Annotated in this window: 48 protein-coding genes (1 of these 48 running past the window's edge); 11 read left to right on the top strand and 37 right to left on the bottom strand. The window is 70.5% G+C overall.

Going from position 1 to position 57671, the window contains the following annotated elements; translation table 11 throughout:
- The 12 genes from BLQ63_RS11750 to BLQ63_RS11695 all read right to left on the bottom strand — a co-directional run.
- On the bottom strand, positions 1–532 hold the 5' portion of the coding sequence (locus BLQ63_RS11750) for a hypothetical protein (protein WP_091034154.1). Its footprint begins 392 nt before the window's first position; the window shows 532 of its 924 coding nt (coding positions 1–532); it begins with the start codon at positions 530–532; the stop codon falls past the left edge of the window.
- On the bottom strand, positions 529–945 hold the full coding sequence (locus tag BLQ63_RS11745) for a hypothetical protein (RefSeq protein ID WP_091034150.1): 417 nt from the start codon (positions 943–945) through the stop codon (positions 529–531). The genes BLQ63_RS11750 and BLQ63_RS11745 overlap by 4 nt, the downstream gene beginning before the upstream one ends.
- 93 nt (positions 946–1038) lie before the next feature.
- On the bottom strand, positions 1039–1437 hold the full coding sequence (locus BLQ63_RS11740) for a thiol-disulfide oxidoreductase DCC family protein (protein WP_091034146.1): 399 nt from the start codon (positions 1435–1437) through the stop codon (positions 1039–1041).
- Positions 1438–1441: 4 nt separating this feature from the next.
- On the bottom strand, positions 1442–2272 hold the full coding sequence (locus BLQ63_RS11735; protein WP_091034141.1) for a shikimate dehydrogenase: 831 nt from the start codon (positions 2270–2272) through the stop codon (positions 1442–1444).
- Positions 2269–3537 carry an endolytic transglycosylase MltG gene (locus BLQ63_RS11730; protein WP_091034136.1) on the bottom strand — a complete coding sequence of 423 codons (1269 nt, stop codon included), beginning with the start codon at positions 3535–3537 and terminating at the stop codon, positions 2269–2271. Before BLQ63_RS11730 ends, BLQ63_RS11735 begins: the two co-directional genes overlap by 4 nt.
- Positions 3538–3544: 7 nt before the next feature.
- Positions 3545–4027, bottom strand: coding sequence for a Holliday junction resolvase RuvX (gene ruvX, locus BLQ63_RS11725; protein ID WP_091034134.1), 483 nt, complete (start codon positions 4025–4027; stop codon positions 3545–3547).
- On the bottom strand, positions 4028–6709 hold the full coding sequence (gene alaS / locus BLQ63_RS11720) for an alanine--tRNA ligase (protein ID WP_091034131.1): 2682 nt from the start codon (positions 6707–6709) through the stop codon (positions 4028–4030).
- 19 nt (positions 6710–6728) lie between these two features.
- Positions 6729–7019, bottom strand: coding sequence for a hypothetical protein (locus BLQ63_RS11715; RefSeq protein ID WP_143014853.1), 291 nt, complete (start codon positions 7017–7019; stop codon positions 6729–6731).
- 75 nt (positions 7020–7094) lie between these two features.
- Positions 7095–7604: a DUF948 domain-containing protein gene (locus BLQ63_RS11710; protein ID WP_177154892.1), complete on the bottom strand. Its 510-nt coding sequence runs from the start codon at positions 7602–7604 to the stop codon at positions 7095–7097.
- Positions 7605–7849: 245 nt separating this feature from the next.
- Complete coding sequence (locus BLQ63_RS11705; RefSeq protein ID WP_143014852.1) at positions 7850–8416, bottom strand: hypothetical protein; 567 nt, start codon at positions 8414–8416, stop codon at positions 7850–7852.
- The gene (locus BLQ63_RS11700; protein WP_091034115.1) at positions 8409–9803 is read right to left on the bottom strand and encodes a replication-associated recombination protein A; all 1395 of its coding nucleotides are present in this window, start codon (positions 9801–9803) and stop codon (positions 8409–8411) included. Before BLQ63_RS11700 ends, BLQ63_RS11705 begins: the two co-directional genes overlap by 8 nt.
- A 133-nt stretch (positions 9804–9936) precedes the next feature.
- A complete protein-coding gene (locus BLQ63_RS11695; RefSeq protein ID WP_091034112.1) occupies positions 9937–10821 on the bottom strand; it encodes a hypothetical protein in 885 nt (294 codons plus the stop codon).
- Between the two features lie 248 nt (positions 10822–11069).
- Here BLQ63_RS11695 and BLQ63_RS11690 point away from each other — a divergent pair, with 248 nt between their 5' ends.
- The gene (locus tag BLQ63_RS11690) at positions 11070–12140 is read left to right on the top strand and encodes a PQQ-dependent sugar dehydrogenase (RefSeq protein ID WP_091034109.1); all 1071 of its coding nucleotides are present in this window, start codon (positions 11070–11072) and stop codon (positions 12138–12140) included.
- A 61-nt stretch (positions 12141–12201) separates the two neighbouring features.
- Here the strand turns inward: BLQ63_RS11690 and BLQ63_RS11685 are convergent, their stop codons facing one another.
- From BLQ63_RS11685 to metF, 6 genes are all read right to left on the bottom strand, one after another.
- Positions 12202–13560 carry a serine/threonine-protein kinase gene (locus BLQ63_RS11685; RefSeq protein WP_143014851.1) on the bottom strand — a complete coding sequence of 453 codons (1359 nt, stop codon included), beginning with the start codon at positions 13558–13560 and terminating at the stop codon, positions 12202–12204.
- Between the two features lie 180 nt (positions 13561–13740).
- A complete protein-coding gene (aspS, locus tag BLQ63_RS11680) occupies positions 13741–15528 on the bottom strand; it encodes an aspartate--tRNA ligase (protein WP_091034102.1) in 1788 nt (595 codons plus the stop codon).
- A gap of 292 nt (positions 15529–15820) precedes the next feature.
- On the bottom strand, positions 15821–16339 hold the full coding sequence (locus BLQ63_RS11675; protein ID WP_177154891.1) for an SAV_6107 family HEPN domain-containing protein: 519 nt from the start codon (positions 16337–16339) through the stop codon (positions 15821–15823).
- A 259-nt stretch (positions 16340–16598) separates the two neighbouring features.
- Positions 16599–16979 carry a tetratricopeptide repeat protein gene (locus tag BLQ63_RS11670; protein WP_091034099.1) on the bottom strand — a complete coding sequence of 127 codons (381 nt, stop codon included), beginning with the start codon at positions 16977–16979 and terminating at the stop codon, positions 16599–16601.
- Positions 16980–17032: 53 nt separating this feature from the next.
- Positions 17033–17641, bottom strand: a complete 609-nt coding sequence (locus BLQ63_RS11665) for a hypothetical protein (protein ID WP_091034095.1) — start codon at positions 17639–17641, stop codon at positions 17033–17035.
- A gap of 109 nt (positions 17642–17750) precedes the next feature.
- On the bottom strand, positions 17751–18659 hold the full coding sequence (metF, locus tag BLQ63_RS11660; RefSeq protein WP_091034846.1) for a methylenetetrahydrofolate reductase [NAD(P)H]: 909 nt from the start codon (positions 18657–18659) through the stop codon (positions 17751–17753).
- Positions 18660–18755: 96 nt separating this feature from the next.
- Between metF and BLQ63_RS11655 the strand changes: the two genes are divergently transcribed.
- The gene (locus tag BLQ63_RS11655; protein ID WP_218125215.1) at positions 18756–19808 is read left to right on the top strand and encodes a polyprenyl synthetase family protein; all 1053 of its coding nucleotides are present in this window, start codon (positions 18756–18758) and stop codon (positions 19806–19808) included.
- A 128-nt stretch (positions 19809–19936) separates the two neighbouring features.
- Here BLQ63_RS11655 and BLQ63_RS11650 read toward each other — a convergent pair whose 3' ends face one another.
- The 8 genes from BLQ63_RS11650 to BLQ63_RS11615 all read right to left on the bottom strand — a co-directional run bounded on the left by BLQ63_RS11650 (position 19937) and on the right by BLQ63_RS11615 (position 28821).
- Entirely contained in the window at positions 19937–21775 is a 1839-nt protein-coding gene (locus BLQ63_RS11650; protein WP_091034091.1) for a PrsW family intramembrane metalloprotease, read from the bottom strand.
- The gene (locus tag BLQ63_RS11645; protein ID WP_091034086.1) at positions 21772–22365 is read right to left on the bottom strand and encodes a hypothetical protein; all 594 of its coding nucleotides are present in this window, start codon (positions 22363–22365) and stop codon (positions 21772–21774) included. The genes BLQ63_RS11650 and BLQ63_RS11645 overlap by 4 nt, the downstream gene beginning before the upstream one ends.
- Before the next feature lie 114 nt (positions 22366–22479).
- Positions 22480–23577: a branched-chain amino acid aminotransferase gene (locus BLQ63_RS11640; RefSeq protein WP_091034082.1), complete on the bottom strand. Its 1098-nt coding sequence runs from the start codon at positions 23575–23577 to the stop codon at positions 22480–22482.
- Positions 23578–23756: 179 nt separating this feature from the next.
- Positions 23757–24794 carry a 3-isopropylmalate dehydrogenase gene (locus BLQ63_RS11635; RefSeq protein ID WP_091034078.1) on the bottom strand — a complete coding sequence of 346 codons (1038 nt, stop codon included), beginning with the start codon at positions 24792–24794 and terminating at the stop codon, positions 23757–23759.
- Positions 24795–24971: 177 nt separating this feature from the next.
- Positions 24972–26570 carry a phosphoglycerate dehydrogenase gene (gene serA / locus BLQ63_RS11630; RefSeq protein WP_091034074.1) on the bottom strand — a complete coding sequence of 533 codons (1599 nt, stop codon included), beginning with the start codon at positions 26568–26570 and terminating at the stop codon, positions 24972–24974.
- Between the two features lie 251 nt (positions 26571–26821).
- Positions 26822–27358, bottom strand: coding sequence for a regulatory protein RecX (locus BLQ63_RS11625; RefSeq protein ID WP_091034071.1), 537 nt, complete (start codon positions 27356–27358; stop codon positions 26822–26824).
- Complete coding sequence (gene recA, locus BLQ63_RS11620) at positions 27333–28382, bottom strand: recombinase RecA (protein ID WP_091034065.1); 1050 nt, start codon at positions 28380–28382, stop codon at positions 27333–27335. The genes BLQ63_RS11625 and recA overlap by 26 nt, the downstream gene beginning before the upstream one ends.
- Before the next feature lie 235 nt (positions 28383–28617).
- Positions 28618–28821, bottom strand: a complete 204-nt coding sequence (locus BLQ63_RS11615; protein WP_091034060.1) for a DUF3046 domain-containing protein — start codon at positions 28819–28821, stop codon at positions 28618–28620.
- A 91-nt stretch (positions 28822–28912) separates the two neighbouring features.
- Between BLQ63_RS11615 and BLQ63_RS11610 the strand changes: the two genes are divergently transcribed.
- Both BLQ63_RS11610 and BLQ63_RS11605 read left to right on the top strand, forming a co-directional pair.
- A complete protein-coding gene (locus BLQ63_RS11610; protein WP_091034055.1) occupies positions 28913–29485 on the top strand; it encodes a TetR/AcrR family transcriptional regulator in 573 nt (190 codons plus the stop codon).
- Between the two features lie 257 nt (positions 29486–29742).
- Positions 29743–30189, top strand: a complete 447-nt coding sequence (locus tag BLQ63_RS11605; RefSeq protein ID WP_091034051.1) for a DoxX family protein — start codon at positions 29743–29745, stop codon at positions 30187–30189.
- Between the two features lie 52 nt (positions 30190–30241).
- Here the strand turns inward: BLQ63_RS11605 and BLQ63_RS11600 are convergent, their stop codons facing one another.
- The 5 genes from BLQ63_RS11600 to BLQ63_RS11580 all read right to left on the bottom strand — a co-directional run bounded on the left by BLQ63_RS11600 (position 30242) and on the right by BLQ63_RS11580 (position 37945).
- Positions 30242–32263 carry an Hsp70 family protein gene (locus BLQ63_RS11600; protein ID WP_091034046.1) on the bottom strand — a complete coding sequence of 674 codons (2022 nt, stop codon included), beginning with the start codon at positions 32261–32263 and terminating at the stop codon, positions 30242–30244.
- A gap of 164 nt (positions 32264–32427) precedes the next feature.
- A complete protein-coding gene (locus tag BLQ63_RS11595) occupies positions 32428–34557 on the bottom strand; it encodes a DEAD/DEAH box helicase (RefSeq protein WP_091034041.1) in 2130 nt (709 codons plus the stop codon).
- 209 nt (positions 34558–34766) lie between these two features.
- On the bottom strand, positions 34767–35801 hold the full coding sequence (locus BLQ63_RS11590) for a GNAT family N-acetyltransferase (protein WP_091034036.1): 1035 nt from the start codon (positions 35799–35801) through the stop codon (positions 34767–34769).
- 105 nt (positions 35802–35906) lie between these two features.
- Complete coding sequence (locus BLQ63_RS11585) at positions 35907–36917, bottom strand: GNAT family N-acetyltransferase (RefSeq protein WP_091034032.1); 1011 nt, start codon at positions 36915–36917, stop codon at positions 35907–35909.
- 5 nt (positions 36918–36922) lie between these two features.
- Positions 36923–37945, bottom strand: coding sequence for a GNAT family N-acetyltransferase (locus BLQ63_RS11580; protein WP_091034029.1), 1023 nt, complete (start codon positions 37943–37945; stop codon positions 36923–36925).
- Positions 37946–38108: 163 nt separating this feature from the next.
- On the opposite strand from BLQ63_RS11580, the gene BLQ63_RS11575 reads away from it, so the two are divergent.
- Positions 38109–38696: a SigE family RNA polymerase sigma factor gene (locus tag BLQ63_RS11575; protein WP_245680949.1), complete on the top strand. Its 588-nt coding sequence runs from the start codon at positions 38109–38111 to the stop codon at positions 38694–38696.
- Positions 38689–39915 carry a TolB-like translocation protein gene (locus BLQ63_RS11570; protein WP_091034021.1) on the top strand — a complete coding sequence of 409 codons (1227 nt, stop codon included), beginning with the start codon at positions 38689–38691 and terminating at the stop codon, positions 39913–39915. Before BLQ63_RS11575 ends, BLQ63_RS11570 begins: the two co-directional genes overlap by 8 nt.
- Before the next feature lie 164 nt (positions 39916–40079).
- Here BLQ63_RS11570 and BLQ63_RS11565 read toward each other — a convergent pair whose 3' ends face one another.
- Together BLQ63_RS11565 and BLQ63_RS11560 are read right to left on the bottom strand one after the other, a co-directional pair.
- On the bottom strand, positions 40080–42008 hold the full coding sequence (locus tag BLQ63_RS11565) for an ABC transporter ATP-binding protein (RefSeq protein WP_419774934.1): 1929 nt from the start codon (positions 42006–42008) through the stop codon (positions 40080–40082).
- Between the two features lie 90 nt (positions 42009–42098).
- Positions 42099–42359: a helix-turn-helix domain-containing protein gene (locus BLQ63_RS11560; RefSeq protein WP_091034014.1), complete on the bottom strand. Its 261-nt coding sequence runs from the start codon at positions 42357–42359 to the stop codon at positions 42099–42101.
- 104 nt (positions 42360–42463) lie between these two features.
- Here BLQ63_RS11560 and BLQ63_RS11555 point away from each other — a divergent pair, with 104 nt between their 5' ends.
- On the top strand, positions 42464–43690 hold the full coding sequence (locus BLQ63_RS11555; protein WP_143014850.1) for a hypothetical protein: 1227 nt from the start codon (positions 42464–42466) through the stop codon (positions 43688–43690).
- A gap of 230 nt (positions 43691–43920) precedes the next feature.
- On the opposite strand, the gene BLQ63_RS11550 is transcribed toward BLQ63_RS11555, so the two are convergent.
- Positions 43921–45540, bottom strand: coding sequence for an ABC-F family ATP-binding cassette domain-containing protein (locus BLQ63_RS11550; protein WP_091034006.1), 1620 nt, complete (start codon positions 45538–45540; stop codon positions 43921–43923).
- Positions 45541–45946: 406 nt separating this feature from the next.
- Between BLQ63_RS11550 and BLQ63_RS11545 the strand changes: the two genes are divergently transcribed.
- Positions 45947–46639 (top strand): M23 family metallopeptidase, encoded by a 693-nt coding sequence (locus BLQ63_RS11545; RefSeq protein WP_143014849.1) that lies wholly within the window; start codon positions 45947–45949, stop codon positions 46637–46639.
- A 116-nt stretch (positions 46640–46755) separates the two neighbouring features.
- Here BLQ63_RS11545 and BLQ63_RS28845 read toward each other — a convergent pair whose 3' ends face one another.
- The 3 genes from BLQ63_RS28845 to BLQ63_RS11530 all read right to left on the bottom strand — a co-directional run bounded on the left by BLQ63_RS28845 (position 46756) and on the right by BLQ63_RS11530 (position 52163).
- A complete protein-coding gene (locus BLQ63_RS28845) occupies positions 46756–47748 on the bottom strand; it encodes a LacI family DNA-binding transcriptional regulator (RefSeq protein WP_091033998.1) in 993 nt (330 codons plus the stop codon).
- Entirely contained in the window at positions 47748–50582 is a 2835-nt protein-coding gene (locus tag BLQ63_RS28840) for a glycoside hydrolase family 3 protein (protein ID WP_091033995.1), read from the bottom strand. Before BLQ63_RS28840 ends, BLQ63_RS28845 begins: the two co-directional genes overlap by 1 nt.
- Before the next feature lie 330 nt (positions 50583–50912).
- The gene (locus tag BLQ63_RS11530) at positions 50913–52163 is read right to left on the bottom strand and encodes an ROK family transcriptional regulator (protein ID WP_218125214.1); all 1251 of its coding nucleotides are present in this window, start codon (positions 52161–52163) and stop codon (positions 50913–50915) included.
- A gap of 386 nt (positions 52164–52549) precedes the next feature.
- Between BLQ63_RS11530 and BLQ63_RS11525 the strand changes: the two genes are divergently transcribed.
- From BLQ63_RS11525 to BLQ63_RS11515, 3 genes are all read left to right on the top strand, one after another.
- On the top strand, positions 52550–54235 hold the full coding sequence (locus tag BLQ63_RS11525) for a type 2 periplasmic-binding domain-containing protein (protein ID WP_091033991.1): 1686 nt from the start codon (positions 52550–52552) through the stop codon (positions 54233–54235).
- An 88-nt stretch (positions 54236–54323) separates the two neighbouring features.
- Positions 54324–55304 (top strand): ABC transporter permease, encoded by a 981-nt coding sequence (locus BLQ63_RS11520; RefSeq protein WP_091033988.1) that lies wholly within the window; start codon positions 54324–54326, stop codon positions 55302–55304.
- Positions 55301–56233, top strand: a complete 933-nt coding sequence (locus BLQ63_RS11515; RefSeq protein ID WP_091033983.1) for a carbohydrate ABC transporter permease — start codon at positions 55301–55303, stop codon at positions 56231–56233. Before BLQ63_RS11520 ends, BLQ63_RS11515 begins: the two co-directional genes overlap by 4 nt.
- Positions 56234–57671 lie beyond the last annotated feature (1438 nt).

Below are 57671 nucleotides of genomic sequence, written 5' to 3'. Positions count from 1 at the left end.
CGAGGCCGCCGTAGCGGAACTTGGACCAGGTCGAGAGGAAGTACGTGCAGACCACGGCGATCTGGACGAGGTTGAAGCCCCACCCGACCCGCGGGGACAGGTGCTCGCGGTCGCCCCACCTGGCCTCGGGCATCATGCAGAGCACGAGCAGGAGCACCATGAAGCCGAAGCTCGCGTGGTCGACCTTCCCGTACGAGTTGTAGATGAGCATCCACTCGAAGTAGGCGATGAAGAGGATCCAGCCGAACAGGCGCGGGCGGTATCCGAACATCACCGGCAGGGCGGCGGCGAGCATGACGACGAGGGTGCCGGTGACGATCCAGTAGTTCGGGGCCGGGATCGGCAGGATCCGGCCGATGAACAGGGGCTGGTACAGGTCCTCGGGCAGGAAGCGGTGCTGGATGATGAACGGCTTGTAGGCCCACCATTCGATCCAGACGAAAAGTCCGGCGAGGAAGCGCATGGCGGCGACGCGGCCGAGGGCCACGGGCGTGAAGAAGAAGCCGTTCGCGTAGCGGGTGAAGACGCTCATGAGTCCGCCCCTTCGCTCCAGGAGACCGCGATCTCGTTGGTCTCGGCGCCGGTCCGCTCGCCGTCCTTGAGCTCGTAGCGCCTGATGTGGACTTCGGCGGCGACGATCTCGGGGGAGCCGGGGTGGGCGTCCTCGTAGGCCTCGGCGACGAGGGCCAGCAGCGACGGGTCCTCGCGGAACCGGCTCAGCTGGCCTTCGAGTTCGGCGCGGCGGAAGCCCGTGTCGTTGTCGCCGATGGCGAAGCTCTCGCCCTCGGCGTTCGTCAGGACGAGGCTGGTGCTGTTCGCCCAGCCGTCGGGGTCGTGCGCGTGGGAGTACATCTTGAACGGCGCGAACGGGAAGAGGTCGTCGACGCCCCACAGCGAGGTCGCCATGAGGGCGATCGTCATCGCGAGCGTCGCGGCGATCCGCACGATCTTTCCTCGGCGCGTCAGAGGGGGTTCAGCAGCGTCCTTCAGCACCGCACGAGTATGTCATGCAGGGCCGTACCCTCACGAAACGGACTCTCATCCCCCGTATCGGAGTCGGTCCCGCTCGGCCTGCGGGAGCGAGCAGGCGGCCGTGCCGCCGGGGAGGCGGTGGCGGTTGCGGGCGACGAGCCGGTACACCGGCCAGGCGGCCTTGGAGACGAGCTTGAGCGACAGGAGCCCGCCGACGGGCCTCCAGTACCACTGGGCGCGGCGCAGCAGGACACTGATCGCGTCGGGACCGGCCCTGAGGAAGTTGACCTCGATCCACAGGACGGCCTCCTCGGCCTGGGCCTGGCTCACGCCGAGGGCGTCGAGGTCGGCCCACTGCCAGGGCATGACCTTCGCGGTGGTGCGGACGTGCTTCTCCAGGAACTGGGCCGACTTGGTGCAGAAGGCGCAGTCGCCGTCGTAGAGGAAGGTGTGGGCGTGGCTCATATGCCTATTGTTCCTCGGAGGCGCTACGGGAGGGGACCGCGGCGTACAGGGCCTCGCGCATCGCGGCGACGGGTGCCCGGTCGACCCCCGTGAACTGGGTCCACTGGCGCACGGCCTGGGCGAGCAGCAGGGCCAGGCCGTCGAGGACGCGGACGCCCTCGCGCTCGGCCGCCGCGGCGAGCGGGGTCGGCCAGGGGTCGTAGAGGATGTCGAACAGGACCGTCTCGGCGCCCCAGATCGGGCGGAGGTCGTCGGTGACGCCCTTGGGCACCGTGCTGATGACCAGGTCGGCCCTGCCGCAGGCCCCGGCCTCGTCCCAGCCGGCGGTCCGGAGTCTCAGGCCGAGGCGGGATGCGACCGGCTCGAGTTCGGCGACGGCGACGCGGCGGCGGGCGTATACGGTGACCGAGGAGGCCCCCAGCTGCGTCGCCGCGGCGAGCGCGGCGCGCGCCGAGCCGCCCGCGCCGAGGACGGCGACCTCGCCGGCCTCCTTCATGCCGATCTCGGCCAGCGCGTCGACGATCCCGGGCGCGTCGGTGTTGTCCGCGAGGCGGCGCCCGCCCCGCAGGACCAGCGTGTTCGCCGCGCCGATGGCCTCGGCGACGGGCGTGGCCTCGTCGGCGACGGCGAGGGCGACCTCTTTGAGCGGCATGGTGAGCGAGAGCCCGGCCCAGGTCTCGTCGAGCGAGTCGACGAAGCGGGCGAGCGCGGGCTCGTCGCATTCGTGCCGCGTGTAGGTCCATTCGCGCAGGCCGGCCGCGGTGTAGCCGGCGTTGTGGATGACCGGCGAGAGCGAGTGCTCGATGGGTTTGCCGAGGACGGCCGCGCGCGTCATTGGATGCCGTTCTCCTCGGCGATGACGATGTTGTCCTGATGGTCCGCGTAGTCGTGCGCGAAGAGGGCGCTGCCGTCCTCGTAGGCGGTGACGAAGAAGAGCCAGTCCCCCGCCTCGGGGTTGGCGGCGGCCTCGAGGGCGGCGGAGCCGGGGTTGGAGATGGCGCTGGGGAGGTAGCCGGCGTGCTCGGGGGCGCTGGGCGACCACGGGTTGTCGGGGTCGCGCATGAGCGCGTACCAGTCGACGTTCTCGCCCGAGGTGATCGCCTCCTCGCCGTTGAGCAGGCGGCCGTAGTTCCAGATCGCCTCGCTCTCGAAGCAGTTGCAGTTGGTCTGCTCGTGCTCGATCCAGTTGAGGTAGAGCTTGTTGTACATGACCTGGGCGATCTTCGGGTCGTCGGTGGGAATGCCCGACTCGGACTGCACGATGGAGGCGATCTGGAGCGCCATCCACGGGTAGATCTTGAACTCGCCGTTGGTCTCCGGGTAGAACGTCTGCTCGGTCATGGCGCTGGGGTCGAAGTCGGGGTCGGGGTTCTGGATGTTCGCGAGGTCCTCGAGGAAGCCGATCTCCGCGATCTCGGTGTTGAACCGGTCGATCATCGCCGAGAGCATGTCGGCGGCGGTCCACTCCTCGTCGAACTCGTAGGTCGAGGGGAACAGGAAGCCCTCGACGGACTTGATCTGGCGGTCGGAGAAGCCCTCGAACCAGATCGGGTCGACACCGAGCGCTTCGGGGTCCTCGGCGGCGGCCTCGAAGTCCGCGACCGGGACGCCGGTGTGCTCGGAGAGGGTCTGGAAGACCTCGAACTTGCGGTAGCCCTCGGGGATGGTGACCGCGTTGGTCATGCGGTTGGCCTCGTCGAGGAGGAACGTCAGGGCCGCGGCGGCCGACATCTCGCCCTGCATGTTGTAGGTGCCCGGCTGGATGCTCTGCCCGGAGTCGCCGTCGTCCTCGGAGGCGTTCAGGAAGGCCTTCGCGGAGGCGACCACGCCCTCCTCTTCGAGGTGGGCGGCGATGTCGGAGACGAGCCAGCCGTCCTCGACGATGACCGTCACCTCGGTGCCGTTGCCCTCGCCGGAGAAGTCCTCGGCGACGAAGTACTCCTTGATGACGTTGTTGTAGGCCCACCAGCCGCCGACGCCGATGACACCGAACAGGGCCACGACCAGGGTCATGGCGACCAAGGACTTGCCCGAGTCCTTACGGCGGTGGCTCCGGGGCGACGCGTCGCGATCGTCCTCGGTCCTGAAGTCGCCGAGCATCCTGTTCTTACCTCCGCCGCTGGTCCAACCATTGCTGGAGGATCTCCACCGCCGCCGCCTGATCCACGATGGAGCGCTTCCGTTTGCCGCGCACGCCGCCTTCGTTGAGTCTGCGGGTCGCGACGGCGGTCGTCATGCGCTCGTCGGTCAGGGTCACCGGAACGGGTGAGACGTGGTCGGCGAAACGCTCCACCCACGCTCGGGTGTGGGCGGCTGCCGGCCCCTCCTCACCCGAAAGAGTAACGGGTAGGCCGACAACGATCTCGACCACATCGTATTCCCGGGCCGTTTCGGCGATTTCACGAATATCGGAAGGAATGTCCCCACCAGCGGTTTTGAGGTCGCGACGGACCGTCGCGACCGGAGTGGCGAGGAGGCCGTCGGGGTCGCACACGGCGACGCCGATGCGCGCCTTGCCGAGGTCGACGCCGAGACGGCGGCCCCGCCGCCACTCGGAAGCGGCGGCGGGGCCGGACGAAGTCTCCGTCATCTAGGCCGCGATGGCGCGGACGACCGCGTCGAGCAGCTGCGGCGCCTGGTCGGCGGGGACGCCGCCGCCCTGGGCGATCTCGTCGTTGCCGCCGCCCTTGCCCGACAGCGCGGCCTTGACCAGCTGCGCGGCCGAGACGTGCTGGGCCTGCGCGGCCTTGTTGGCCGCGACGACGATGCTGGCCTTGCCGCCGGCGGTCGCGACGACCGCCGCGACGCCCGGCTCGCCCTCGGGCAGGTGCCCGCGGATCTGGGTCGCGAGGTTGCGCACGTCGCCGCCCTTGGTGCCCTCGGGCGCCTGCACGGCCGCGACCTTGACGGCCCCGACCTGCTTCGCGGCGGCCGCGAACTCCGCGGCGCGGCCGGAGACGGCCTTCGCCTGGAGCGTCGCGAGCTCCCGCTCGGCGTCCTTGGAGCGCTGGAGGATCGCCCGGACGCGCTCGAGGACGTCGCCGCGCTGGGCGCCGATCTCCTCGGCGATCTGCGAGACGAGGTCCCGTTCGCGCGCGAGGTACCGGTAGGCCTCCATGCCGGTGGCGGCCTCGACGCGGCGCTGGCCCGAGCCGACCGAGGACTCGCCGGTGAGGACGAGCGGGCCGATCTGGGCCGAGTGCGACACGTGCGTGCCACCGCAGAGCTCGCGCGACCAGGGGCCGCCGATCTCGACGACGCGGACGGTCTCGTCGTAGGTCTCCCCGAACAGGGCGACCGCGCCGAAGTCCTTGGCCTCGGGCAGCGTCATGTACTTGACGGCGACCGGCAGGTCGTCGCGGACGGCCTTGTTGGAGACCTCCTCGACCTCGCTGCGGGTCTCGTCGGACAGCTTCGAGCGCCACGAGAAGTCCAGGCGCAGGTAACCGGGCCGGTTGAACGAGCCGGACTGCAGCGCGGTCGGGCCGAGCACCTCGCGCAGGGCCGCGTGCACCACGTGGGTGCCCGAGTGGGCCTGGCGGGCGCCGAGGCGCCACTCGCCGTCGACCGAGGCCTCGACCGCGTCGCCGAGGGCGAGGTCGCCCTCGAGGACGCGGACCTTGTGGACCACGAGCTTCTTGACCGGGCGCTGCACGTCCACGACCTCGGCGAAGAGGTTCGGGCCGACGAGCTTGCCCGCGTCGGCGTGCTGGCCGCCGGACTCGGCGTAGAACGGGGTCCGGTCGAGCACGACCTCCACGATGTCCCCGGACTTGGCCACCGGGATCGACTGGCCGTCCTTGAGCAGGCCGATCACCCGGGACTCGGTCTCCAGGGTCTCGTAGGCCTTCCAGTCGGTCGGGCCCTGCTCCTGGAGGATCTGCCAGTACGCGGACAGGTCGGCGTGCCCGGTCTTGCGGGCGGCCGCGTCGGCCTTCGCCCGCTGGCGCTGCTCGGTCATGAGCTGCCGGAACGCCTCCTGGTCGACCGAGAGCCCCTGCTCCTCGGCCATCTCCAGGGTCAGGTCGATCGGGAAGCCGTACGTGTCGTGCAGCTCGAACGCCTTGGAACCGGAGAGGGTCCTGCCGCCTTCGGACTTGGTCTCGGAGACGGCGGTGTCGAGGATCGTCGTGCCGTGCTTGAGCGTCTGGAGGAACGCCTCCTCCTCGCCGTAGGCGTAGGAGGAGATCCGCTCGAAGTCGGTGCGCAGCTCCGGGTAGGCGGTGGACATGCGCTCCATCGCGACCGGCAGCAGCTCGGGCATCGCGGGCTTGTCGTAGCCGAGCAGGCGCACGGCGCGGATCGCGCGGCGCATGAGGCGGCGCAGGACGTAGCCGCGGCCTTCGTTCGAGGGCACGACGCCGTCGCCGATGAGCATCAGCGAGGAGCGCACGTGGTCGCCGATCACGCGGAAGCGGATGTCGTCCGGGTGCGACTCGGACGCGGTGTGCGAGGTCGAGACGCCGTAGCGCTTCCCCGTCAGCTGCGAGGCCTTGTCGATGATCGGGCGGACCTGGTCGGTCTCGTACATGTTGTCGACGCCCTGGAGGAGCGCGGCCATGCGCTCCATGCCCATGCCGGTGTCGATGTTCTTCTTCGGCAGGTCGCCGGTGACCTCGTAGCCCTCCTTGGCGGGGCCGCCGCCGCGGATGTTCTGCATGAACACGAGGTTCCAGAACTCGAGGTAGCGGTCCTCGTCGACCTCCGGGCCGCCTTCGGGTCCGTAGTCGGGGCCGCGGTCGTAGTACAGCTCCGAGCAGGGGCCGCAGGGGCCGGGAATGCCCATCGACCACATGTTGTCGGCCTGGCCGCGCCGCACGATGCGGTCGAGCGGCAGCCCGATCTGCCGGTGCCAGATGTCGATCGCCTCGTCGTCGTCGAGGTAGACCGTGGCCCAGATCCGGTCGCCGTCCAGGCCCAGGCCGCCCGACTCGACCGAGCCGGTGGTCAGGTCCCAGGCGAAGCGGATCGCCTGCTCCTTGAAGTAGTCCCCGAAGGAGAAGTTGCCGTTCATCTGGAAGAACGTGCCGTGGCGGGAGGTCTTGCCGACCTCGTCGATGTCGGGCGTGCGGATGCACTTCTGCACCGACGTGGCGCGGTTCCAGTCCGGGGTCGCCTGGCCCAGGAAGTAGGGCACGAACGGGACCATGCCCGCGGGCACGAACAAGAGGTTCGGGTCCTCGAAGGCGGGCAGCGGTGCGCTGGGGACCACCGTATGGCCGTTGGACTCGAAGAACTTCAGAAACCGGCGTTGGATTTCAGCGGTCTCCATGGGGCACCTCCTTCAAGGTCTAGTACTGCCGGCCGGGCAGGGCCCGGTCGTCGTCTTCGTCTTCGGCGAGCAGCGGGGTGAGGTCCTCGCCGCGCTCGATCGCGTCGAACAGCTCGGCCTCCTTGGCCTGCTTGGCCTCAGAGACGTCCGCCCAGAACGCTTTGAGCGAGTCCCTCATTTCAGCACCGGCGCCGCCCACCCGCTCGGCGACCCCGCCGGGAGTGACCGACTCCGCGGCCTTCGTGAGCTTGCGGACCACGACCACGCCCACGGCGATGCCGATGCCTACCCAGATCATCCGTTTCAACACGGGAGCTCCTGATTCGATGTTCGCCGATGCCGCGCACCGGCGCCAGTCGATTTACGTGCGGCCGATCGCCGCAGGCTACTTGTCGGCCCTCTTGCGGGCCTTCGCGGTGCGCTTGGCCTCGCGCTTGCTCTGGCGGGACGCCTCGACCATGCGGCGCACCTGGTCCTCCTCGACGCCCTGGTTGCGCTTCTTCAGCGCGGTGCGCAGGCCGAACCCGAACGCGGCGGCCTTGACCAGCGGGGAGCCGACCGCGGAGACGACCAGGCTCGTGACGTTGGCGACGTTGGAGGAGACGTGCGCCGCGTTCTCGGTGATCGAGGAGACCTTCTCCAGTTCGCCCTCGACCTGCACGAGGCTGGCGTTGACGTTGTCGAGCGTGGTGTTCGCGTTGCGCAGGATCGGGCCGATCTCGTGGTCGACCTTGTCGAGCACGCTGTTGACCCGGCTCAACGTGCCGGTGGCCTTCCGGATCAGCCCTGCGGAGAGCCACAGGCAGGCGATGAAAATCGCGACCGAGATGATGAGGAGCGCGACCTCCCAGAGGCCCACGTTGTCGAACTCCACTGCCAAGGTCTCCTCAGGCACGCTGTCCCCCTGTCGCGAATACCGCCGGTGTCCGTCACCGTCGATGAAGTGTGTGGTCTCGCCGCTCGGGGGGCCTGAGCCGGATTGCGGCTCGCGAGCGTCGCCATGATGGAAACTGCGGTCACGGCGTCGTCGGGTCCTCGCGCGAACGGCGCGGTGTCGACCTTACCTTGCGGGACCGGACATCCGGCGCAACGGGGCGCGTCGGTCCACTGTCCAGTCCGGCCGGCGCGGGACGCGGGCGCTCAGGCCGCGTCCGGAGCCGATTCGCGCTCCTCCGCGAGGCGCGGCAGCGCGGCCTGGGAGGCCACCACCGCGGTCACCTCCGCGCCGACGCACAGCTCGTACCGGTCGTCGCATTCGACGGGCACCACCCACAGCTCGAGGTACAGCTCGTCGCGCGTGTAGCAGCCCTCTTCGCCCACGCCGCCGACGCACGTTCCGGGGTCGGCCGGGGTCCAGCCGGCGTTCAGGGCCGCCTCCCAGTACTCCAGGGCGGTGTCGTCCACGGTCCCTTCCGAGGTCCACGTGCGCATCCGCACCCGGCACTCCCCCAGGCACCAGCGGCTCCCGTAGGTCTCGTCGTGGACCGATACCGCGGCCCAGCCGGGGACCGACAGCTCGTCGGCGGCCCGGCGCGTCGGGTCGACCGTGACCGCCCGGCCCAGCCACAGCACCGCGGCGACCAGCAGCACGGCCGTGACGCCGACCGCGACCACCGTCATGCGCAGCCGCTCGATGCGCGTCCCGGTGTGCTCCAGGGTTGCCGCGAGACGGCTCGAGGAGCGCGGGCCCGGCCGCGGCTCAGTCATCGCCCGGATCCCGGTCGCGGTCCAGCCGGATGATCCGGCGCAGCTTCTCCAGCCGGTCGGCGATCTCGGCCTCGCGGCCGTGGCGGGTCGGCCGGTAGTAGTCGCGCCCGGCGACCACGTCGGGGGCGTACCGCTGCGGGACCACCCCGCGGGGGTCGCTGTGCGGGTAGACGTAGGCTGCGCCGTGGCCGAGGTTCCCGGCGCCCTTGTAGTGGGCGTCGCGCAGATCGGGCGGGACGGGGCCGATCTTGCCCTGGCGCACGTCCTTGATGGCCTCGTCGACGGCGGTGATGACCGCGTTGGACTTCGGCGCCGTCGCCAGGTGCACGACGGCCTGGGCGAGGTTGATCCGGGCCTCGGGCATGCCGATCCGCTCCACGGCGGTCGCGGCGGCCGTGGCCGCCAGGAGCGCGGTCGGGTCGGCCATGCCGACGTCCTCGGACGCGAAGATCACCAGGCGGCGGGCGATGAACCGGGGGTCCTCGCCCGCGACGACCATGCGCGCCAGGTAGTGCATCGCCGCGTCGACGTCGGAGCCGCGCAGGCTCTTGATGAACGCGCTGGCCACGTCGTAGTGGCCGTCCCCGTCGCGGTCGTAGCGGACCGCGGCGGTGTCGATGGCGGCCTCGACCACCGCGACGGTGATCTCGGGTTCGCCCTCGGCCCCTTCGGCATGCACGGTGAGGGCGGCGGCCTCCAGAGCGGTGAGGGCCTTGCGGGCGTCCCCGGCGGCGGTGCGCACCAGGTGCTCGCGGGCCTCCTTCGCGAGTGTGACCGCGCCGCCCAGTCCGCGCTCGTCGGCGACGGCCCGGTCGACGAGCTCGCCGACGTCGGTCGCGTCGAGCTCCCGCAGCGTCAGGAGCACGCAGCGGCTCACCAGCGGCGCGACCACGGAGAAGTACGGGTTCTCGGTGGTGGCGGCCAGGAGCGTGATGGTGCGGTCCTCGACCGCGCCCAGGAGCGAGTCCTGCTGGGTCTTGGTGAAGCGGTGGACCTCGTCGATGAACAGGATCGTCTGCGGGCCGCCGGTGCGGCGGACCCGGCGGGCCTCGTCGATGGCCGCGCGCACGTCCTTGACGCCCGAGTTCAGCGCCGACATCGCCCGGAAGCGCCGATCGCCCGACTGGGCGACGAGGTGCGCGATGGTGGTCTTGCCCGAACCGGGCGGGCCCCAGAGGATCACCGAGAGCGGCTGTCGGCCCTCGACCACCTGGCGCAGCGGCGAACCGGGGCCGAGCAGGTGGTCTTGGCCGATCAGTTCGTCCAGCGCGCGCGGGCGCATGCGTACGGCCAGCGGCTCGTCGCCGGTGGCCGATCCCGTGCCGAGGATCCCCGAGCCCTGCGGCTCCGGCGGACCGGCGATATCGAACAAGCCTGGTGCGTCCATGTCACCCTCAGCGTAAGCCATCTGCATGAGCGGACCGCAGATCTGGGCGCGGCGTATGACGCGGACCGGGCTTTCGGGTGACGCGCCGAAGGCCGCCGCGACGGCGCGCGGCGGCCTTCGGTTCGATCGGGGGCTACATGCCGCCGCCGAGGGCGGCGCCGAACTCCTCGAAGTCGTGGAGGTTGTCGGTGTCGGGGGCCGTGATCGTGTAGTCGCCGCCGATCTCGACGATCTCGCTGGTCATCTCCATGGTCATGCCCTGGTACTCGGGCAGGGACATGACCATGGTCTGCAGGAGGCCGTCGCCGTCGAGGGTCACGGTCACCTCGGTGCCGTCGACCAGTGCGCTGGCCTCGGCGCCGGAGGCCCCGGAGAGGGCCGTCATCGCCTCGGAGTCGGCGTCGAGCGTGCCGGTGAAGGTGCCGTCGGCGGTCTCCTCGACGTCGGTCAGGTCGGTGAGGATGAGCTCGGTCTGCTCGCCGAGGTCCATGCCGCCGTACTGGGAGTAGATGTCGCTGAGGGCCGCGTCCTCGGTGAGGTCCATGGTGAACCAGGCGTTCTCGCCGAAGTCCTCGGCCATGGCGTCGAACATGCCGCCGCTCATCTGCATGTAGAGGACCTTGTCGATGACGACGGTCTCGGTGTGCATGTCGCCGAACATGGAGCCCATCATCTCGGCCTCTTCGGGGGTGAGCTGCTCGCCGCTGGCCTCCATGAGGGCGCTCATGAGGATGTCGGCGCTCGCCTGGGAGTTCTCGCCGGCGTAGGTGCCGGAGGAGACCAGGTAGTCGAGGCCGTTGACCGTCATGGTCGACTCCATCTTGTACGAGGAGTCGTTGAGTCCCTCGACGGAGGCCAGGACGGCCTCCTGGGGGCTCAGCTGCGCTGCGGCCTGGTTGTCGGCGTCGCCGGAGCCGCCGGACGTGTCGTTCCCGCCGTCGCCGCAGGCGACGAGGGCCAGTCCGAGCGCGGGTGCGGCGATCGCGCCGGCGAGGCGCTGTGCGGTGCGGGAGGTCATGTGGGTTGCTCCTGGGTTCGGGGGACGCTGCGTGCCTGGATCTGAGCTTAAGGGACGGCCGCCGGAGGCCGAGGCCCAGAGGCTGTCACATTGCCGACTCGTTACCGGGCCGATTGCGGCCGTTGGCATCCGGAGGGCCTTGCCGTGACCGCCGCGGATCAGCGCCGGGGTTGCGGTTAATTGAAATCCATCTATATCATGATTTCTTCGCTTTCATCACCCGGCACCATGAGAGACAAGGAGCAGCCATGCGACGCAGACTGCCTGCCATCGGAGCGGCCATCGCCGGTCTGGTACTGGCCGCGGGCACGGCCACCGCCTCTGCCCAGGAGGAATCGGCGGCGCCCGCCGCCGTTCCCGAGTTCGACTTCCGCACCGGCGACACGGTCGCCACGGGGCTCACGATCCCCTGGGGACTCACGTTCCTGCCCGACGGCGTCTCGGCGCTCGCCGCCGAGCGCAACTCCGGCGATGTCCTTCGCATCGGCTACGACGCCGATCCGGTCGTGCTCGGGACCCTCGACGTCGTCGGCGGCACCAGCTCGTTCGACGAGCGGGGCCTGCTCGGCCTGGCCGTGTCGCCGACGTTCGCGACCGACGGCTGGATCTACGCGTACCTGTCGACCGAAGAGGACAACCGGGTAGTCAGGTTCACGCTCGACCGGTTCGAGCCCGAACCGGTCGTGACCGGGATTCCCTCGGCACTCAACCACAACGGCGGCCGCCTCGCGTTCGGGCCGGACGACAAGCTCTACATCTCGACCGGCGACGCGAACGACAGCGCCAACTCGCAGGACCTCGACAGCCTCGGGGGCAAGATCCTGCGCGCGAACCCCGACGGGACCGTCCCCGAGGACAACCCCTTCGAGGACTCGCTGGTCTACACCTGGGGCAACCGGAACGTCCAGGGCCTGACCTGGGACGCGGACGGCGAGATGTACTTCTCCGAGCTCGGCCAGAACACCTGGGACGAGCTCAACCGCGCCGAGCCGGGCGCGAACTACGGCTGGCCGGAGGTCGAGGGCACCGGCGGCGCGCCGGAGTTCGTCGACCCGCTGGTCACCTGGAGCACCGCCGAGGCCTCGCCTTCGGGGGCCGAGGTCGTCGGCGACACGATCTACATCGGAGCGCTGCGCGGCCAGCGCCTGTGGACGGTGCCGCTGAGCGGCGGCGAGGTGGGCGAGCCGGTGGCCGAACTGGTCTCGGAACTCGGCCGCATCCGCACGGTGGAGCTGGGCCCGGACGGCTGGCTGTGGGTCACGACCTCGAACGGCAACGGCGAGGACAAGGTGGTCCGGTACCGGCCGATCGGCAGTTAGGTGAGAGCGACGAGGCCCCCGAGCGTGCGCTCGGGGGCCTCGATGTCGTTGCGGGCGTGGGCTACACGCCCTCGCCGCCGTCGTCCGCTTCGCTAGTCGGCGCATCGGAGGTCGGTTCCTCGGTCGTCGGTTCCTCCGACGGCGTCTCACTCTGCGTCTCTGACGGCGTCTCGCTGGGCGTTTCCGAGGGCGTCTCGCTCGGGGTCTCCGAGGTCTCCTCCTCGGTCGTGGGCGTCCAGTCGTCGTCGTCTTCCTCGGTGGTGGTCTCCACCTCTGAGGTGACCTCCTCCTCCGAGGTGGCCGCTTCGCTGGAGCTCGTGTTGTTGTTCTCGATGTTGCCGCTGGGATCTCTGTCCCGCAGCACGTTCCACCAGATGAGCAGTCCGATGATGACCACTGCCGCCGTGACGGCGGCGGTGATGAGCCACGGGGTGAGGCGGCTCTTCTCCTCGTCCGGGGCCATCACGCCGGTGGGCTGCTCGGCGGTGTTGCCGCCGGCCGCGGCGCCGAACAGGGCCGTCTGGTCGGAGCCGAAGTACTGGGTCTTCTGGCCGTCCGAGGGGGTCGAGCCCGGCGAGGGGACGGCGCCGGTGACGACGTGGCCCTCGCGCGCCGAGCGGGCCATCTCCGCCGCGGAGGTGTAGCGGGCGCCCGGGTCCTTCTGGAGCGACTGGAGCACGACCTGGGCGATCCCCGCGGGGATGTCGCGGGAGAGCGGCGGCGGAGCCTGGGTCATGTGGCCGTTCATGACCGCGACGGGCGTGTCGGAGACGAACGGGGGCCGGCCCGTCAGCGCCTCGTAGGCGACGATGCCGAGCGAGTACAGGTCGCTCGCGCCGGTCAGTTCGGCGCCGTTGAGCTGCTCGGGAGACGCGTAGGCAAGCGTTCCCATGACGGTGCCGGTCTCGGTGAGGCCGGAGGCGCCGCGTGCCGCGGAGATGCCGAAGTCGACGATCTTGGTCGCGCCGGTCTCCTCGTCCACGAGCAGGTTCGCGGGCTTGATGTCGCGGTGGATGATGTCGTGGCGGTGGGCGGTCTCGAGCGCGTCGGCGGCGGTCGAGACGATCTGCATGACCTCGGCGGGAGGGAGCGGGCCGCGGTCGCGGAGGATCTCGGCGAGGGAGCGGCCCCGCACGAGCTCCATGATCAGGTAGGAGACGAGGCCGTCGTCGTCGGTGGTCTCCTCGCCGTAGTCGTAGAGCGCGACGATGCCCGGGGACTGGAGCGCGGCGACGGCACGGGCCTCGAGCTGGAAGCGGGCGCGGAACTTGTCGCTGTTCGAGAGTCCTGCGTGGAGTATCTTGATCGCGACCGCGCGTCCGAGTCTGGTGTCGGTGCCCTTCCAGACCTCGCCCATGCCGCCTGCGGCCAGCCGCTCGTCCAATCGATAGCGACCCGCCACCAAGGTCCCGCTCTGCACGTCGAACCCGCTCCTCGTTACTTCTGCGTCGGCCGGATGTTACATATACCAGGCACTGAAGGGCCACGGCCGCCGCCCACGGACTCTCACCGGTCGGAAGGTGTTGAGGGGCAACCTGGCACATCGAATAGGAGACGGCCCGAGCCGCAGGCTCGGGCCGCCCACTACGACATCGTAGGGCTAATCGGCAACCGGCTCGGTACCCGCTTCGGGCTCGGGCGTGAAGTCGATGCCGGCCTCCTTGCGCTGCTCGGGCGTGATCGGGGTCGGTGCCGAGGTCAGCGGGTCGACGCCGCCGCCGGACTTGGGGAACGCGATGACGTCGCGGATCGAGTCGGCCTTGGCGAGGATCGCGGTGACGCGGTCCCAGCCGAGGGCGATGCCGCCGTGCGGCGGGGCGCCGTACTTGAGCCCGTCGAGGAGGAAGCCGAACTTCTCCTCGGCGTCCTCGCGGGTCAGGCCGAGCACGTCGAAGACGCGGCTCTGGACCTTGGCGTCGTGGATGCGGATGGAGCCGCCGCCCAGCTCGTTGCCGTTGCAGACGATGTCGTACGCGTAGGTGAGCGCGTTCGACGGGTCGGTCTCGAACTTGTCGACCCACTCGGGGTTCGGCGACGTGAAGGGGTGATGGATCGCGGTCCAGCCGCCGTCGTCGGTGGGCTCGAACATGGGGGCGTCGACGACCCAGCAGAACGCCCAGGCGTCGGGGTCGATGAGGCCGACGCGGCGGCCGACTTCGAGGCGGGCCGCGCCGAGCAGCTCCTGGGCGTCGCGGCGGTCGGTGCCGGCGGCGAAGAAGACCGCGTCCCCGGCCTTGGCTCCCACGGCGTCGGCGAGGCCGGCCAGGTGCTCCTCGGAGAGGTTCTTGGCGACCGGGCCCTTGGGCTCGCCGGTCTCGGCGTTGAAGGTGATGTAGGCCAGGCCCTTGGCGCCGCGCGCCTTGGCCCAGTCCTGCCAGCCGTCGAGCTCCTTGCGGGTCTGGGCGGCGCCGCCGGGCATGACGACCGCGCCGACGTAGCCGCCGGCGTCGATCGCGCCGGCGAAGACGCGGAACTCGGTGCCGCGCAGGTAGTCGGTGAGCTCCATCAGCTCCTGGCCGAAGCGCAGGTCCGGCTTGTCGGAACCGTAGCGGTCCATGGCGTCGTGCCAGGTCAGGCGCGGGATCGGCAGCTGGACCCGGTGGTCGGCGAGTTCGGACCACAGGGCCTGGACGATGCGCTCGCCCAGGTCGATGACGTCGTCCTGGTCGACGAAGGAGGCCTCGATGTCGAGCTGGGTGAACTCGGGCTGGCGGTCGGCGCGGAAGTCCTCGTCGCGGTAGCAGCGGGCGATCTGGAAGTACTTCTCGAAGCCGCCGACCATGAGCAGCTGCTTGAACAGCTGCGGCGACTGCGGCAGGGCGTACCAGGTGCCGGGCTGGAGGCGCACCGGCACGAGGAAGTCGCGGGCGCCCTCGGGGGTGGAGCGGGTCAGCGTCGGGGTCTCGATCTCGACGTAGCCGTCCTCGACCAGGAGGTTGCGGGCGATGTGGTTGGCCTTGGAGCGCAAGCGGATCGCGTTGTTGGGGCCGGTGCGGCGCAGGTCGAGGTAGCGGTGGCGCAGCCGGATGTCCTCGGAGACGTCCACGTGGTCGTCGATCTGGAACGGCAGCGGCGCGGACTCGGAGAGCACTTCGAGGCCGGTCGCGTTGAGCTCGATCTGGCCGGTCGGCAGCTCGGGGTTCTCGTTGCCGTCGGGGCGGCGCAGGACGGTGCCGGTGACCGAGACGCAGAACTCGTTGCGCAGTTCGTGGGCGACCTTGGCGGCCTCCGAATCGCGGAAGACGACCTGGACGACACCCGAGGCGTCGCGCAGATCGACGAACTCCACCCCGCCGTGATCGCGTCGTCGCGCCACCCATCCGGCGAGGGTGACTTGCTGGTCGACGTCAGCGGCACTCAGGGTGCCGGCGAGGTGTGTCCGATACACGGGCTCAAAACTCCTCGAAGGAAACGGCTAGTCATTGGTCGGCTTCGGACCATTCTCGCGAACGCCTCGGCCAGCAGCAATCGTATAACCGCCGTCGTTTATTCAGAGCATGCGTACCGCCGGGCACGGCGGGAGTCACCCGCGGCCGGGGACCTGATCGGCCTCGGGTCGCTGAGGGAACACCCGCTCCGGCGGAGCCACCGACGCCGGAGGGCGTTCCTTCAGTGCGTCATCGGGTGCGGCGCGCTGCCCGGCTCACGTTGAGCGGACCGTCGCGCCGCTGCGCGCATGTTCAGTGCGCGAGCGCGCTGAATCCCAGGAGGCGCACCACCACGTCGAGGAACCGCCGGGCGTCGGCGACGATCGCATCGGCCTCCTCGGGCGTGACGATGTCGGGGATGCCCGCTTGGGCGAGCACCCGCTTGCGCGCGGTGCGGGCGAAATGGGAGGCCCACTCCTCCAGTTCCGGTGCGACGCCCCTGAGGAGTTCCCAGGTGCTCGACGGGCGGCCGGGACGGCGCCTGCCGGTGGCGTCGCCGGCCCTGACGGCGAGCACGGCGACCGCGACGCGCAGGGCCGCCATGTGGGCCTCGGCGTAGCGCTCGCCGGGCCGCACGCGCTCGGCGGCGTCGTCGAGATCGGTGCGGGCGGTCGCGAGCAGTTGCAGCGGGGAGCGGTTGGGGAGCTGGTCTGCGGGGATGCGCAGGCGGGAGTTCGAAACGCTCCCGACCTGCACGAGTCGGGGCGCGTTCGCGCCGCGGGTGGTGACGGACGAAGCGGATCGGGTGGCTCCGGGTCGAGAAGCTGCCATCATGGCCTCCTAAACCTGTTCGAACTTGCGTTCGAGAAATATGGAACCACAGGGGTCCGACAATTCCAACCCCCATCCTTGCCGAAAATCAGCGATCGGCTACGGATTGTCGCCCATCCGACAGCGGAGCCATTGCACGGCAATGGAAAAGGGCCGCGAACCTGACGGCTCGCGGCCCCTTGAATTCACTCAGGGCGAATCCGGTGTTCGAAAAAATCCGCTCCTCGCGGACGGCCATGCTCCGCCGCCGCGCGGCGGACTACTCGGTGACCTCGTCCACCAGGCGCAGGTGGCCGCGGGCCTCGTCGTCCCGGCCGAGGCGCTGGAGCGTGCGGCCCAAGAGCAGCCGGGCGTAGAAGTCCGCCGGGTTGGACTCGACCATCTTCTCCGACAGCGCGAGCGCCTTGTTCAGCTGCGCCGACTTGAAGTAGGCGCGGGCCGCGAGGAGCACGACGTCCGGGTGGTCCGGGTGGTCGCGCAGCAGCGGCTCCAGGAACTTCAGGGCCGCGTGGGGGTCCTTGTGCGCGAGCATCTCCTCGGCGTCGCGCAGCCGCTGGGTCTCCTCGGGGACCTGCGGCTCCCGGGAGGCGGAGTCGATGAAGGCGGCGATCTGGTCGTCGGTGATGTCGTCGTGGCGCATGGAGGGAATAACACGGCTCCCGGCCGGATCATTCCCGTGAGGTATCGGGCGGGTCAGTCGTTGCGCAGCGCCGCCGAGACGACGATGACCAGCTGCAGCAGGCCGAGTGCGGCCAGGAGCATCCAGGCGGTCACGGTGACGGTGATCGCGCCGCCGATCCACTGCTCGTACTGGCCGCCGCCGGCGACGGCGATGACGCCGGCCGCGCCGAAGCCGATCGCGACCACGAACTCGCGCACCGACCGCTCCCCCAGCGTCGTCATGCCGAGGTCGCGCAGGCCGACCTCGCGGGCCCGCGAGCGCGTCTGGACGTACATCCAGCACAGCGCGCCGGTGACGGCGACGGCCCAGCCGGGGGCGCCGAGGAACCAGAGGGCGATCAGCCACGAGGCCTCGGAGACGCGGGCGGCGAGCGGTTCGAGGACCAGGACGCGGCGCGAGAGGCTGGTCGAGCGCGCGGCGAGGAGCGCGTAGGACGCGTCGGCGAGGGCCGTGACGGCGATGAGCGGCAGGGCGGCCAGGATGATCGGCCCGCCGAGTCGCACGCTGACGGGCACGAGGAGGGCGGCGACCAGGCCGATGCCGACGACCAGGCCGGGCTGGAACCGGGTGGAGAGGATGACCTTGCCTACAAGGGAGTCGGCGGGCACTCGGGTGCGCATGGGTGTTGTTGTAGCAGACGACATCAAACGCGCATTCGCAGCATCGAACATAAGGAAGGACTCTACGTGTTCACTCGGTGACCGCAATCCCTCGATCGGGTTGCCGACATCAGCTCTTGCGGAGGTTCTGCCACACCCGGCGCGTCGAACGCGAGTGGTTCAAGGTGGTGAAGTGCAGCCCCGGGGCGCCCTCGGCGAGGAGGCGCTCGCCCATGTCGGTCGCGACCTCGACGCCGATGTCCCGGATGGCGTCCCGGTCGCCCTCGACCGCGCGCAGGCGCTCGGCCAGCGCCGCGGGGAAGGCCATGCCGGTGAGGACCGCGAACCGCTCGATCTGCTTGATGTTCGTGACGGGCATGATGCCCGGGACGATCGGGATGTCGCACCCGGCGGCCACGACGGCGTCGCGCAGGCGCAGGTAGTCCTCGACCCGGTAGAAGATCTGGGTGATGGCGAAGTCGGCCCCGGCGCGGCACTTGGCGACGAAGTGGCGCACCCCGGTCTCCCAGTCGGCGTCGCGCGGGTGGCCTTCGGGGAAGGCGGCGACGCCGACGCTGAAGTCGCCGGAGGACTTGATGAGCTCGACCAGCTCGTAGGCGTAGCGCATCCCGCCGGGGTGTTCGATCCACTCGGCGCGCGGGTCGCCGGGCGGGTCGCCGCGCAGGGCGAGGATGTTGCGGACGCCGACGTTCGCGAAGTGGCCGATGAGGTTGCGCAGCTCGCCGACGGTGTGGTCGACGGCCGTGCAGTGGGCCATGGTCAGCATGGTGGTCTCGGCGTTGATGAGCTCGGTCGTCTCGACCGTCTTCTCCCTGGTGAGGCCGCCGGCGCCGTAGGTGACCGAGACGAAGTCGGGGCCGAGCTGCTCCAGGTTGCGGATGGTCCGCCACAGGATGCCGTCGGCCTTCTCGTCGCGGGGAGGGAAGAGCTCGAAGGAGAACTTGGGCGTGCCGGAGCGGAGCAGGTCGCCGATCTTGGCGGCCTTGACCGGCATCACGCTGGGCACTCCGAGTGTCATGCCGACAACGGTAACGGTTCTGACACACGTGTCCTGACCTGCACTCGTCACCACCCAACAGTTGGGATCGGCCCGCGTGCGCCTAGTGTTCGAACCGTGGAGCTCAACGAGCGCATCGACGCCGCCCTGACCGCCTTCCTCGACCGGCAGGCCGCCGTCATCTGCGGCATCGACCCGTGGCTCGGTTCGTACGCGGATGCGGTCCGCGACTTCGTGCTGGGCGGCGGCAAGCGGCTGCGCCCGGCGTTCGCGTACTGGGGCGCGCGGGGCGCGGGCCTGGCGGACTCTCCGGAGCTGGTCGCGTGCGTCTCGTCGCTGGAGCTGCTCCAGGCCTCGGCGCTCATGCACGACGACCTCATCGACGGTTCGGACACGCGGCGCGGGGCGCCCTCGGTGCACCGGCGATTCGCGGCCCTGCACCGCGGGCAGGGCTGGTCGGGACGGCCCGACGAGTTCGGGACGGCCGCCGCGATCCTGCTCGGGGACCTGTGCCTGGCCTGGTCGGACGAGCTGCTGTGCTCGGCGGGGATGCCGGTGGCCGCGGTCGCGGCCGCGCGGCGCGACTTCGACCTGATGCGGACCGAGGTGAGCGCCGGGCAGTACCTGGACGTGCTCTCGGAGGTGCGCCGGGACGTCTCGGAGGCGACGGCCGCGAAGGTGGCCCGCTACAAGTCCGCGAAGTACACCATCGAGCGCCCGCTGCTGATCGGCGCGTCGCTGGCGGGCGCGGGCGAGGCCGTGCGGTCGCACTACTCGGCGATCGGCCTGCCGCTGGGCGAGGCGTTCCAGCTGCGCGACGACGTGCTGGGGGTCTTCGGCGACCCGGCGCAGACCGGCAAGCCCGCCGGGGACGACCTGCGCGAGGGCAAGCACACGTTCCTGGTCGCGAGGGCCTGGGCCGCGGCCGACGGGGCCCAGCGGGCGGCGCTCGACCGGAGCCTGGGCGACCCGGACCTGGACGAGGCCGGCGTGGCGCGGCTGCGGGCGGTCCTGATGGACACCGGCGCGCTGGCCGACACCGAGGCGCGCATCGAAGCGCTTGCGGCGGAAGCGGAGGCGGCGCTGGAGTCCTCGCGACCGGACGTGGACCCGGCGGCGCTGGAGGTCTTCGCCGGGCTGCTGGTCAAGGCCGTCAAGCGCGACTTCTGAGCCGGGACCGTAGCTCGCCGCCGGCGGTTGCGGCAACGGTCGTCACCCGAAGGGGCCGATTCATCCCCGCACGGGTGACCCAACGGTTACCACCGGTCGCCTCGCTCGTTGAACCGGGCGTAGGGACATCAACGGACGGTGGGAGAAACGTGGGACTCTTCGGCGCCATCGGGCGCGAGACCAAGGGCGCGCTCCGCTCGCTCTCGTACGACCTGCACCGGTCGCGGCGGTTCCGCCGGGTCGGGGTGATCGCCGTGGCCACGATCGCGGGCGGCGTCCTCGCCACCGGGGCGCTGCTGCGCGAGCCGGTGCCGGGGCTGGCCGGGCTCGGCGGCGACGGCGAGGACGCGGGCATCATCGACGGCTGGTTCGGGCTCGGCTCGGACACCACCGGGCAGGACGCGGAGTCCTCCGAGTCCGCCTCCGAGGCGCCGGTGGGCGGCGAGGCGGCCGATCCGGACGCCGCGCCGAGCGACGAGGAGTCCGAGGTGCGCGGCTCCGGCTCGGGCGCCCGTCCCGGCGGCGCGCCGGGGCTCGTCCCGATCGGCGGCGACGAGACCTCGGGACCGTCGGAGGAGGAGGGCGGATCGAGTTCGCCGGCCCCCACTGAGGAGCCGACCGAGGAGCCGACGTCCGAGCCGCCCACGCAGGAGCCGACCGAGGAGCCGACCTCGGAGCCGCCGACGAGCGGGGAGCCCAGCGAGTCCGTGAGCCTCCCGGGCGACGGCCAGACCTCGAAGGAGGCGTCGAGCGCGCCCGACCCGCAGAAGGGCCCCGTCGGGGAATAAGCGCTTCGTCCCGGACTTGGCCTCGTCCAGTTCGGCTCGGATCGCGGCAATGTTGCGCTTGACCGCCTGCACGTCGGGCCCGTCGGGGACGCTCTCGCCGCGGCGCTGGTCGCGGGCGGCGAGCGTCGCCAGGTTCACCAGCTCCCGCTGCAGCTGCCGCAGCAGCTGCGAGGCCCGCTTGCCCCAGCGCTTCGCGGCCTTCTTGCGGGCCTTGCGCCTGCTGCGCAGCGACCGCATCTCGGTGAGGTCGGTCGTGGTGATCACCGATTCGTCCTCGTCGGACATGGTGGTGACGAACCAGCGCCATTCGGCGCGGGCCGCGAAGTGGTACAGGACGAAGAACAGGCCGAGGATGAACAGGCCCTTGCCGTAGGTCAGCGGGATCGTCAGCGCCGGGGTCAGCCCGGCCGGGACCGGCAGGTTCCACAGCGCGTGCATGCCCAGGGCCAGCGCGAACAGGCCGATCGCGACGCCCAGGCGGGTGCTGAGGCGGCGCCGGGTCTGCGTCACGAAGAACGCGATGCCGAGTCCGGCCGCGCCGGTGTACAGCGGATGGGACCAGGGTCCGGCGACCAGCACGCGCGTGAAGGTGACGCTGAGGGCCCCCGACAGGTCCGAGTTGGGGTTCATGACCGCGAAGTTGATCGCGTAGGTCAGGTTCTCGACCACTTGGAAGCCGAGGCCGACCAGGGCGCCGTAGATGAGGCCGTCTATGGACCGGTCGAAGTGCTCGCGGACGATGAGGACGAGCATGACCACGCCGAGGGCCTTGAGCCATTCCTCGTTGACCGGGCCGATGATGGCCGGGCCCCAGGTGCGGGCCCATTGGGCGTCGGCGATGTCGGCGAGGACCACGAGGGCGGCGTTGTTGGCGATCATGGCGAACGCGACGGCGGCGAGCCCGCCCCAGCACATGGCGGCGGCGCGCACCGAGGGCGGTTCGCGCTCGAACAGGTCCAGGCGCGACAGGATGACCAGGAAGACGATCGCCACGAGCGTGTTGATGGCGATGGAGGCCCACAGGGCGGTCGCGATCTCGTCGTAGTCGGGCGAGAGGGCGCGGCCGAGTTCGAGCAGGCCGTAGACGAGGCAGGCGACGTAGAGCCAGTAGGCGGGGCGCCGGAGCCGGACGAAGTTGCCCTGGCTCTCGACCACGACGCGTTCGGTGCGGACGGTCATTCGCCCTCCAGCTTGAACGTGGCGATGAAGGGCGCGGGGTCGACGGTCGCCGCGTTCGGGTCGGCTCCGGGCGCGAGGAGCACGAGGATCGCGGCGGCGCCCTTGTCGTTGCCCACCACGGTGATCGACCCGGCGGTGTCGATGCCGATGACGTCGGCGCGGAAGCCGGTGAGGCCGGTCGCGGTGTCGGTGTAGGCCCTGAGGTTGTTGTAGGCGTACCCGGGCTGGCCGACGATCTGGGAGGCGCGGCGCTCCAGGAGGCGTTCGAGGCTGTCGACGCCGGAGTCGACCTCGACCGAGGCGGTGAGGTGGTCGCGGGTGAAGTTCTGGCGCTGGTCGGCGAAGTGCACGCCCGGGCTCGTCCAGCCCTTGCCGGGCAGCTCGTATTCGAGGCTGGCCGCGGCCACCGGGGAGGACTGGAGGTAGAGCGTGTCGCCGTCGCCGATGGTCTGGACCGAGTCGCCGAGGGCCCGTTCGAGGCCGAGCCACACCGCGAGGGGCAGGGCGATGGCGACGGCGGCGAGGACCGCCTGCCACATGCGGCCGCGCTCCAGGCCGAACCGGTTCAGCCGAATGGTGACCTCGCCCAAAGTCCCCTCCCCGAGCCTTGACACACGTGGTCTCAAAGGTACGGGAAGGGGACACGGGACCATCCGGTTTTCAGCCGGATGCGCGCAGCGCCGCCGCCCTCGGCGGCGGTCCGGTCAGGCGACCTTGGTGACCCAGCCGTGGGTGTCCTCGGCGCGGCCGTACTGGATGTCGAGGAGGGTCTGGCGCAGCTGCATCGTGAACTTGCCGGCCTCGCCGCCGCTGATGCTGAAGTCGCCGTCGCGGCTCTTCACGGTGCCGACCGGGGTGATCACGGCGGCGGTGCCGCACGCGAACGCCTCGGTGAGCAGGCCGGACGCGGCGTCGTCACGCCAGCGCTCGATCGAGTACTTCGTCTCGCGGACCTCCCAGCCGGCCTCCATCGCAAGGGTGAGGATCGCGTCGCGGGTGATGCCGGGGAGGATGGTGCCCAGTTCAGGGGTGTAGAGCACCCGCTCGTTCTCGTAGGCGAAGAACAGGTTCATGCCCCCGAGCTCGTCGACGTACTTGTATTCGACGGCGTCAAGGAAGATCACCTGGTCGCAGCCGTGGTCGATGGCCTCGGACTGGGGCAGGAGGCTCGCGGCGTAGTTGCCGCCGGCCTTCGCCGCGCCGGTGCCGCCGGGCCCGGCCCGGTTGTACTCCTCGGAGACCCACAGCGTCAGCGGCTTCGGGCCGCCCTTGAAATAGGCGGCGGCGGGCGAGGCGATGAGGAGGTACTGGTACTCCTTCGCCGGGCGCACGCCCAGGAACGCCTCGGAGGCGATCATGTAGGGCCGCAGGTAGAGCGTGGCCTCGTCCTGGTCGGGGACCCAGCGGCCGTCGACGCCGATGAGCTCGCGGATGGACTCCAGGAACCACGTCTCGGGGAGGTGCGGCATCGCCATGCGGGTGGCGGAGATGTTCAGGCGGTGCGCGTTGGCCTCGGCGCGGAACAGGCCGATGCTCCCGTCGTCGTGCCGGTAGGCCTTGAGGCCCTCGAAGATCTCCTGGGCGTAGTGCAGGACCGCCGCGGCCGGAGAGAGGGTCAAGGGGCCGTAGGGCTTGAGGGTGGCGCTGTGCCAGCCGCGGCCCTCGGTCCAGGTCAGGGAGAACATGTGGTCGGTGAACACGGTGCCGAACACGGGGTTCGCGAGGATGCGCTCGAGCTCGGCGTCCGGAGTCGGGTTCGGGTGCGGCTCGCGCCGCAGGTCGGGAAGACCGTCGGTGGTCATTGATCTGTCCTTCACATCAAAACAGGCTTCGAGTGTGGCAGTGCTGTAGTGGTCCTGATGCCTAACTTACCGCTCGTTCAGGTTCTCGGGCGGCTGCGGCCGCGTCGCGGTCGACACGGCAAAACGCCCGGCGAGGCGCTCTGTAGGAGCGCATTCTCGCCGGGCGTCGAGGCTGCTGGTTAGCTGAGCTGTCCGGCGACGTCGGCGGCTACTCGGTCGCCCACCTCGCCGGTGCGGATCTTGGTTCCGGACTCGCGTCCGGCGAGTTCGCGCTCGACCGCGGCGTTCACCGCGATGGCGGCGTCGGCGCGGCCCAGGTGCTCGAGCAGGAGCGCGGTCGAGGAGATCGCGGCGACGGGGTCGGCGACGCCCTGCCCGGCGATGTCGGGGGCCGAGCCGTGCACGGGCTCGAACGTCGACGGGTGCGTGTGGTCGGGGTTGATCGAACCCGTCGCGGCCAGGCCGATGCCGCCGGTCACGGCCGCGGCGATGTCGGTGAGGATGTCGCCGAAGAGGTTGTCGGTGACGATGACGTCGAAGGTGTGGGGCCGGTTCACCAGGAACATGGCCGCGGCGTCGACGTGCTGGTACTCGGTGGTCACGTCCGCGTACTCGGCGGCGACGTCGTCGAAGGCGCGCTTCCAGAGTCCGCCGGCGTGCACGAGCACGTTGGTCTTGTGGACCATGGTCAGGTGGCCGCGGCGGCGGCGGGCGCGCTCGAACGCGTCGCGGACGACCCGCTCGACGCCGTAGCGGGTGTTCAGGGACTCCTCGGTGGCGATCTCGGCAGGGGAGCCTGTGTGGAGGTTCCCGCCGGCGCCGGCGTAGAGGCCCTCGGTGCCCTCGCGGACGACCACGAAGTCGATGTCGCCGGGCTTGACGTCCGCCAGCGGCGAGGACGCGCCCGGGTACAGGCGGCTGGGCCGCAGGTTCACGTACTGGTCGAACTCGAAGCGGAGCTTGAGCAGCAGGCCGCGCTCGAGGACGCCCGGCGGCACGGACGGGTCGCCGATGGCGCCCAGGAGAATGGCGTCGTGCTCGTCCAGTTCGGACAGTACGCTGTCGGGCAGGATCTCACCGGTGCGGTTGTACAGGCGCGCACCCAGGTCGTATTCGGTCGACTCGTAGCCGGGAAGGGCCACGGCGAGCACCTTCTGCGCCTCGGCGATGACCTCTTGCCCGATCCCGTCGCCCGGGATGACCGCGATCCTGCTCATGCTGCCTCTCTGCTTTTTACTCGATGCGCCCGCCGGTCTCGAAACGGCCGTTCGGGGCCGGAGACGCGGAATGCGGGCGAGTGCGTTCACCTTAACGCACCCGTCCCGCATTCCGACTCACGACTCTCAGCAGATGGAACTCATCGATGAACCTCCACGTCAGCGGAGGTTCAAGCGCTAGTCCTCAAGGGTCACGGCCTTGACGCCCGTGGCGCCGACCGCGTCCTTGATGCGGCCGAGCACCTCTGCGGGCACCGGCGCGTCGAGGGCCATCGCCATGACGGCCTCGCCGCCGGCGGCCTTGCGGGCCACCTGCATCGCGGCGATGTTGATGCCCAGGTCTCCCAGGGTCCCGCCGATGAGGCCGACCACGCCGGGGCGGTCGGTGTAGCGCAGGAACAGCAGCGAGCCGTCCAGGTCGATGTCGAGCTCGAAGCCGTCGATCTCGGTCAGCCGCAGGCCGCCGTGCGGTCCGGGGCTGATCGTGCCCGAGACCGTGAGACCCCGGCCGTCGACCATGGCGCCCTTGAGCGTCAGCAGCGTCTGGTACTCCAGCGACTCCTGCGCGGTGAACAGGCCGACCTCGACACCGCGCTGCTCGGCCACCAGCGGGGCGTTCACGTAGGTGACCGAGTCGGCCACGTCCACGAACAGGCCCTTGGAGGCGGCCAGCTGGAGCACGGTCACGTCGTGCGCGACGACCTCGCCGCGGACCTCGACCGTCACCGACTGGACGGCGGAGCCGGACAGCGCGTTGAAGGTGCGGCCCAGGCGCTCGGCCAGCGGCAGGAGCGGGCGCACGGCCTCGTGGACCACGCCGCCCGCCTGGACGTTCGCGGCGTCGGGCACGAACTCGCCCGACAGCGCGAGCTTGACGCTCTTGGCGACCGCGAGGCCGGCGTTGTCCTGGGCCTCGCGGGTGGAGGCGCCCAGGTGCGGCGCGGCCACGACGTTGTCGAGGGCGAACAGCGGCGAGTCGGTGCACGGCTCCTTGACGAACACGTCGAGGCCGGCGGCGGCGACGCGGCCGTCCTTGAGGGCCTCGGCGAGCGCGGCCTCGTCGATCAGGCCGCCGCGCGCGGCGTTGACGATCCGCACCCCGGGCTTGACCTTGTTCAGTGCGTCCTCGCCGATGATCCCGACGGTCTCGGGGGTCTTCGGCAGGTGGATCGTGATGAAGTCCGCGGACGCGAGCAGGGTGTCGAGGTCCACGAGGCGGACGCCGAGCTTCGCGGCGAGCGCGGGCTGGGCGTACGGGTCGTAGGCGACGACGTCCATGTCGAAGGCCTGCATGCGGGTGGTGACGAGCTGACCGATCTTGCCGAAGCCGACCACGCCGAGGGTCTTGCCCTGGATCTCGACGCCGGTGAACTTCTTGCGGTCCCAGCGCCCGGCGCGCAGCGAGGCGTCGGCGCGGGCGATGTGGCGCGCGCTGGCGAGCAGCAGCGTGATGGCCTGCTCGGCGGCGGAGACGATGTTGGAGGTCGGGGCGTTGACGACCATGACGCCGCGTTCGGTGGCGGCGGGCAGGTCGACGTTGTCGAGTCCGACGCCGGCGCGGGCGACGACCTTGAGCTTGGGCGCGTGCTCCAGGGCCGGCGCGTCGATGGTGGTGGCGGAGCGGACGATCACGGCATCGGCGTCGACCAGCGCGGCGTGGAGGGACTCCACGTTCGTACCGTCGATCTCCCGGACGTCGAAGTCTCCGGAGAGGACCTCGATCGCAGCGGGCGCGAGTGGGTCGGCGATGACCACCACGGGTTTCGGTTCGGTCATGGATACCTCGCAAAGGTAAGGAGAGACGGAGGACCGGGCGCGGCGCTGCGTCGTCGGCGCCAATGGTATGTCGAACGCGTTAACGGCGCCTTACCGACCTGCCGCATTCCGAATCCTGGAACGCCGAAGGCCCCGGTGGCGGCGGGGGCCGTACCGGGGCGTGAGCTGGAGAATCGGCGCCGGCCTTCGATTCGCGGTGCGGGCGGGCGCGGCGTGCGCACTTCCCGGTGCGCGGGTCGTGCGGCGTCCCGCTATTCGAAGTGGGCGTCGACGTCGAGCAGTTCGGCGGCCTCGCTCTCGGCTTCGGCGAGGACCTGCTTGACCACGGGGATCGCCACGCCCGAGCCGTAGCCCTTGCGGGCGAGCATCCCGACGAGCTTGCGCAGGACGGCCTCGTCGGGCTGGCCGGCGAGCGAGCGGTAGCGGCGGCGGGCGAGCGCGAGGGCGGCCTCGCGCTCGTCCTCGTCGCTGACCGCTTCGACGGCGGCCTCGACGAAGTCGGGGTCGACGCCCTTGCGGCGCAGCTCCCCGGCGAGGACCTTCTTCGACAGGCCGCGGCTGCGGTGGCGCGAGTCGACCCAGGCGCGAGCGAAGACGGCGTCGTCGATGAGGCCGACTTCGGCGTAGCGCTCCAGGATCTCGGCCACGATCGTCTCCTCGAAGCCCTTGCGGCGCATCGAGTCGCCGAGTTCGGTACGGGTCCTGGGCCGGCCCGACAGCAGTTGGAGACAGTACTGCCGGGCCGCCTCGGGATCGTTCGGCTTAGAAGTCGACCGCTGGTTCTTCAATCTCGGCCTCGCCCGGAGCGTCGGCGGCGGCGTCCACGCCGAGCTTCTCCTTGATCTTCTTCTCGATCTCCATGGCCAGGTCCGGGTTGTCCTTGAGGTTCTGCCGGGACTTCTCCTTGCCCTGGCCGAGCTGGTCGCCCTCGTAGGTGTACCAGGCGCCGGACTTGTTCACGATGCCGTGCTCGACGCCCATGTCGATGATCGAGCCCTCCTTGGACACGCCGTGTCCGTAGAGGATGTCGAACTCGGCCTGCCGGAACGGCGAGCCGACCTTGTTCTTGACGACCTTGACGCGGGTGCGGTTGCCGACGGCCTCGCCGCCGTCCTTGAGCGTCTCGATCCGGCGGATGTCCAGTCGCACCGAGGCGTAGAACTTCAGCGCCTTGCCGCCGGCGGTGGTCTCGGGCGAGCCGAACATGACGCCGATCTTCTCGCGCAGCTGGTTGATGAAGATCATGGTGGTGCCGGTGTTGTTCAGGCCGCCGGTGATCTTGCGCAGCGCCTGGCTCATCAGGCGGGCCTGGAGGCCCACGTGCGAGTCGCCCATCTCGCCCTCGATCTCGGCGCGCGGCACGAGCGCGGCCACCGAGTCGATGACGATGAGGTCGACGGCGCCGGAGCGGACCAGCATGTCGGCGATCTCCAGGGCCTGCTCGCCGGTGTCCGGCTGGCTGACCAGGAGGTCGTCGACGTTGACGCCGAGCTTCTCGGCGTAGATCGGGTCGAGCGCGTGCTCGGCGTCGATCATCGCCGCGACACCGCCCTCGGCCTGCACATTCGCCATGGCGTGCAGAGCGATCGTGGTCTTACCGCTGGATTCGGGGCCGTAGATCTCGATGATCCGGCCCTGCGGCAGGCCGCCGACGCCGAGCGCGACGTCGAGCGCGATCGAGCCGGTCGAGATGGTCTTGACGTTCTGCTTCGGCTTCTCCCCCAGTCGCATGACCGAGCCCTTGCCGAACTGTTTGTCGATCTGGGCCAGCGCGAGATCGAGCGCCTTAGCCTTGTCCTGAGCGGAGTTCATCCCGCCTCCCCTGGTGGATCCTGTCTGCTTAGCCATGTCGAATACGGTAGTCGCATCCCCCGACAACCTAGAACAACGGCATGTTCGAACAGGGCACATCTCGCAGAGATGAAAAAAGCACGGTTCGCGGAGATGAAAAAAGCACGGTTCGCAGCGATGAAAAAGGCGCGGTTCGCAGAGCTGGGGGAAGCACGGCTCGCGGGGTCGCGGAAAGCCCGGTCCGCGGGGTTCCGGGTCAGCGCACGAGGCGCGAGGGGACCCGCTCCGGCCAGGCGCGGCAGACGGCCATCCACACGGCCTTCGCGTTCTCGCCCTCGGAGAGCGCCTGGTCGATGGTGCGGCCGCCGAGCTGCCCCAGACTGTGGTCGGAGGCGACCGAGCGCGCGTACGTCGGGCCGAAGGTCTCGTTCATCCGGTCCCAGAAATCGCTCTGCTTCATGCGCCTCTCCCCCGTCGTCACCGCGGATCTACCCGCCCAACGGTAGGCGACTGCATGGCCGGTGGCCAACGCCAGGTGGCAAGATTGCCGGGTGCCTCGCGTCAGCCAAGAACACCTCGACTCGCGCCGTCAGCAGATCCTCGACGGCGCCCGCTCGTGTTTCGCCCGTTTCGGCTACGAGGGTGCGACCGTGCGGCGGCTCGAGGAGGCCACGGGGCTCTCGCGCGGTGCGATCTTCCACCACTTCCGGGACAAGGACGCCCTGTTCCTGGCCGTGGCCTCGGTGGACGCGGCCGAGATGGCGGCGACGGTGGCCGAGCGGGGCCTCGTCGGGGTCATGCAGGACCTGACGTCGGGCGCGGACAAGCCCGAGATCGCCGGATGGCTGGGGACGCAGTTGGAGGTGGCGCGGCGGCTGCGCACCGATCCCGAGTTCGCCGAGGCGTGGGGGCGGCGCCGCGAGGCGATCGCCGAGGCCAGCCGCGAGCGGCTGGAGCACCAGCGGGAGATCGGTGTGCTGCGCACCGACGTCGACATCGAGGTCCTGGGCGGGTTCCTCACGCTGATGTACGACGGCCTGGTCCGCTACCTGGCGACCGGCCGGGACGACCTGGACATCGGCCGCATCCTCAAGCTCGTGGAGGAAGCGGTCCGCCGCCACTGAGGGCGGCAGTGCCTGCGGCGCTGCGGCGCGGACGGCGGTCTGCGGCCACTTTCGCCACGGCGGCATCGCGTTGCAGATCGCGAAACATAAATACTCAGACCGGGCATATTTACAGATGTCTATGCTCCTTGATAGGCTCCTGGGTTAGTTGAACATTCAACCCAACCTGCCCCGGTTCCCGGGCGGTCAGCGCCGACCGCCGTCCGATGTAGTCAATCGGCCCGTCGCCAGGGGCAGCATTCCCCCTTGGAGGGCATATGATCGCAAGACTTCAACCGATCGGACTCCTCATCGGACGCGTCATGCTCGGCGTGGTCTTCATCGCGCACGGCTGGCAGAAGTTCAGCGTCAACGGCATGGACGCGACCGTGCAGGGATTCGAGGGCATGGGCATCCCGGCACCCACGCTGTCGGCCTACTTCACGGTGGCCGCCGAGCTCATCGGCGGCGTCGCGCTTATTGTGGGAGCGCTCCTACCTCTGGCGGGACTCGCCCTCGCGGGCGTCATGCTCGGCGCGATGTACTTCGTGCACCTCGACGGAGGGTTCTACTCCAGGGACGGCGGCTACGAGTACGTGCTGCTGCTGGCCGCCATCTCCATCGCCATCGGGTTCTCCGGCGGCGGCGCCTTGGCGGTCGACTCCCTGTGGCTCAACAAGAAGGAGGTCGGGACGCGACCGGTGCCGGCCGAGAGCCCGGCCTGATCTCGGCGAGGCCCGGGCGGCGCCGTTCCCGCGGCGCCGCCCGGCCCGTCTTTCAGCAGGGCCGCACGCCCCCGAGCGAGTTCACGTCGGCGGGGTCGACGACCAGCCACACGAACGGGAGGTACCCGACCTCCCCCTGGCTCAGCACCACCTCGACCATGACGTCGGAGGCGTCCTTGCCGGGGTGGTAGTCCCAGAAGCCCTCGGGCTCGCCGTCTCCTCTGGGCGTGATGAGGTCACCGGTCTCGTAGCAGACCAGGTCGAAGACCTCCCCCACCGACGCGTACGCGATGGCCGCGGCCTCGTCCGGCTCGCCCCGGATGCCCGGCTCGCCGCCCTGATTGCGGCAGTACTCGCGGTCCGTCGGGCAGTCCCAGTACACCTCGCCGGTCTGCATCGGCGTGTGGGCGGTGTCGCCGATCGGCTCGCCGTCGGCATCGGCCGGATCGTCGCCGGGGCCGTACAGGAGGACCTCGTACTCCGTGTTCGCCCAGAGGCCGTCCACGACGAACTCCGCGCAGTCCAGTCCCGGCTCGACACCGGCTCCCGCACCCGCGTCGAGCACGGCGGTGCACCCGGTCATGTCGCCGCTTGCGCTGGTGTGGACGGTGATCGAGGTCGGCATCGTCTCGATCGCGGTGATCTCGACGTCGCCCCAGGCCACGGGTTCGTCCGAGTCGGGCTCGTCGCCGTCGGACGACGGATTCGGCCCGTTCGAAGCGGCGCTCCCGTCGCCGGGCGAGTCGTCCGCGCGATTCGAGTACTCGGTGATGAACCAGGTCAGGCCGGAGACCAGAACGAGGGCGAGCACGACGACGGCGGCGAGCAGCCAGGGCGCGGACCGGCGCTCGGGGGCGGGATCGCGGGAGGACAGGATGCCGAGCAGCGGCGCGGTGACCGGACCGCCGGAGACCGGGGCGCCGACCGGGGCAACGAGGGCCGGAATGTACGGAGGCGGTGCGGCCCCGAGCCGCGGCGCAGGTGGCTCGGGTGGCGGCGCCGCGGCGACCGCGCCTTCGCTGACCACCAGCTCCGGCTGTTCGATGAGCGTCGGGGCGATGCCGAGTTCCTGGTGGATCATGGTGGCGGCCAACGGCATCCGGCTCGCGCCGCCGACCATGAAGACGCCGGCGACCTGCTCGGGGCTCAGGCCCGCCTCACGGATGACGGCCTTGGTGATCGCCACCGCCCGGGCCAGGAGCGGGCGGGCCAGGAGTTCGAGTTCGGAGCGGGTCAGCATCTCCTCGTTCGCGAACCCGGGCACCACGACCTCGGTGACCGTGCCGCGCGAGAGGCGCTCCTTGGCTTCCCGCACCTCGTCGTAGAGGGCGAAGCGCTGCCGCAGCGTCTCGCTCCCGGCGTCGGGGTCCAGCAGCGAACCCCAGCGGTCGGCGCGCTCCCCGATGTAGCGCCCGCCGAGGTGGTCGACCAGGGCCTGGTCGAGGTAGTGCCCGCCGATCCGGTCGGAACCGTCGACGGCCAGCACCTCGTGGCCGGTCGCGGTGCGCGACACGGCGCTCGCGTCGAAGGTCCCGGCGCCGAGGTCGAAGACGACGAGCGCCCGGCCGGGGGCCAGCTCGTGGCCGAGGACCTCGGTGAAGTACCGCGCGGCGGCCACCGGTTCGGGAAGCAGGACCGGGGATGCGGCGCCGGCCGCGAGAGCGGCGTCGGCGACGGTGTGGCGTCGGGCCGGGCCCCAGCCCGCGGGCACGGTGACCGTGACCGACCTGGGCGGGCCCGCGACCGTGCCGCACTCGGCGACGACCCGCCGCAGGACCGCCGCGACCGCGTCGCGGACCGGGACCTCCCGGTCCCCCAAGAGGATCGAGGGTGCGTCGAGGCGGAGCTTGGGGTTGCGCTCGTAGCGTTCGGGGCGCAGGCGGCCTTCACGGGCGGCGTCGCGTCCCACGTGGACGACCGCTTCGGTGTCGAGATAGATCCCCGAGGGCAGCAGCGGGCTGCCGTCGAAGAGCAGCTGGTGGCGTCGTCCGTCGGCGCGCAGGACGGTCGCGACCGTGTGGTGGGTGCCGAAGTCGACGCCGAGCGCCGCTGCCGTTCGCGAGGGGGTGTCCATGCGGGACTCTCTGGAGTGGCGGAAGGGAAACCTTCTCAGAGTACCCGGTCACCGCGAGGACCCGATCCCTCACGCCGGGGAGCGGGGTCTACAAATGCGAAGCGGCCCTGGGGAACCCGCCCGGATCGGGCGGGCGGCCCCAGGGCCGCTTCATGGTCTATCGACTACCAGCGGTCGCGGCGCTCGCGGCCGCCGCGGTCGTCGCCGCGGAAGCCGGACCGGCTGCCCTGGTCGTCGCCGCGGAAGCCGCCGCGGCCGCCCCGGTCGTCGCTGCTGCGGGCGCCGCGGTTGTCACGGTCGCCGTAGCCGCCGCGGCTGCGGTCGCCGTAGGACGAGCCGCCCTCGCGGTTGCCGCGGTAGCCGCCCGAGGACGAGCCGCCGTCACGGTTGCCCTGGTAGCCGCCGCCGGAACCGCCCTGGCCGCGGTAGCCGCCGCTGGAGCCGCCTTCACGGTTGCCCCGGTAGCCGCCCTCGCGGTTGCCCTGGTAGCCGCCACCGGAACCGCCCTCGCGGTTGCCTCGGTAGCCGCCTTCGCGGTTGCCCTGGTAGCCGCCGCCGCTGCCGCCTTCGCGGTTGCCGCGGTAACCGCCGCCGGAACCGCCTTCACGGTTCCCTCGGTAGCCGCCGCTGGAGCCGCCCTCGCGGTTGCCCCGGTAGCCGCCGCCGCGGCGCTCGCCGCCGCGGTCGTCGCGGTCGCGGCGCGGGCCGCGGTCGTCACGGCGCTTGGACGGGCCCTCGATCATCTCGCGCTCGGCCTGTTCGCGCAGGCGGGTCGCCTCGGCCCGCAGGCCCTCGGCGTCCTCCTTGAGGCGCTCGATCTGACGCTCGAGGCGCTTGACCTCGTCGTCGTGGCGGGTGGCCTGGTGCTCGGACGAGACCGCGCGCAGGTCGGTGAAGTTCCGGGCGCCCATGAGCTCGGTGAGCTCGGGGTCGAAGTTGTCGTTCACGTAGTGGCGCTTGGCCTCGACGCCGGCACGCTCGATGAGGCTGAACATGCTGCGGTTCTGGTGCGGCAGCACCAGGGTCGCCACGTGGCCGGACTCCCCGGCGCGCGCGGTGCGACCGGCGCGGTGCAGGTAGTCCTTGTGGGTCTTGGGCGGGTCGACGTGGAGGACCATGTCGACGCCGTCCACGTGGATGCCGCGGGCGGCGACGTCGGTGCACACCAGTGCGTCGAGGCGGCCGTGCTTGAAGCGGTCCAGGACCTTCGAGCGGTCGATCTGCGACATGCCGCCGTGGAGGCCCTCGGCGTTGACGCCGGACTCGCGCAGCTCGTCGGCGATGCGGTCCACGGCGAGCTGGGTCCGCACGAACACCATCGTCAGGCCCGGGCGGGCCGCGACGGCGGCGGTCATGGTGGCCTTGTCGCGCGGGCCGATGAGCATCAGGTGGTGGGTCATGGTGGTGACCGAACCGGCCGACGGGTCCACGGAGTGCGTGACCGGGTCGGACAGGTACTTCTTGACCAGGACGTCGATCTCGTGCTCGAGCGTGGCCGAGAAGAGCATCCGCTGGCCGCCGGTGGGCAGCTGGTCGAACAGCTCCTGGACCTCGGGCAGGAAGCCCATGTCGGCCATCTGGTCGGCCTCGTCGAGGATCGCGAGCTCGACCGAGTCGAGCGAGCACTCGCCGCGGCGGATGAGGTCGCGCAGGCGTCCCGGCGTGGCGACGAGCATGTCGACCCCGCCGCGGAGCGCGTCGATCTGGCGGTTGAACGCCGTGCCGCCGCAGACGACCTTCATGTCGATGCCGACGGCGTCGCCGAAGGTCTGCAGCGACTCGGCGACCTGGATCGCCAGCTCGCGGGTCGGGGTCAGGATGATCGCACGGGGGCGCTTGGCCTTGGTGCGCCCGCCCGCGGCGAGGCGGGCGAGGGTCGGCAGGCCGAAGGCGAGGGTCTTGCCCGAGCCGGTCTGGCCGCGGCCGAGGATGTCGCGCCCGGCGAGGGCGTCGGGGATCGTCGCGGCCTGGATCGGGAAGGGCCGGTGAATGCCCTGCTCGGCCAGCGCCGCGGTGATCTTGCCCGGCAGGCCGAGCTCTTCGAAGCTCGGGCCGTCTTCGGCGAGGGTCACTTCGTCGGTCTCGACGGTGAACTCCTCCTGCACGGCGGCGGGGGCCTCGGCCTCGACGGTCTCCGGGACGGCCTCGACGGCCGTCTCGGTCACCGCGACGACCTCGGCGACGACGGTGTCGTTCGCCTCGGGGGCCGGGGAGGTTTCGGGGGTTTCAGGGGTTTCGAGCGCAGTGCCTGGTTCGCTGACGGCAGCATTGGGCACAGTTTGGTCAACAGTCATGGTTCGCCTTCCGCGAGAACGACTTCGTAATGACGCACGTTCCGCGGAGATTAGGTTCACCATAAGCCGACGGTGATAGGGCGGGACGCGCCTGATCGGGCCACAAGGAGGGCCAGCTATTGACAATAGCCGACCGTGGAAGGCCATTGCCATCTCCACGGCCGACTTGTGCCTGGAGACACTGTTTCCGGCGTCCTTCGGCGATTCGGTCACTCGGCGAACTTGATCTGGTACTCCCCCATGGCGTCGACGATCTCGTACCCGAGCATGACGTTGATGTCGATCATGGGGGCGTTGACGTCGGCGTTGTCGGTCCAGATCGCGCGCACCTGCGGGAAGTTCTCCCGGACGAGCCTGAGGTTCACCAGTTTGAGGAGGAGTCCGAGGCGGTGGCCGCGGTGCTCCTTGTCGACGATGGTGATGCCCTGGAACGCGTCCTCGTACTCGGTGTCGTCGTAGGCGAACACGGCGGTGTTCGCGACGACCTCGCCGCTGGCGCGGTGCCGGGCGACCGTCTGGATCGGAATGACGCCCATGGCCTCGTTGCGGTCGGCCTTGGCGTTCTTGAGTTCGGCGTCGATCGTCTCCGGCTGGAGGTCGAGGTCGCCCAGCGGGACCTCGGCGAGGATCGTGGAGTCGATGCGGGCCATGGTCTCGACGAGTTCCTCGGGGGTGCGTCCGAGCCAGGAGACGATCTCGTAGTCGTCTCCGGCGGCGGATTGCGCCTTCTCGAGGAGGCGCTGCTCGGTGTCGGCGTCGAGGGCGTCGACGGCGCAGCGGCGGTTGATCGAGGTCAGGGCGAGCTTGAAGCCGCGCTTCTCCAGGAATTCCTGTCCGGCCTTGTCGCGTGCGACGCCGTCTTCCCAGGTCATGAGGGTGTCGAGGGTCAGTTCGGTGCGCCCGCGCCCGCGGGTGAAGGCGATGAAGTGGTCCAGCAGGGCCGCGCCGGCGCCTTGGCGGCGCCGGTCCGGGCGGACGTGGATGCTGGCCCAGCCGAAGTGCAGGTTCTCGCGCATGGGCAGGCCGATCTCGGCGATGCCGACGACGGTGCCGTCCTTGACGGCGATGAACGTGTGCTCCTCCTCGCCGGGCGTGGGGTGGATCAGGCCCTTGGCGAACTTGCCTTCGTGGGGCGCGGGGTTGTCGGGATGGTCGGCCGCATGGGAGGCGCGGAGGACCTCGAAGGCGCCTGAGACGAGGTCGCCGTCCGCGGGGTCGAGTTCAAGGATTTCCAGGTTGCTCATGGGTTCAGTCTGGACATTCGTCCGCGGGGGCGGCAACCGAATTTCGATTTCCGCACGCTCGGACGGGGCGCCCGCGCCGGAGGTCGTCCGGCGCGGGCGCCCCGTTCAGGCGTCGCGCTGGAGCTTGTACGAGACGCGGGCGTCGACGGGCCGGTAGCCGAGGAGGTCGTTGATGGCGGCCATGTTGGCGTTGGTGTCGGCGTTGCCGGTCCAGACCGTGTGCACGTGCCCGAAGTGCTCGCGCAGTTGGCGGAGGTTCGCGAGTTTGACGAGCAGGCCGAGGCGGTGGCCGCGGTGGGCCGGGTCCACGATCGTGATGGCCTGGTCGGCGTGCTCTTGGCCTTCGTGCGTGTAGATCAGGGTGTTGGCCGCGACCTCGCCGCCGCGGACCGCGATCGTGCGGATCAGGGAGTCGCCCTGGGCTTCGGCGCGCGCTTCGCGGGTGCGGATGAACTGCGCGTCGACCGTGCGGGGGCGCAGGTCCACGTCGCCGAGCGGGATCTCGGCGAAGATCTGCGAGTCGATCCGGCCGAGTCCTTCGAGGTACTCCTCGGGGCAGCGGCCGATCCAGGAGACCAGTTCGTAGCCCTCGGCGGCCGCCAGCGCCTCCTGGAACAGCCGCTCCTCGGCCTCCGGAGCGAGGGCTCCGACGCGGAGGCCGCGGTCGATCTCGGTGAGCGCGGCCTTGAAGCCGTGCCGCTCGAGGAACCTCGGTCCGGCGTCCGGTCGGCCCGGGCCGCCTTCGACGGCGGCACGGGCCATGACGATGAGTTCGCTGCGGCCTTCGGCGCGGGCGAGTTCCAGCAGGCGGTCCAGGAGCGCCGAGCCGATGCCGCGCCGCCGGTGGTCGGGGTGGACGACCAGCTCGGCCTCGGCGTAGTGCGCGTTCTCCTTGAGCGGCAGGTAGAGCCACAGCAGGCCGAGGAGGGTGCCGTCGTGTTCGGCCGTGTAGCAGCGGCACTCGGAGTCCGGCGGCGGGTGCTGGAGGGCCCCGGAGTAGCGGGCTTCGGGCACGGGTGCGAGCTCGGGGGTCTCGGCGGCGCGCACGAGCTCGAACAGCTCGGCGGCCCGCCGGACGCCCTCGCTGTCGGCCGGGTCGAGGAGGCGGAGGTCCATCGGGGTCAGGCCTCGGCCTTCTTCTGGTACTCGGCGCTCGCGTCGACCGTGGTGTAGCCCATGAGTTCGTTGATCGCGATCATGGGGGCGTTGACGTCGGCGTTGTCGGTCCAGATGTGGGCGATGGTCGGGGCGTGCGCGCGGACCTGGCGGAGGTTGGCGAGCTTGAGGAGCAGGCCGAGGCGGTGGCCGCGGTGGGCCGGGTCCACGATGGTGATGCCCTGGCGGGCGTCGCGGTCGTCGCCCTCGTCGATCGCGATCTCGGTCCAGGCCCTGACTTCTCCGGTGGCGCGCTCGACGGCCACCGACGCGAGCCACGTGCGGCCCTCGGCCGCGTAGACGGCCTCGGTGGCGCGCAGCTTCTCGGGGTTCATGACCTCGGGCTCGGCCTCGATCTCCCCCAGCGGGATCTCGCTCATGATCATGGTCTCCATGCGGCACATGGTGTCCACAAGGTCGTCGGGGACGGGGCCGATCCACTGGCGGATCTCGTAGGCGTCGCCGGCCTTCGCGAGGGCCTCGTCGTACCGGCGCTGCTCCTCCTCGGCGCCGAGCGGGTCGACCGGGCTGCGGCGGTTGACGGTGGTCAGCGCGCGGGTGTAGCCGCGCGCTTCCAGGGTCCGCGCGGTGGTCTCGTCGCGCTCCGGTCCGCCGGGCCAGGTGATGGCGGCGGCGGTGACCAGGGCGGTGCGGCCGTGCTCGGCGGCGTACCGCTCGACCCGGTCGCGCAGCCGCGCGTCGGCGTCGGTGCCGCGGTGGTCGGGGTGGACCCGCAGCTCGTACATGGCGAGTTCGAGGTTCTCGTCGGTGAAGAAGTTCAGGCGGGCGTAGCCCAGGGCCCGGCCGTCCTCGACGGCGGCGAACCAGTGGCGCTCGCGGCCGGGGAAGACATGGGAGAACAGGGTTCTGAAGAACCGCTCCGGCGAGCACGGGTTCTCGGGGATGTCGGCCTGGTGCGCCGCGGTGAGGATGGCGTAGGCCCGATCGATCAGATCTGGGTCCTCGGCGCCGAATTCGATGATTTCCACGGCCTCAGTGTGCCGGGCGGGTCCGACGAACGCACCTCGGTTTTCGCACTGGCCGTTCGGTCAGGTATGGCCGACCGTTCGTAGGATGTGGGGCATCGCCGGGATTCCCGTCTACGTAGGTATCCACACCCGCACCTCCCCTATTCACGGAACGGAACCGATCGTGAACGGACCGACCGCCCCACCGGGGGCGCCGCCGACGCGGCAGGGCGAGTTCGAGGACTTCGTCAGAGCCAGGTCGGGCGCCCTGTGCGCCTCGGCCTACCTGCTCACCGGCGACCGCGGACTCGCCGAAGACCTCGTGCAGGACGCCCTCGCACGCACCTGGCGCTCCTGGAAGCGCCTGCACCAGACCGCGAACGCCGAGGCCTACACCCGGCGCACCATGTACCACCTGCACGTGAGCCGCTGGCGGCGCAGGAAGGTCGCGGAGATCGCGACCGACGCCGTGCCCGAGCGGCGCTTCGACGAACCCGACACCGCCCTCCGGCTCGCCGTGCACGCCGCGCTGCTGTCGCTGCCCGCCACCCAGCGGGCCGCGATCGTGCTGCGCTACTTCGAGGACCGGACCGAGACGGCCGCCGCGGCCATCCTCGACTGCCCGGTCACCACGCTGCGGGCCCGCGTCCAGCGCGGACTGCGGCGACTGCGCAACTCCTTCCCCGAGCTGGTCGTGCTCGGGGACGCCGACGGGCGGCTCCACCGCTGGGAACTGGAGTTCGAGAACGTGAGGGGAGAGGCCAATGCCTGACTCGATTCGCGAACTGCTGCAAGGCATCGCAGGAGACGAACCCGGTCCTTCGCGGGACCTGGCATCGGGCGCGCTCAAGCGGGCCCGCGGGATCGGGCGCCGCCGCGTCGCGGCCGGCGCGCTCGGCGTGGTCGTCGCACTGGCGCTGGCGGGCGCCGGCGTGGCGGGGATCGTCAACGCGCGGGGCGCGGACCCGGTCCCCCCGGCCGACGATCCGAGCTCAACGGTCGACGACCCGAGCTCCGCGGCCGAGACGGCCACCCCCGACGACGAGGACGTCGCGACCGGCTGCGGGGTCCGCCCGGGCGACTGGGAGGAGGGGACCTTCCCCGCGCGCGGCGACTCGGACTCGGCGGCGGACCTGGACGGGCTGCCCGCGGAGGTGCTGTTCCGCATGACCGATGCGGCGCTGGGCGACCGCTCCACCCAGAGGGTCCTCTTCGGGCCCGGTGAGGAGGAGACCTCCGGCCTGGACGTGCAGAGCGACTACCTGTACCACCCGGCGCCCGACGGGGTCCGGGCGCTCGCGGTCGACCGGGGCGACCAGTGCGGCGCCGCGTACGTGGAGCTGAACGACTTCCGGTACGAGGGGCCCGACGAGTTCGCGTTCGCGACGGAGCAGGTGATCTCGGTGGAGCCGGTCCACTGCACCATCAGCTGGTCGCCCGACTCGAACAAGGTCCTCTTCCACGAGCCGATCGGGTTCGAGGACCCGAAGGGCTACATGCTCGACGTGAGCACCGGAGCGCTGACGGAGCTGCCGGAGGCGCTCGGCTGCGGGGCGGTCTGGCTGCCGGACGGCGAGTTCGTCTGGGACGGGCAGTCCACGGTGATGCGGCCCGACGGCTCGGACGCGACGGAGCTGCCCGGGCTCGCCGACCACCTCATCGGCGGGGACGACCTGTGGTGGCCCACCGGCGTCTCGGCCGACGGCGGCGAGGTCTGCGCCCAGGACTACCGCGAAGAAGAAGGCGACATCGACCCTTGGACCTGCGACTTCTACGTCGACACCGCCACCGGTGACGAACTGGAGCTGCCGGTCGAGGGCGACTCGCAGCAGGTCGTGTTCCTCGCCGACGGGTCGATGCTCGAGCTGGTCGAGGTGGACGGGACGCGGACGGTGTACCTCATCGACCCGGCCGGGGCGATCGTCGAGGAGCTGACCATGTCGGGCATGCTCGACGGCGAGCTGGAGCTGCTCTCCTACTTCACCGAGTAGGCCCGGAGACCACCGAAGCCGCTGTCCTTCGTTCGAAGGGCGGCGGCTTCGCCTCGCCTGGAGCGCGCAGGTTCGCGGCCCGCGGACCCTCCCTGCCCTGGTCGATCTCGAACGCCACCCGCCGGTTCGGGGCCGTGGCCCGGGGCCCCTTCGCTTCCGGGGCCTCACCCGGCGGTCGAGAGCGCCCCTTCGGCGCCGGTGAAGCGCTCGGCGAACTGCGTCCGGTACAGGTCCGCGTAGAGGCCGCCGCGTTCGACCAGGTCGTCGTGGGTGCCCGACTCGGCGACGCGGCCCTCTTCGAGGACCACGATCTTGTCCGCGCGGCGCACCGTCGAGAGGCGGTGGGCGATGACGAGCGAGGTGCGGCCTTCGAGCGCGGTGTCGAGGGCGCGCTGGACGGCGGCCTCGGACTCGGAGTCGAGGTGGGCGGTGGCCTCGTCCAGGATCACGATCGGCGGGGCCTTCAGCAGGACCCGGGCGATCGCCAGGCGCTGCTTCTCGCCGCCGGAGAAGCGGTAGCCGCGCTCGCCCACGACGGTGTCGAGGCCCGATTCGAGGCGGCGGACGGTCTCGCCGATCTGGGCTCGGTCGAGGGCCTCCCAGACCTCCTCGTCGGTGGCCCCCGGGCGCGCGTACACGAGGTTCTCGCGCACGGTGTCGTGGAACAGGTGCGCGTCCTGGGTGACCATGCCGATGTGGTCGGAGAGCGAGGCCAAGGTCAGCTCGCGCACGTCGGTGCCGCCGACCTCGACGGCGCCGGCGGTGACGTCGTACAGGCGCGGCACCAGGTTCGCGGTGGTGGTCTTGCCCGCGCCCGAGTGGCCCACGAGCGCCACGAGTTCGCCGGGGGCGACGTCGAAGGAGACGCCGGAGAGGATCTGGCGGCCGTTGTCGGACCGGTCGGGCCGGGCCAGGTCCTCCAGGCTCGCGAGGGAGACCTCGTCGGCGCCCGGGTAGCGGAACTCGACGTCGCGGAAGCTGATAGCGGCCGCGCCGTCGGGCAGCTCCTTGGCGTCGTCGGCCTCGCGGATGAGCGGCTTGAGGTCCAGGACCTCGAAGACCCGCTGGAAGCTCACCAGGGCGCTCATGACGTCGACGCGGACGTTCGAGAGCGCCATCAGGGGCCCGTACATGCGCGTGAGCAGCAGCGCGAGCGTGACGACGGTGCCGGCGCTGAGCTGGCCGGCGAAGACGAGCGCGCCGCCGAGGCCGTACGCGAGCGCCTGCGACAGGCCCGCGACGAGCGTGAGCGCGACGATGAAGGTCCGCGCGTACATCGCGGTGGTGATGCCGATGCCGCGCACGCGGTCGGCCTTGCCCGCGAAGTCGGACGACTCGGCGTCGGGGCGGCCGAAGAGCTTCACGAGCATCGCGCCGCCGATGTTGAACCGCTCGGCCATCTGGGTGTTCATGGCCGCGTTCAGGTCGAAGCTCTCCTTGGTGAGCGCGGCGAGCTTGCGGCCGACCCACTTGGCCGGGACGATGAAGACCGGCACGAGCACCAGCGAGAGCAGGGTGATCTGCCAGGACTGGAAGAACATGACGCCGATGATGAGCGCGACGGCGATGCCGTTGGAGACGAGCCCCGAGAGGGTGCTCGTGAACGCGCGCTGGGCGCCCATGACGTCGTTGTTCAGCCGCGAGACGAGCGCGCCGGTCTGGGAGCGGGTGAAGAACGCGACCGGCATCGACTGGACGTGGTCGAAGACCGACCGCCGCAGGTCGTAGATGATGCCTTCGCCGAGCTTCGCCCCGTACCAGCGCATGGCGAGGTTGAGGACGCCTTCGAAGACGGCGAGCCCGGCGATGATCGCGGCGATGACGACGACGCCGCGCTGGGTGCCGTTCCCGCCGGTCAGCTCGTTGACGATGTCGCCGGCGAGGACCGGCGTGGCGACGCCGATGGCGGCGATCGCGGTCACGAGCGCGATGAAGAGCGCGATGTCGCGCCGGTAGGGCTGCGCGAAGCGCAGGATGCGGCGTTTGACGCCGCTCGAGAGTGTGACGCCCTTGAGGTCGTCAGCTCGCCGCATGGAGCGCATGGCGTCCCAGCCGGCAGGTCCCATCGATGACACTGGGCCTCCTGTGTGCAGGTGTCCGCCCAAGTGCGGTCGTCGTGCGGGGTGGGGCTTGGGCTGTTTCGATCTCGTTTCCGAGACGAAGAACGCCCTGTGACGCCCTTTTTATTTCCGGGAGCCCTTGCGGGCCCCTCCCCGGGTTCGAAAATCGACTCCGGCCTCGGCCAGGAGCCGGTGCACGAAGCCGTAGGAGCGGCCTATCGTGGAGGCGATGTCCCTGATGCTCTGCCCTTTCTCGTAGGCGGCGGTGACGTGTTCGGTGAGCTCGCGGCGCTCGTCGCCGCGGACCTGCCGGTTCGGATCGGTCCTGGTTGCGGGGTCTTCGCCCGAATCGGCGCTGCGCTGCGCTGGAACCTCAGGTGTCATGTGTCCTTTCCTAAGCACGGAGGGTGATGAAGGAACGTTGTGAAGTTTGCCGGACTTTTCTCGCCCGGCGGTCGCTTCTGTCGGATACCCGATAGTTTCGTAACGTGACCGCACCGCAGACTTCTCTCACCGATGGGGTGGAAGCCCTCGCTCCCGCCCGACTGCGCCACAAACGGTTGCGCGACATCGGGATCTGGCTGTCGCTGCTCGCGGCGACGTTCACCGTCGCGTCGGTGGCGGTCTCGACCTCCGAAGTGGTCGGTCCGGCCACGCTGCCGTGGTGGCCCGCGCAGAACCTCTCCCTGCACGTCACCGCCGGCATGGTGGTCGCGCCGCTGACGGCCGCGGCGGTGCTCGCGGCGGCCTCGCGGCCGGCGGCGGCCCGCATGTCGTGGAACGCGCTGCTCGTGGTGTCCTATCTGGCCTCGATCACGTGGTCGGCCGCGCTGCACACGAACGTGGACCCCACGACGATGTCGACGGCGACCGCCGGGGCCCGCGGCGCGATCGCGCTCCTGGTGTCCTACACCGGTTCCGAAGCGGGCCTTGCGATCACGGTGATCGCGCTGTCGTGCCTGACGGTGCCGCTGACGCTGGTCGCGGTGAAGTCGGTGTCCGGCCCGGTCGCGGCTCGCGCGCTGTCGCCGGTGCTGATCCTGGGTCCGTGGGCGGCGTGGACGACCCTGGGGATCGACGGGATCGCCGCGGCGGCCTGCGCGGCGGTGCTCGCGTGCGGCGCGGCGGCATCGGAGCGGCGGGTCCGGCGCTGGGACGCGTTCTGGGGCGCGGCGGCGACGGGCGGCCTGCTCGGCATCGCGGCGCTCCTGTCGTACGGGGCGGCGTGGTTCGCCGTGTCGCTGCTGTGCCTGTACTTCGTGCGGCGCCGGCCCGTGCAGATCCTCGTGTCGGCCGGTGCGGCCCTGGCGGTCCTGGGGACGGCCGCGACCGTGGGCTCCTCGTGGCCGTACGGCCTCGTCGACACCTACAACGCGGCCATCGGCGAGATCGCGGCGAACCCGGGCCAGCTGTGGTGGCTGGCGATCATGCCCGCGCTGGTGTGCGTGGCGTGCGGACCGGCGGTGATCGAGAGCCTGCGGCGGTTCGGGTCGAGCACGGCGTGGCCGCTGATGATCGGCCCGGTGCTCGCGCTCATGATCGCGCCGCTCAGCGGATCGAACCCGGAGCACCCCGAGTACGGGTGGATCGCCTTGTGCCCGTGGCTGATCGTGGCGGCGACGGCGGGTTCCGACCGCAACCGCTCGGTGCGGGTGCCGCTGGTGACCGCAGGAGCGGGCGCCTGTGCGGCGATCGTGATGATGTACTCGGGCTGACGAGGAAGCATCGGCTTACCCACGTACCATCCCTAGCCCCCACCCACCCCGGGGAAAGGTAGCCCCAACGCTCCCGCGCGGGTCCGACAGGAACGCGCCCACGCGGCGGGCATGTCACTCGAAAGCGTGCCCCGCCGCGAGCCGCGCTCGCGTCAGGTGAGTACGAACGGCGCTCGTGTCGGGCCGGTTCGAACCGCGCTCGTGTCGGGCCCTTCCGAGCCGCGCTCGCGTCAGGCGAGTTCGACGAGTTCCATCAGGTCGTCGGACCAGAGGTCCTCGTCGCCGTCGGGGAGCAGGATCGCGCGCTCGGGGCGCAGCGCCTCGACCGCGCCCGGGTCGTGCGTGACCATCACGATCGCACCGCTGAAGCCGTCCACCGCGTCGAGCACCTGCTGTCGGCTCGCCGGGTCGAGGTTGTTCGTCGGCTCGTCGAGCAGCAGCACGTTCGCGCCCGAGGACACCAGGCTCGCCAGCGCCAGGCGGGTCTTCTCGCCGCCGGAGAGGACGCCGACGGGCTTGTGCACGTCGTCGCCGGGGAACAGGAACGCGCCGAGGATCTTCCGCAGCTCCGAGTCGGGCAGGTCGGCGCCGGAGTCCGAGGCGGCCGACTGCATCTGCTCCAGGACGGTGCCGGTGTGGTCGAGCGTGTCGTGCTCCTGCGCGAAGTAGCCGATGCGCAGGCCGTAGCCGGGCTCGACCTCGCCGGTGTCGGGTTCGAGCGTGCCGGCGAGCATCCGCAGCAGCGTGGTCTTGCCGGCGCCGTTGAGGCCGAGGATGACCACGCGCGAGCCGCGGTCGATGGCGAGGTCGACGCCGGTGAAGATCTCCAGCGAACCGTAGGACTTCGACAGGCCGGAGGCGGTGAGCGGGACCTTGCCGCAGGGCGCGGGCTGGGGGAGGCGCACGTCGGCGACCTTCTCCTGCACGAGGTCCTCTTCGAGGTTGTCGAGCATCTCCTCGGCGCGGCGGATCATGCCCTTGGCGGCCTTGGCCTTGGTGGCCTTCGCGCCGAGCTTCGCGGCCTGCCTGGTGAGGGTGGCGGCCTTCTTCTCGGCGTTGGCGCGCTCGCGGCGGCGGCGCTCGGCGTCCTCGGCCCGCTGGCGCTGGTAGGCCTTCCAGCCGAGGTTGTAGATGTCGATGACCGAGCGGGTCGGGTCGAGGAACCACACCGTGTTGACCACTTCGTCGAGGAGTTCGACGTCGTGGGTGATGAGGACGAGGCCGCCCTTGTGGCCGGCGAGGAAGCCGCGCAGCCAGTTGACGGAGTCGGCGTCGAGATGGTTGGTGGGCTCGTCGAGCAGGAGGATGCCGTCGCCGTCGTCGGAGAAGAGGATGCGGGCGAGTTCGACGCGGCGGCGCTGGCCGCCGGAGAGGGTCGAGAGCGGCTGGGCGAGGATGCGGTCCTCGAGGCCCAGCTTGGAGCAGATGCGGGCGGCGTCGGACTCGGCCTGGTAGCCGCCGCGGGCGGAGAACTGCTCTTCGAGGCGCGAGTAGCGGTTCACCAGCTTGTCGCGCTTGTCGTCGTCGGCGACCTCGGCGAGTGCGGCCTCGGTCTTGGCGAGGTCGGCCAGGAGCTGGTCGAGGCCGCGGGCGGAGAGGACGCGGTTGGCAGCGGTCTGCGTGAGGTCGGCGAAGCGCGGGTCCTGCGGGAGGTACCCGAAGGGCCCGCTGTTCTCGATCCTGCCCGCGTAGGGCTGGGTGAGGCCCGCGAGGACGTTCATGGTGGTGGTCTTGCCGGCGCCGTTGCGTCCGACGAGGCCGATTCGGTCGCCGGGCTGGATCCGCAGATCGGCCCCGGACAGGAGGATGCGCGAACCTGCGCGCAGCTCGAGACCGGCAGCGGTGATCATGTGGCACTCCTTCAGGCGATGGCGGGCCAGGGTGGTACTCACACGACGGCCGCAGACCTTTCAAGTTTAGGCGGCGTCGTGCGTCACGGTCATGCCGATATAGCCGGAGGCACCATTCGCGACGGAGATCTCACTCTCGGTGAGCTCCCTCCTCCTTTCGGAGGAGGCGCGGCCGCCCCCCGGTGCCGACCTCTGCCGCAAGGGGACCAGTTAGGGCGTTGTTTCCGCAGGTCTTTGACCGGTTGTCGGGTTCGGGTCGGGTACGTTTCCCGGCGCTATGGGCAAACATGACGACACCCGCGAATCCGCGGGAAACGAAATGACCAGCCGCCGGCTCCGGGCGATCGTCCGGAGGCGCCGAATCCGTCGCGAACGTCACAGCTGGCGATTCGTCAACGGGGGCCTGGTGGCCGCCATCATCACCGGTTGGGTGGTCGCGTCCCTGTCGGGGCAGGCCGCCGCGCAGGCCGCCGAGGAGTCCACTGTCGAAGAGCAGACGGTGGTCCAGGCGGACTGGAAGGTGGACGCGGTCCTGGCCGACATGGCCACCGTGTACGCCGCCGAGGAGGCCGAGCGGGTGAAGGCCGAGGCCGAGGCCGCCGAGAAGGCCGCTGAAGAGGCGGCCGCCGCCCAGGCGGCCGAGGAGGCGGCCGCGGCGCAGGCGGCCGAGGAGGCCGCTGCTGCCGCCGCCGCGGAGGCCGAGGCGGCCAACCCGTGGACCTCGCCTTCGGATGCGGACATCACCTCTTACTACGGCATGCGGAACGGCTCGCTGCACGGCGGGACCGACTTCGCCAACGCCGAGGGCGACGAGATCCCGGTGGTGGGCGACGGCACTGTGACGTACGTCGGCTTCGAGGCCGGCGGCTACGGCAACGTGGTCTACGTCGACCACGGCGACGGGGTCGAGACGCGCTACGCGCACGCCTCCGAGGTCCCCGTCAGCGTCGGGGACGAGCTGTCGAAGGGCGACACCGTGATCCTGTCGGGGAACACCGGCGGCTCGACCGGTCCGCACCTGCACTTCGAGGTGCTCATCGACGGCGAGAAGGTCGACTCGCTCGCCTGGCTCGAAGAGCAGGGCGTCGAGGTCGGCTAGCGACCGGACTCCGCTTCACTCCTACGAGAGACGGCGGTCCCGGGGTCTCGGCGAAGCTTGCGAGCTGTAAATGAGCTCAGCCTCCCGCCCCCGGGCCGCCGTTTCGCCGTCCCGTCTCAGCGGACGGTCAGCTGCGGCTCGACCAGGGTCGAGTCGGGGACGTCCAGGCCGTCGAGCTTGCGCATGAGGTGTCGCACCGCGGTCTCCGCGAGGGTCTCGGCGGGCACCAGGACCGAGGGCAGCTGCGGGTGGACCCGCTCGGCGACCTCGTCGGGGCCGATGACGACCACGTGGAAGTCCTCCCCCACGCGCTTGCCCGCGTCGGCCAGGGCGTGCATGACGTGGCCGACAGCCGGCTCGTTGTGGACGGCCAGACCCGTCAGCGCGGGATTGGCAGCCAGGAGCTCCTTCACGGTGCGCTGCACCGAGACCGGCTCGTCCGGGCAGGGCCAGACCTCGGCGCGGGCGCCGGAGCGGCCGAGGAAGCCCTCGCGGACGCGCTCGGCGAAGCCGGTGCGGCGGGCGTAGACCGCCTCGGAGGCGCCCAGGAGCGCGATGTCCCCGCACCCGCGCTCGGCGAGGTAGTCGGCGCAGACGCTGCCGGCGGCGGTGAAGTCGAGGTCGACACAGGTCAGTCCCTCGGCGTCGGCCGGGAATCCGATGAGGACGCTCGGGAGTCCCAGGCGCCGCAGGGTCTCCACGCGCGGGTCGCGCACTTCGACGTCCATGAGGATAAGTCCGTCCACAATGGCCGATGCCGCGACCCGTGCCAGGCCCGCGGGCCCCTCGTCGGCGGTCATCAGCAGGACGTCCTGGTCGTGGCGGCGGGCCTCGGTGACCGCGCCGGAGGCGAACTGCATGAGCACCGGCAGGTGCATGCCGTCGCGCAGCGGCAGCATCATCGCGATGACCCCCGCGCGCCGGGAGGCGAGCGAGCGCGCCCCGGCGTGCGGGTGGTACCCGAGGTCGGCCACGGCCTGCATGACGCGGTCGGCCGTCTCCGGGGAGATCGACCGCTTCCCGCTCAGGACATAGGAGACGGTGCTCGCGGCGACCCCGGCGCGGGCGGCCACGTCGGCGATGGTCACGCCGCGGCCAGGGCCGGCCACTAGGATTCCCCGCCGGCGGCGAAGCCGAGCGACGCGAGGCGGACCGGGCCGGACTCGAAGGTCACGTACAGGTCCTTGACGCCCTCGACGGGGCCGAGGTCGACGGTGACGTCCTCGTAGTCGTAGACGCCGCCGGTGGTCGGCGTGTCGATCTTGGCGAGCACATCGCCGTCGAGCGGGTCGTCCACGCGCAGCACCAGCTGCGAGGACTGGCCGGCCACCCGGGCGGTGACGGTGGTGTAGTCGGGGCCGAAATCGCAGTCGCCCAGCATGATCCAGCCGCCCGCCTCCTCGGCGGCGATCACGTCGCCGGCGGTGCGGTTCTCGTCGCGCCACAGCACGCCCGCGTAGGCGTCGTTCGCGGTGGCGCGCAGCGGCTGCGAGAGGTCGCGGGGGCCGACGACCTCGCCGTCGACGCGGACCGAGGCCGAGAGCACGATGTTCGCGGAGGAGCGGCCGACCATGAGGCGCTGGCGGCTCTTCTCGACGATCGTCCGCCCGGTCACGTTGTCCCAGTGGGCGAAGTCGTCCACATCGACGGTGAACTCGACCGTGCGGGTCTCCCCGGCTGCGAGGCGGACCTTGTCGAAGGCCCGGAGCTGGCGCAGCGGCTGCTTGACACGCGAGCCGCACTGGTGCGAGTACAGCTGCACCACTTCGACGCCGGGGCGGTCGGCGTTGTTGGTGACGTCGACGCGAACGGTGAGCTCCTCGCCGGGGCGGACCTGCTCGCGGTCGACCGCGAGGTTCGCGTACGTGAAGTCCGCGTAGGAGAGGCCGTGGCCGAACGGGTAGAGCGGCTGGCCGAGGTAGTAGAGGTAGGTCGCGTCGGAGGCCACGATGTCGTAGTCGAGCAGCGCGGGCAGCTCGGCGGCGTCGGTGTACCAGGTCTGCGGGAGGCGGCCCTCGGGGTCGCGCTCGCCGTAGAGGACCGCGGCGAGGGCGTTGCCCCACTCCTGGCCGCCGTGCCCCGACCACACCATCGCGGGCACGTGCTTGGCGGCCCAGTTGGCGGCGAACGGGTACGAGGAGGACATGACCAGAATGGTATTCGGATTCGCGGCGAGGACGGTGCCCAGGAGCCATGCCTGGGCCGAGGGCATGTTCAGGTCGGTGCGGTCTTCGGTCTCGCGGCCGTTCACGAGCGGGTGGTCCCCGACCACGACCACGGCCACGTCGGCCTCGGCGGCCAGCGCTGCGGCCTGTTCTCGGCCCTTGGAGACGAAATCGAAATCGAACTCCGCCGCCTGCGAGCGGTCGTCGCTCAGAATGACGCGGCCGCTCTCGATGGCGAACCACCTGCCGGACTCGGCGCCCTCGCTCTTGTGGATCTGCTGGACGGCGACCTTGCCGCCTTCGACTTCCACCATCGTGAAGGTCTCGTGCACGTCGAACTCGTGGGGGCCGACCGAGTCGGCGCCGACGGTCCCGTCCTCGCGCCCGTCGACGTACTTGCCGGTCCGGACGCTCCGGAACGTGTAGGACCAGCCGCCCCAGTCGAAGAGGTCGAACTGGGCGTCGACGCCCTGGGTGTCGGTGAGGGTGAGTTCGGCCCCGTCGGCGCCGGCGGTGATGTTGCCGGTCTTGTGGCGCAGGCGGATGCGGTCGACGCCTTCGCAGTAGGTCACCTCGGCGCGCTCGGCGAGCGCCTCGCGGGCGGTGACGGCGTAGGGCAGGGTGCCTGAGTACCAGTCCTGCATCTGCGTGTCGGCGAGCGGGCCGACGACGGCGATCTTCTTGGGGGCCTTCAGGGGCAGGATGCCGTCGTTCTTGAGCAGCGTGATCGACTGCGCGGCGGCCTCGCGGGCGAGGGCCTGGTGCTCCGGGGAGTTGACGACCTCGCGGCCGATGTGCGCGTAGGCGTCCTCGGGGTCGAACTCGCCGAGTCCGAAGCGCACGAACAGGTTGCGGCGCGCGGCGGTGTCGATGTCGGTCTCGTCGAGGAGGCCGCGCTCCAGGGCGGTCTCGATGTGGGCGAGGACCTCGCCGGGGCGGTCGTCGTCCTGGGTGAAGGAGTCCAGGCCGGCCTTGACGGCGGCGGCGTAGGCGGTCGGGAGGTCTTCGAAGTAGCCCTGGAGCTGCGCGAGGTTGTTGGGCGCGTAGGCGTCCGAGACGATGAAGACCTCTTCGGTCGTCCAGGTGCGCAGTTCGGTGTTGACCAGGGGTGTCACGTGCGCGGGGCGGCCGTTGACGAGGTTGTAGGACAGCATCACCGCGACCGCGTCGCCGCTCGCCAGTGCCGGGCGGTGGGCGGCGAACTCGTACTCGCGCAGGACGCGGGGAGGCATGTTGGAGGAGGTGGTGCAGCGGTCGGCCTCGTTGCCGTACGCGAGGAAGTGCTTGACGGTGGGCGCGGTCTTCCAGGTGGTGCCGTCGTCGCCCTTGAGGCCGCGCGCGTAGGCGCCGCCCATGAGGCCGGTCATCCACGCGTCCTCGGAGTAGCCCTCCTCGTTGCGGCCCCAGCGGGGGTCGCGCAGCGGGTTCACGGTGGGGGCCCAGACGTTGCGGCCGACCTTGACCGGGTCGTCGTGGTTGAAGGCGAGGACCTCGTCGGCGACGGCGGCGCCGACCCGTTCCACCAGTTCGGGGTTCCAGGTCGCGCCGAGTGCGACCACCTGCGGGAAGACGGTGGCCTCGCCGAGCCAGGCGAGCCCGTGGAGGGCTTCGGTACCGGTCTTGAACGGCCCCATGCCGAGTCGTTCGACGGGGCGGTGGTACTGGTGCAGCAGCCCGATCTTCTCGTCGAGGGTGAGGCGGGAGAGCAGGTCGGCGATGCGCTTCTCGCGCGGGAGGCCGGGGTCGCGGAACGCGGGGCGAGGGTCGAGATCACTCATGGGTGGACTTCCTTGCTTGGACGTCGCTGTCGTGGGAAAGGCCCGTCGAAGCGCTTCGATGACGAAAGCGTCACCGCCGGTGGTCGCTGTGCCAGCGGGGTCGCGCTTTCAGTGAAGAAGCTTGTCGAAGCGCTTCGATTGAGGAATGCAAGATTTCTACACCCCTGCCGAGCCCGGCGTCAAGACGGGACTGGCCGGACAACGTACGTAATTGACGGGTTTCGACCGTTGTGCGGGTTGCCTGCCTGCGGAAACGGCCGTGGTAACAGTTCCGAAACAACCGGGTCCGGCGGGGCTCGCGCGGCCCGCCGGACGCCGGTGCGGGGAGCGTCAGTGCCCGAGGGGCGTGGGCATCCGGCCCGCGTCGATGTCGTTGAGGATGCCGGTGGCCGCGCCGAGCGCGGGGGCCTCGTGGCCGAGCGCGGAGACGACGATCTCGGCCCCGCCCGCGCCGGAGGCGTGGGTGCGCGCGGCCAGCTCGGTCTCGGCCGCGGGGCCGATCCACGGGCTCAAGGCCTGGTAGTGACCGCCGAGCACCACGGCCTCGGGGTTGATGAGGTCGACGGCGAGGGCGATCCCGGCGCCGAGCGAGCGGCCGATGCGCTCCAGCGACTCGACGACGCGGGCCTCGCCGGCGCGGGCGCGGGTGACGATGTCCTCGACCTCGGCCTCGACCTCGGTGCCGGCGATGTCGTCCGATTCGGACAGTTCGTCGAGGACGGCGCGGACGCCCGCGAAGTCCTCGACGCGCCCGACGCGGCCGTCCACTTCGATGAGGAGGTTGCCGATCTCGCCGGCGAAGCCGGTGGCGCCCCTGCGGAGTTCGCCGTCGACGATGAGGCCGGCGCCGAGGCCGATCTCGCCGGTCAGGTAGATCATGTTGGACACCCCGGCCCAGGAGCCGAAGCGCTGCTCGGCGACGGCGCCGAGGTTGGCGTCGTTGTCGGCGGTGACGGCGTACTTCGGGTCGCGCATGGCCTGGCGCAGGCGGCCGGTGAGGTCGAACTCGTTCCAGCCCAGCATGGGCGCGCGCTGGACGACGCCCTCGTTGTCGATCATGCCGGGGACGGCGACGGCGAGGCCGAGGATCTGGCGGCCCTCGGCGTCCATCTTGTCCACGGCGCGCTTGGCGAGGCCGGCGAGCGCGGAGACGGACTTGCCGGGGGTGGAGCCGGAGCCGTCGTGCGCGCGGCGCCAGGACAGCAGGCGGTTCCCGGCGAGGTCGACGGCGACGAGGGTCATGTAGTCGACGTTGACCTCGACGCCGAGGGACGCGTAGTAGCCGGTGTCGACGCTGAGGAGGACGGCGGGCCGGCCGATGTTGCCGATGACCGAGCCGGACTCGCGCAGGACGCGGCGCTCGATGAGCTCGGCGACGAGCGAGGAGACGGTGGCCTTGTTGAGGCCGGTCTTGGCGGCGAGGTCGGCGCGCGAGCACCGGCCCTCGGCGCGGACCTGGCGGAGCACGAAGCCGAGGTTGTTGGCCCGGACGTCGGTGAAGTCGGCGCGCTTGGCGCGGCCGGGCTCGCCCTCCGGGACGCCGTTGGTCCCGGCCGACTTAGCCGCGATGCGCATCGCCATGTTGGTCCTCCTGCTGTTCCTCGTGGTCCACCGCCGGCGCGGCCTGTGGGCCGCCGGCCGGTGGGGCTCACGAGCCGTCCGTTCGGCACTTGCGGTGACGGTTGCGAGCCGCCGTCGGCAACTCCGGCAAAGCTTGCAAGCCGTCTTTTGGCATTCTCGTGGATGGCGACCAACGGTCGTCGAGCAGTCCCTGACAGTGGCGTATATGCACGTTCCACCACAAGTCCCGTTCTCGAATCGTGACCAATCCGCGCCCGTTTCGCCTGACCCCCCGCTTGTGCGGGGTGTCACCGTGCGCTACTTTAGTTTATCGAATAGCCGAACTAACTATCGGCCACACCCCCCGCAAAAACCCTCACTTGCAGTACGACCGAAAGGACAGCAACGTGGCTACTCCCTCAGACGGGTCGATCTTCCGGCGCCGATCCCTCTTCAAGGCGGCCGGTATCGGCGCCGCGGGGATCGCGGGCCTCCCTGTCATGGCCGCTTGCAGCGACATCGAGTCGGGCAGCGGCACTTCGCAGAGCACCGAGGGCTTCGACTTCCTTCCCGAGTACAAGGAATACGAGCTCCCGGTCCAGCCCGACCTGGTCGGCGAGCCGCCGAACCACCCCTCCGGCTTCACCACCTACCCCGAGCCGGTCGACGGCGTCGAGGCGGCGGAAGGCGCCGGCGAGTACGAGATCACCGTCCCGATGTGGGGCACGCCCCCGTCCGGGGACGACCCCTACTTCGCGGCCCTCCAGGAGGCCTGGGGCGGCACCAAGATCAACCTGCGCCAGGCCGACGGCAACACCTTCGCCGACACCTCGGTGCAGTGGCTCCAGGCCAACGAGTTCGGCGACGCCATCAACATGTTCGGCTGGATGACCGACGCCCACCCGAACTTCCAGGAGACGGTGGTCAACACCTTCTACGACCTGACCGACATCGTCAAGGGCGACATCTCCGAGCGCTGGCCGCTCCTGGCCGGCGAGCCCACCGCCTCGTGGGGCCAGTCCGTCTGGTCCACCGACCCGACCGACCCCGAGACCGCCCGCATCTTCGGCGTCCCGCAGAACTACTCCAGCGGCCCCGGCAACGGCATCTTCGTGCGCACCGACCTGCTCGAGGCGGCGAACCTCGCCATGCCGACCACGGTCGAAGAGGTCCTGGAGGTCGCCCGCGCCTGGTCCGACGGCGACGCCGGCAAGTGGGCCTTCCTGGGCCTGGACTACGTGACCCCCGAGTGGTTCGGCCTCGCCTCGAGCCCGGGCTGGTCCTTCATCGACGGCAAGCTGGTCCACAACTGCGAGCGCCCCGAGTACACCGAGTGGCTCGAGTTCCGCCGCACCTGCTGGGACGAGGGCCTGATCCACCCGGACACCCCCACCGGGACCCTGGACGGCCACGCCCTGCACATCGCCGGGACGATCCTCATGTCCCAGGACGGCATCTCCTGGTGGGCGGACTACACCAACCAGGCCCTGACCGGCACCGCGACCGGCTCGATCGACCCGATCGGCGCCATCGGCTTCAACGGCCGCGAGCCGATCCGCTACGTCAACAAGACCGTCGGCGGCTGGACCTTCTTCAACAAGGACCTCGAGAAGGAGCAGGTCGAAGAACTCCTCGACGTCATGAACTTCTGCTCCGCGCCTTACGGCACCAAGGAGTACGAGCTCCTCCAGTACGGCGTCGAAGGCACGCACTTCACCTACGGCGACGACGGCATCCCCGTCCGCACCGAGTCGGGCACCACCGTCGTCCAGGCCCCCGTCAACTTCAAGGAGATGTCGGGCCAGGTGCAGGTCTTCCTCACCGGCGACCCGGACCTCGTCCAGCGCCGGTTCGAGTACAACGCGTCGGTGAAGGACTTCGCCGAGACGGACATCTTCGCGGGCCTGCGCGTCGAGGGCCCGGCGGAGTACAAGACCGCCGCCCAGACCCTCCTCGACCAGCAGGACGACGTCTCCTACGGGCGCGCCGAGCTGTCGGCGATCCCGGACATGGTCGAGACCTTCATGAGCGCCGGCGGCGAGGCCGCCCGCGAGCACTTCACCAAGGCCTACGAGCAGGCGCAGGGCAACTAGCGCCCCGGCCGGGCCGCGGTGCCTCCCACCGCGGCCCGGCCCTCCCCCGTTCACCGCACCGGTACTCACTGACTGGACTACACAAGCGATGGCAGCAATCGAGACCTCGGCGCCCCCGGTCAAGGGCCGGGCCGCGGGCCGGCCCACCGTCAGGCGCAAGCGAACCGTCGGCCAGCGGCTCCGCCACGACTGGCCCCTGCTCCTGATGAGCGCCCCCGCGCTGGCGCAGCTGGCCGTGTTCTTCTACTGGCCCTCGTCCTGGAACATCATCGCGTTCATGGACTACAGCGCCTACCGGCCGTTCTGGGACAACCCGTTCGTCGGCTTCGCCTGGTTCGAGCGGCTCTTCTCCGACCCGTACTTCGTGCCCGCGCTGCTGAACACGCTGAAGTTCTCGGCGCTGAACCTGATGTTCCTGTTCCCGCTGTCGATCGCCCTGGCGCTCATCATGCACAGCGTGGTCTCGACGAAGGTCCGCAGCGTCTTCCAGTCGATCGTGTACCTGCCGTACTTCTTCTCGTGGGTCCTGGTCGTGACCATCTTCGTCCAGGTGCTCGGCGCCGACGGCCTGGTCAGCAACTGGCTCCTCGGCCTCGGCGGCGACCGGCTCGACATCATGTCGGATCCGAGCACGTTCACGTTCCTGGCCTGGCTCCAGTGGGCCTGGAAGGACGCGGGCTGGGGCATGATCATCTTCCTGGCCGCGCTCGCCTCGATCAACCCGAGCCTCTACGAGGCCGCCGCGGTCGACGGGGCCGGACGCTGGAAGCGCATGTGGCACATCACCATCCCGGGCATCCGGCCCGTGATCGTGCTGCTGCTGATCCTCCACATCGGGAACATCCTCACCGTCGGGTTCGAGCAGTACCAGCTGCAGCGCGCCGCGGTCGGGTACCAGACCACCGAAGTCCTCGACACGTTCGTCTACTACCGCGGCATCCAAGACGCGGCTTACTCGTTCGGCACCGCGGCGGGCCTGTTCAAGGGCGTGATCGGGTTGATCCTGATCCTCGTCGCGAACAATGTCGCCCACCGCCTCGGAGAGCAAGGGATCTACCAGAAGTCATGACCACCACTGCTTTCCGCACCAAGTCCCGCCGGAGCCAGCGCCCCGCGTGGGACGAGGAGCCGTCCTTCGCCGGGAAGTTCGTCAAGGCGGCCTTCCTCATCTGCTACGCCGCCGCGATCGTCCTTCCGATCTGGGCCGTCATCGCCACCAGCTTCGCGAGCGAGAGTGCGCTCCAGGATGCCGGCGGGAACCTGCTGCTGCTCCCCAACGATCTGAGCACCCAGGCCTACGAGCAGATCCTCGGCGGCGGCGCGCTCACCAACTCGCTGATCGTGACGATCCTGCTGACGGTCGGCGGCACCGCGATCTCGATGGTGCTCACCATCGGTGCGGCGTACGGGCTCTCGCGCCCCGGGTCGCTCCTGCACCGGCCGCTGCTCATGCTGGTGCTGTTCACGTTCCTGTTCGGGCCGGGCATGTACCCGAGCTATCTGGTGGTGCAGCAGCTGGGCCTGCTCGACAGCTACTGGTCGCTGATCCTGCCCTCGGCGCTCAACGCGTTCAACCTGATCGTGCTGCGGGCGTTCTTCATGAACAGCGTGCCGGGCGAGCTGATCGACGCCGCGAAGATGGACGGCGCGGGAGAGCTCCGCATCCTGTTCAGGGTCGTGCTGCCGATGTCGAAGGCGATCCTGGCGGTCATCGCGCTGTTCTATGCGGTGGGCTACTGGAACATCTACTTCCAGGCGGTGCTGTACACGCCGGGCCTGGAGACGCAGCCGATCCAGGTGGTGCTCCAGCGGATGCTGATGTCGACGCAGGGTATGCCGGGCGCGGACATCGGCCAGTACCAGGCCGCCGAGGCGGCCCCGACCGCGGCGTTGAAGATGGCCGTGGTGGTCTGCACGATCGTCCCGATCGTGATCATGTACCCGTTCATCCAGAAGCACTTCACGAAGGCGATCATCACCGGAGCCATCAAGGGCTAGGTGTGAAGTCCGGGAAACGCTCCGATCGGTGATGGTGAAATCACCTGACGGGTGAAGGCCTCCGGTGGTGCAGTGGCGCATCGATGATGCGTTGCCGCAACACCGGGGGCCTTTTCGCGCGATCACTACCGAACCGGCTCAACGGGTCTCCGCATGAGCGAACGGTCCCAGGCGCATCGCTGAACCGGGCCGAACTTGGGCTTGAGCTCAAACCAGCAGCGATGAAGCGGTGAGGAGCCGGTCCCTGATGAGTCCCCCGGCCTTGGCGCGTATCGAGTCAGTGTTCAGGCGCGCAGCGACGGGGTGCTGGGGTGCCGGGGGATCGATCCCCCGGCACATCGCCAAGGCCGGGCCGGTCTGGGGCCGGTGTTCAAGCATTCGGCGACGGAGCGGTAGGGGTCGGTCCTGGGTGAGTTGCTGAGGTCGGGCCGGTCTGAGGCCGGTGTTCAAACAGGCAGCGATGCAGGAGCGGTGGGGGTCGGCCCTCGGCGTGTTGCTGAGGCAGGGCCGGGCGTTGGCCGGTGTTCAGGCGGCAGCGACGAAGCGGCGAAGGCTGATCCACGGTGCGCTGCCCGAACCGGGGCGACCTTCGGTGGTGGTTCGAGCGGACAGCGACTGAGGGGCGGGTGGTGGGGCGGGCGTGTGTTGCCGCCCCTGGGCGCCGTCTCGGATGCGGTTCGAACGGGCGGCGACGATGAGGCGAGTAGCGGGCGGGGCGTGTGTTGCCGGGGCCTGCCCGATGGTGGCGCGGCGGTGGCGCGGCGGTGGCCTGTCCGATGGTGGTGTGGTGGTGGGTGTGGTTGCGGTGCACGGTCGCGCCCGCGCGGCGCACCGTGGCGTCGGTGTCGGTGGGTGTGTTGGTGTTGGTGGGTGTGCTGGTGGTGGTCATGTCGGGTCTCCTCCTTCCTGCTCCAGTCGTCGGCATCCTGCGGTAAGCCCCCTTGCGGTCGGCCCCTTGCGGTGATCACCACCGCACCGGCCTCGGCCTCGCCTTCGGCTTCGGCTCCCGCTCCGCTGCGCCCGTTCCCGTTCCCGCTCCCGCCCCTGCTCCCGCTTCTGTTCCTGCTCCTATGCCGGTTCCCCGCTCCTGCCCTGGTGGTGCTGGCAGGCTCGGCGGGTACCGGTCGGCGTGCAGGGCACCGGCGTGGGCGTGGGCCCCTTGGGGTTCGTGCCGGCAGTGTGCGCGGTCGCGCCAGACTGCCAGCCCCCCAGGGCGCGGGCACGGTACCGGGGCAGTGATGCCCGGCGCCCGTGCTCGAGCGTGCGGGTACTGCACCCGGGGTGCGGGTGGTGCTGGGTGTTGGTGGTGCTGGGTGGTGCTGCTTGCGGTGTTGGTCGGGACTGTCGGGGTGCGCGTGGATCGGGCGCAGATGCCAACCGGTCGTGATCATCGCAGGTGGCGCTTCAGAGGGCCTTTGCCTACGGTATGTGCCTCGTT

The organism is Glycomyces harbinensis (genome assembly GCF_900101745.1).
Lineage (GTDB): Bacteria > Actinomycetota > Actinomycetes > Mycobacteriales > Micromonosporaceae > Glycomyces > Glycomyces harbinensis.
The sequence above is the reverse complement of the archived record's forward strand: the minus strand, read 5'-3'. Positions and strand labels throughout refer to the sequence as shown.

Excerpts from the sequence above, each read along its gene's own strand:
- ruvX (WP_091034134.1), bottom strand. The coding sequence starts at position 4,027 with ATGACGGAGACTTCGTCCGGCCCCGCCGCCGCTTCCGAGTGGCGGCGG.
- recA (WP_091034065.1), bottom strand. The coding sequence starts at position 28,382 with ATGAACTCCGCTCAGGACAAGGCTAAGGCGCTCGATCTCGCGCTGGCC.
- BLQ63_RS11665 (WP_091034095.1), bottom strand. The coding sequence starts at position 17,641 with ATGCGCACCCGAGTGCCCGCCGACTCCCTTGTAGGCAAGGTCATCCTC.
- BLQ63_RS11585 (WP_091034032.1), bottom strand. The coding sequence starts at position 36,917 with ATGGACCTCCGCCTCCTCGACCCGGCCGACAGCGAGGGCGTCCGGCGG.
- metF (WP_091034846.1), bottom strand. The coding sequence starts at position 18,659 with ATGACACTCGGAGTGCCCAGCGTGATGCCGGTCAAGGCCGCCAAGATC.
- BLQ63_RS11690 (WP_091034109.1), top strand. The coding sequence starts at position 11,070 with ATGCGACGCAGACTGCCTGCCATCGGAGCGGCCATCGCCGGTCTGGTA.
- BLQ63_RS11605 (WP_091034051.1), top strand. The coding sequence starts at position 29,743 with ATGATCGCAAGACTTCAACCGATCGGACTCCTCATCGGACGCGTCATG.
- BLQ63_RS11700 (WP_091034115.1), bottom strand. The coding sequence starts at position 9,803 with ATGGACGCACCAGGCTTGTTCGATATCGCCGGTCCGCCGGAGCCGCAG.
- serA (WP_091034074.1), bottom strand. The coding sequence starts at position 26,570 with ATGACCGAACCGAAACCCGTGGTGGTCATCGCCGACCCACTCGCGCCC.
- BLQ63_RS11670 (WP_091034099.1), bottom strand. The coding sequence starts at position 16,979 with ATGCGCCACGACGACATCACCGACGACCAGATCGCCGCCTTCATCGAC.
- BLQ63_RS28840 (WP_091033995.1), bottom strand. The coding sequence starts at position 50,582 with ATGAGTGATCTCGACCCTCGCCCCGCGTTCCGCGACCCCGGCCTCCCG.
- BLQ63_RS11635 (WP_091034078.1), bottom strand. The coding sequence starts at position 24,794 with ATGAGCAGGATCGCGGTCATCCCGGGCGACGGGATCGGGCAAGAGGTC.
- BLQ63_RS11695 (WP_091034112.1), bottom strand. The coding sequence starts at position 10,821 with ATGACCTCCCGCACCGCACAGCGCCTCGCCGGCGCGATCGCCGCACCC.
- BLQ63_RS11520 (WP_091033988.1), top strand. The coding sequence starts at position 54,324 with ATGGCAGCAATCGAGACCTCGGCGCCCCCGGTCAAGGGCCGGGCCGCG.
- BLQ63_RS11650 (WP_091034091.1), bottom strand. The coding sequence starts at position 21,775 with ATGACCGTCCGCACCGAACGCGTCGTGGTCGAGAGCCAGGGCAACTTC.
- BLQ63_RS11735 (WP_091034141.1), bottom strand. The coding sequence starts at position 2,272 with ATGACGCGCGCGGCCGTCCTCGGCAAACCCATCGAGCACTCGCTCTCG.
- BLQ63_RS11560 (WP_091034014.1), bottom strand. The coding sequence starts at position 42,359 with ATGACACCTGAGGTTCCAGCGCAGCGCAGCGCCGATTCGGGCGAAGAC.
- BLQ63_RS11530 (WP_218125214.1), bottom strand. The coding sequence starts at position 52,163 with ATGGCGATGCGCATCGCGGCTAAGTCGGCCGGGACCAACGGCGTCCCG.
- BLQ63_RS11570 (WP_091034021.1), top strand. The coding sequence starts at position 38,689 with ATGCCTGACTCGATTCGCGAACTGCTGCAAGGCATCGCAGGAGACGAA.
- BLQ63_RS11595 (WP_091034041.1), bottom strand. The coding sequence starts at position 34,557 with ATGACTGTTGACCAAACTGTGCCCAATGCTGCCGTCAGCGAACCAGGC.
- BLQ63_RS11615 (WP_091034060.1), bottom strand. The coding sequence starts at position 28,821 with ATGAAGCAGAGCGATTTCTGGGACCGGATGAACGAGACCTTCGGCCCG.
- BLQ63_RS11675 (WP_177154891.1), bottom strand. The coding sequence starts at position 16,339 with ATGGCAGCTTCTCGACCCGGAGCCACCCGATCCGCTTCGTCCGTCACC.
- alaS (WP_091034131.1), bottom strand. The coding sequence starts at position 6,709 with ATGGAGACCGCTGAAATCCAACGCCGGTTTCTGAAGTTCTTCGAGTCC.
- BLQ63_RS11590 (WP_091034036.1), bottom strand. The coding sequence starts at position 35,801 with ATGAGCAACCTGGAAATCCTTGAACTCGACCCCGCGGACGGCGACCTC.
- BLQ63_RS11640 (WP_091034082.1), bottom strand. The coding sequence starts at position 23,577 with ATGACCACCGACGGTCTTCCCGACCTGCGGCGCGAGCCGCACCCGAAC.
- BLQ63_RS11740 (WP_091034146.1), bottom strand. The coding sequence starts at position 1,437 with ATGAGCCACGCCCACACCTTCCTCTACGACGGCGACTGCGCCTTCTGC.
- BLQ63_RS11730 (WP_091034136.1), bottom strand. The coding sequence starts at position 3,537 with ATGCTCGGCGACTTCAGGACCGAGGACGATCGCGACGCGTCGCCCCGG.
- BLQ63_RS11600 (WP_091034046.1), bottom strand. The coding sequence starts at position 32,263 with ATGGACACCCCCTCGCGAACGGCAGCGGCGCTCGGCGTCGACTTCGGC.
- BLQ63_RS11550 (WP_091034006.1), bottom strand. The coding sequence starts at position 45,540 with ATGATCACCGCTGCCGGTCTCGAGCTGCGCGCAGGTTCGCGCATCCTC.
- BLQ63_RS11705 (WP_143014852.1), bottom strand. The coding sequence starts at position 8,416 with ATGACTGAGCCGCGGCCGGGCCCGCGCTCCTCGAGCCGTCTCGCGGCA.
- BLQ63_RS11515 (WP_091033983.1), top strand. The coding sequence starts at position 55,301 with ATGACCACCACTGCTTTCCGCACCAAGTCCCGCCGGAGCCAGCGCCCC.